Below are 57671 nucleotides of genomic sequence, written 5' to 3' on the forward strand. Positions count from 1 at the left end.
CGTTAGTACTTTGGTACAACCAGCTTGGCATGCATGATGTTGATCGGGTGGGAGGCAAAAATGCTTCTCTGGGTGAGATGATTACCAATTTGTCATCTCTGGGCGTGTCCGTTCCCAACGGTTTTGCGACCACCTCCTGGGCCTTTAATCAGTTTCTTGAGCAGAGCGGTCTGAACCAGCGTATTTATGCTTTGCTGGATGACACCAATATTGATGATGTGGATCAACTGGCGAAGGCGGGTAAGCAGATACGCCAGTGGGTAGTCGAAACCCCGTTCCAGCCTGAACTGGAAGCCGCGATTCTTTCGGCCTATGAGCAGCTCTCTGCCGACGATGCTGAGGCATCCTTCGCCGTGCGCTCATCCGCCACCGCCGAAGATATGCCTGACGCGTCCTTTGCCGGCCAGCAGGAAACTTTCCTGAACGTGCAGGGCATTGAGTCAGTCATGGTGGCAGTGAAACACGTTTATGCCTCACTGTTTAACGATCGCGCCATCTCCTATCGCGTCCATCAGGGTTACGACCATCGCGGCGTGGCGCTGTCGGCGGGGATTCAGCGCATGGTGCGATCCGATCTGGCGTCCTCAGGGGTCATGTTCACCATTGATACCGAATCGGGCTTTGATCAGGTGGTGTTCATTACCGCCGCGTTGGGCCTGGGTGAAATGGTGGTACAGGGCGCGGTGAACCCGGACGAGTTTTATGTGCACAAGCCGACGCTGGCCGCGAAACGTCCCGCTATCGTTCGCCGCAACATGGGCTCGAAAAAGGTGCGGATGGTTTACGCCGACTCGCGTGAACATGGCGAGCAGGTGCGCATCGAAGATGTGGCGGAAGCCGAGCGCGATCGTTTCTGTCTGAGCGATGCCGAAGTGGAGGCGTTGGCCCATCAGGCGGTACTGATTGAGCAACACTACAAGCGCCCGATGGATATTGAGTGGGCCAAAGACGGCCACACCGGGAAGTTATTTATTGTCCAGGCGCGCCCTGAAACCGTGCGTTCCAACGGTCAGGTCATGGAGCGTTACAGCCTGCAGGGACAGGGCAAGGTGGTGATTGAAGGCCGTGCGATTGGTCACCGCATCGGCGCCGGTACCGTCAAGGTCATTCACGATATCAGCGAAATGAACCGCATCGAAAAAGGTGACGTGCTGGTGACCGATATGACCGATCCCGACTGGGAACCGATCATGAAAAAAGCCTCCGCCATTGTGACGAACCGCGGCGGCCGTACCTGCCATGCCGCGATTATCGCGCGTGAGCTGGGCATCCCGGCGGTGGTTGGCTGTGGCGATGCCACCGAGCGGCTGAAAGAGGGACATACCGTTACCGTATCTTGTGCTGAGGGCGATACCGGCTATGTCTACGATGAACTGCTCGACTTCGACGTCACCAGTTCGCAGGTTGATACCATGCCGGACCTGCCGCTTAAAATCATGATGAACGTGGGCAACCCGGATCGCGCGTTCGATTTCGCCTGTTTGCCAAACGAAGGGGTTGGTCTGGCGCGGCTGGAATTTATTATCAACCGCATGATCGGCGTGCATCCAAAAGCGTTGCTGGAGTTCGATCAGCAAACCCCTGAACTGCAGAAGCAGATTCGTCAGATGATGAAAGGTTTTGACGATCCGGTTGAGTTTTACATCGCCCGTCTGACCGAAGGGATCGCGACGCTGGGCGCGGCGTTCGCGCCGAAGCGCGTTATTGTCCGCCTGTCGGATTTTAAAACGAACGAATATGCCAATCTGGTGGGTGGAGAACGTTACGAACCCGAAGAGGAAAACCCGATGCTGGGGTTCCGTGGCGCAGGCCGCTATGTCTCCGAGAGTTTCCGCGACTGTTTCGCGCTGGAGTGCGAAGCGGTGAAGCGCGTACGCAACGAGATGGGGCTGACCAACGTGGAAATCATGGTGCCCTTTGTGCGTACGGTCGATCAGGCTCAGGCGGTGGTAGAGGAATTGGGTCGCCAGGGACTGAAGCGCGGCGAGAACGGGCTCAAGGTCATTATGATGTGTGAAATCCCCTCGAATGCCCTGCTGGCCGAGCAGTTTTTACAACACTTTGACGGTTTCTCCATCGGCTCTAATGATATGACTCAGCTGGCGCTGGGGCTGGATCGCGACTCCGGCGTGGTATCGGCCTTGTTTGATGAGCGTAATGAGGCGGTCAAAGCGCTGCTGTCCATGGCGATTCAGGCGGCGAAAAAACAGGGCAAATACGTAGGAATATGCGGTCAGGGGCCGTCAGATCATCAGGATTTCGCGGCCTGGTTGATGGAGCAGGGCATCGACAGTCTGTCTCTGAATCCGGACACCGTGGTGGAAACCTGGTTAAGCCTGGCGGCGCTAAACAAACCCGCCTGAGGTGATGGATAACCTCCGATGCCAGAAGGCCAGCGCAAGCTGGCTTTTTTTTTGCTTTTTGACAGGCAAAAAAAAGCCCATCACAGGGGATGGGCAAAGACTACACACAGCAATTCTTTACGCTACTCAGGGGAAATTAGGGCGTTTAGAAATCAGTAACTTGATTTCCAACATAGGAAACATGGTATTCACACGGCTCGCTGGCGTCTTTAAGAATCCTCTTATTAGTTTAAAGGAAATAATATTTTGACGGCTAGGGAGAGCGTTTCGGACCGTTATTATGTTTAGAAAGTAATCATTTTAAGGCGGGAGAGGGGCTAAAGGCGTAAAACATGCGTTTTATCTTAAAGTACGCTAATGAAAAAAAGGCTGGCGATATCTTAATCAGCCAGCCCACTTAACGAGTACTAATCATATAAAAGGAGGGATCAGGGCTTTTGCTCCGGTGATTCACTTACCACGCTTAGCGGATCGGCCTGCGGCGCAGGCACTTCATGCATCCAGACAGAGACCAGTCGGTAAGAGACAGCCAGCACAACCGGCCCGATAAACAGGCCGATCATACCAAACGCGATTAATCCCCCAATAACGCCGGACAGAATCAGAATCAGCGGCAGATCGGCGCCCATACGAATCAGCACCGGCCGCAAAATATTGTCCAGCGTGCCCACAACACAGCTCCAGATCAGCAGTACCGTGCCCCAGGTGGTGTCTCCACTCCAGTAGAGATAAACAATCGCGGGCACCAGCACCAGCAGCGGGCCGATCTGCACCAGGCAGCAGAGGATCATCAACACGGTCAGCAAGGTGGCGTAGGGGATACCGGAAACGGCTAACCCGATACCGCCCAGTACGCCCTGCACCAACGCAGTGACGACAACGCCCAGCGCCACCGCGCGTACTGCCTGTCCGGCCAGCAATACGGCAGCATCACCGCGTCGGCCAGCCATGCGCCAGGCAAAATGCCGGATGCCCTGTGCCGCCTGCTCACCGCGCCAGTAGAGCAGTACGCTGAACAACAGCATCACGGCCAGGTGGATCATAAAACGGCCAAAGTGCCCGGCCTGCGCCACAAAAAAACCGGTGGTACGGCCAACATAAGGTTGTAACTTCGCCATGATCGCTGCGCCGCCGCCCGCCACCAGTTTCTGGTAACTGGCATACAGTTTCTCACCCACCATGGGAATATCGTTGAGCCAGCTCAGAGTGGGTAACATATGTCCCTGAGTCGCCCAGGCGATGACCGGTGCGCTGTTATCTATCAGGCTGTTAACCAGCAGGGCAACCGGGATGATAAACAGCAGGAGCAGCAGGATAGTCATCACAATGACCGCCAGCGAACGCCGCCCCCACAGCAGGCGCTGTATCTTCAGCATCAGGGGCCAGGTGGCAATAACCACCATGCTTGCCCAGGCGAAGCCCAATATGAATGGCTGGACAACCCACAAGCACGCGGCGATCAGGAGTAAAATAAAAATCAGGGTAAATAACATCTGGGGAAGATCAATCTGCCGTTCCAGGCTTTTCATCTTGTGCGTTACCTCATTGGAATTCGTCAACTCAGGGGATGACGCTGCCCCGTAATCATGGGCTATTTCAGGGCGTTTAAACAGGCTTGTAAAGAAAAGGTTTCAGCCCTTCCTGAAAAAACGACAGCGCGGTGGGAAATGTGATAAAACTGAGGATTAAAGCAAGATACAGACGCAAACCTACACAACATCTTTGGTCACATACTCCATGATCCCACAGATTTCTCAGGCACCGGGTCTTATCCAGCGGGTGCTGACATTTCTTGAAACCCTCAAAGCGCAGGGTTTCACCGGCGATACCGCCACCAGCTACGCCGACAGACTTTCGCTTTCAACCGATAACAGCATCTATCAGCTCCTGCCCGATGCGGTGCTTTTCCCGCGCTCGACGGCAGACGTGGCACTGATAGCCCGACTGGCGGGTGAAGCGGCGTTCTCCAGTCTGGTCTTCACCCCGCGCGGTGGCGGCACCGGGACCAACGGTCAGTCGCTCAATCAAGGCATCATTGTGGATATGTCGCGCCACATGAACCGCATCCTGGAAATCAATACCGAACAACGCTGGGTGCGCGTCGAGGCTGGGGTAGTCAAAGATCAACTTAATGCGTACCTGAAACCTTTTGGTTTCTTCTTTTCACCGGAGCTCTCCACCAGTAACCGCGCCACCCTGGGCGGCATGATTAACACGGATGCATCCGGTCAGGGCTCGCTGGTCTACGGTAAAACCTCTGACCATGTTTTAGGGCTCAGGGCCGTGCTGCTCGGCGGCGATATTCTGGATACCCGACCGGTGCCTACCGCGCTGGCTGAAAATCTGGCGCAAACGCCCACGCCTGAAGGCCGAATTTATCAGCAGGTGCTCACCCGCTGCCGTGAGCATCGCGAACTGATTCTGGAGAAGTTTCCTAAGCTCAACCGCTTCCTGACCGGTTACGACTTGCGCCACGTGTTTAGCGATGACATGCAGACCTTTGACCTGACGCGGCTGCTGTGTGGTGCAGAGGGAACGCTGGCGTTTATCAGCGAAGCCCGTCTGGATATCACGCCGCTGCCCAAAGTCCGGCGCGTGGTTAATATTAAATATGACGCCTTCGATTCTGCGCTTCGCAATGCCCCCCTGATGGTCGAGGCGCAGGCGCTGTCGGTGGAAACGGTTGACTCGAAAGTGCTCAATCTGGCGCGGGAAGATATTGTCTGGCATTCTGTGCGCGAGCTGATTACGGCTATCCCGGATAAAGAAATGTTAGGGCTGAATATCGTTGAGTTTGCCGGGGATGATGCCGGGCAAATCGATCGGCAGATTACACAGCTTTGCGCCCGTCTGGATACGTTGATGACGCAGCAGCAGGGCGGGGTGATCGGCTATCAGCTCTGTGACGATCTGGACGGTATTGAACGCATCTATAACATGCGTAAAAAGGCGGTGGGCTTACTCGGTAATGCCAAAGGCCGTGCCAAACCGATCCCCTTTGTTGAAGATACCGCCGTTCCACCTGAACACTTGGCCGACTATATTGTTGAGTTTCGCGCGCTTCTGGACAGCCATGGTCTGAGTTATGGCATGTTCGGTCACGTGGACGCCGGCGTGCTGCATGTCCGTCCGGCCCTGGATATGTGCGATCCCCATCAGGAAATGATGATGAAGCAAATTTCCGATGAGGTGGTTGCCTTAACGGCACGTTATGGTGGCCTGCTGTGGGGAGAACATGGCAAGGGATTCCGCGCGCAGTACAGTCCGGCCTTTTTTGGCGAAACGCTGTTTAACGAGCTGCGCCGCATTAAAGCGGCCTTCGATCCCCACAATCGTCTCAATCCCGGTAAGATTTGTACGCCTTTCGACAGCGAGGCGGCGATGATGCAGGTAGATGCGACGAAACGGGGCAGCTACGATCGTCAGATCCCCCTTCAGGTACGAGAAACCTGGCGCGGTGCGCTTGAGTGCAACGGTAACGGATTGTGCTTTAACTTCGATGCCCGCAGTCCGATGTGCCCGTCAATGAAAATCACCCGTAACCGCATTCACTCGCCGAAGGGGCGCGCGACCTTAACGCGGGAATGGCTTCGGTTGCTGGCAGAGCAGGGCGCCGATCCGGTGATGCTGGAGAAAAAGCTGCCGGAAAGTTCCCTGTCGCTTCGCGCGCTGATAAGCAGAATGCGCAATACCTGGTATGCCAATAAAGGGGAATATGATTTTTCGCATGAGGTGAAAGAGGCGATGTCCGGCTGCCTGGCCTGTAAAGCCTGCTCGACCCAGTGCCCGATAAAAATTGACGTTCCGGCCTTCCGCTCGCGTTTTTTACAGCTTTACCATACACGCTATTTGCGCCCGTTCAGCGACCATCTGGTGGCGGGCGTAGAAAGCTATGCGCCCCTGATGGCGAAAGCACCGGGGGTGTTTAACTTTTTCCTGAAACAGCCCTGGGCGACCTCATTCAGTAAGACACACATTGGCATGGTCGACCTGCCTTTATTGTCCTCGCCTACGCTCAAGCAGCAGTTGAGTGGTCATCCGGCGATGAATATGACGCTGGAGCAGCTCGAAGCGCTCAGTGAAACACAGCGAGCCCAAAAAGTGCTGGTGGTGCAGGATCCTTTTACCAGCTTCTATGAAGCCAAACTGGTACATGATTTTATCCGACTGATTGAGAAACTGGGATACCAGCCCGTTCTGCTGCCGTTCTCACCCAACGGCAAAGCGCAGCATGTGAAAGGCTTTTTGCAACGCTTTGCGCGTACGGCCAGTAAAACAGCCGATTTCCTGAATCGCGTGGCAAAGCTGGGCATGCCGATGGTGGGGATCGATCCGGCAACGGTGCTCTGTTACCGCGATGAGTATCACCAGATGTTGGGCGAGGCCCGTGGCGATTTCAACGTGCTTCTGGTACATGAGTGGCTCCATCAGGCGCTGCAGGAACGTGAGGTGCAGGTCACCAGCGGAGAAGCATGGTATCTGTTTGCTCACTGTACCGAAGTGACCGCTCTGCCGGGCACGCCCGGTCAGTGGCAGGCGATCTTCTCACGCTTCGGCGCAAAGCTCGAAAACATCAATGTAGGCTGTTGCGGCATGGCCGGCACCTACGGTCATGAGAGCCAGAACCTGGAGAACTCCCTGGGAATTTATGCGCTGTCATGGCATCCGCAATTGCAGAAACTGCCGCGCCAGCGCTGCCTGGCAACCGGTTTTTCCTGCCGCAGTCAGGTCAAGCGCGTGGAGGGCAACGGCATGCGTCATCCTCTTCAAGCTCTGCTTGAGTTAATCTGAAAAGGTGAGGCGACGCCGGACGCAGGTTGGATTAGAATATCCAGCTTGCGTGCCTGACGAATTCACTCTGCAATACGGTGGCTTGTTCCCATTCACCGGTTATCGCGAGTTGATGACACAGCTGAGTCAGGGAGAGTCGCGCCAACTGGTAAGCCTGGATGCGAAACAGCCGGTCACGATCCGGGTTTTGCATCTCCTGGACCAGCCGGTGGTGAAGTTTGCCCATGGCATGCAGATAACTCAGGTCATCGCCGTTCAACTGGCAGATCTCTGCCATGTCTAAACAGGTATCGTTAAACTGACGCAGTTGCTGAATCGTACATTCAGCCCGGTTGAGTTTGGCCTGTGCCAGGTAAAAATCAACGGTGAGATCGCGAACCGAAAAACGGAATTCATCGAGTTTATGTTGAAGCCAGGCTGAAACCGATAACGACATAACGCGCCTCAATGTTGAATGATAATAATTATCATATTCAACTGAAGCGGGAATGCAATTCCCCGGCAAGAAATTTTTTTCGATTTATCTCACCTGTCGGTATAATCGGAAATAACAATCTGTTTACATGCCAGAAAGGCGTAACCTATCAATACAGGCATTATCGTAAAGGTGCCATTTAAAAATTTACGATTTATTAACAGGTTACAGAACCCGAATTCAGTGGACGCTCGCCGATGCAAGCCTGGCTGCAGCGACTATGCTTAAGAAATGAGCTGTAAAAATAGCATCTTATGATTATCCCTGCAAAACAAGAGGTTGAAGTGATTTGTCAGATCACTACCATAGGGGGATAGCCTGAAAAGGTCCGGACTCAAGAGGTATCAACATGTCATCCGTGAATGCAGACTCTTTCTCACCCGACGAGTATGTGTGGAAAGGGTTAACGCTGACTGAAACCGCAGCGAAACAAATTCTAAATCTGGCCGCAGAAAACCCAGAAGTCAAGGGCCTGCGTTTAGCAATTAAACAATCCGGCTGTGCCGGTTTTGGTTATGTAATGGATCTGGTGAAGCAGCCAGAAGAGGATGATCTGCAGTTTAGTTACTACGGCGCAACCTTGTTTGTGCCGCTTCAGGCAATGCCGTTTATCGATGGCACCGAAGTGGATTATGTTCGCGAAGGCCTGAATCAGATTTTTAAATTCAATAACCCTAAAGCTCAGCACGCCTGCGGGTGCGGTGAAAGCTTTGGCGTCGAGTAAGTGAAATATGTCACGACACAGCGAAACATCTGACGATGTACAAATGTGGGAAGGTAAGCTCAATTATAAAGAGGGCTTCTTTACCCAATTGCAAACCGAAGAATTTGCCAACGGCATCAATGAAGATGTGGTACGGGCAATTTCGGCTAAGCGTAACGAGCCAGAGTGGATGCTGGAGTTTCGTCTTAAAGCCTTTCGTGCCTGGCTGGAAATGGAAGAGCCGCACTGGCTGAAAGCGCATTACGAAAAGCTGGATTATCAGGACTACAGTTACTACTCCGCGCCATCGTGCGGAAACTGCGATGACACCTGTGCGTCTGAACCGGGCGCGACCCAGGCATCGGGCAGCGCCCCGGCCAGTGATTATCTGACGCAGGAAGTTGAGAACGCGTTTAATCAGTTGGGCGTTCCGGTACGTGAAGGTAAAGAAGTGGCCGTTGACGCCATCTTCGACTCCGTATCCGTATCCACGACCTATCGCAGCAAGCTGGCCGAGCAGGGAATTATCTTTTGCTCCTTTGGCGAAGCGATCCACGATCATCCAGAGCTGGTGAAAAAGTACCTGGGTACCGTGGTGCCACCCAATGATAACTTTTTTGCCGCGTTGAACTCTGCGGTAGCCTCCGACGGTACTTTCGTCTACATCCCGAAAGGGGTGCGTTGCCCGATGGAGCTGTCTACCTATTTCCGCATTAACGCTGCGAAAACCGGTCAGTTCGAACGTACGATTCTGATTGCAGATGAAGACAGCTACGTGAGCTACATCGAAGGCTGTTCCGCGCCCGTGCGTGACACCTACCAGCTGCACGCTGCGGTGGTAGAGGTCATCATTCATAAGAACGCGGAAGTGAAATATTCCACCGTTCAGAACTGGTTCCCGGGCGGTGAAGGCGAGGGCGGTATCCTCAACTTCGTCACCAAGCGCGCCTTGTGCGAAGGGGATTACAGCAAAATGTCGTGGACGCAGTCGGAAACCGGCTCGGCCATTACCTGGAAATATCCAAGCTGTATCCTGCGTGGCGATCACTCCGTGGGCGAGTTCTACTCGGTGGCACTGACCAGCGGACGCCAGCAGGCGGACACCGGTACCAAGATGATCCACATCGGCAAAAATACGAAGTCGACGATTATCTCTAAAGGTATTTCCGCCGGGAAAAGTCAGAATACCTACCGTGGCCTGGTAAAAATCATGCCCACGGCCACCAACGCACGTAACTTTACGCAGTGCGATTCTATGCTGATTGGTCCGGATTGTGGCGCGCATACGTTCCCGTATGTTGAAACCCGTAACAATACCGCTCAGCTGGAGCACGAAGCCACCACCTCACGTATCGGCGAAGATCAGATGTTCTACTGTCTGCAACGCGGCATCAGTGAAGAAGATGCGATTTCGATGATCGTGAACGGTTTCTGTAAAGACGTATTCTCTGAGCTGCCGCTGGAATTTGCAGTGGAAGCGCAAAAACTGTTAGCCATCAGCCTTGAGCACAGTGTGGGCTGATTGACGCCGTCACACGCGTTGCCGGAAGCAATGTGAAGGAATAAGCATGTTAAGTATTAAAGATTTACAGGTTAGCGTTGAAGACAAAGCGATTTTACGTGGTCTGAACCTTGAGATTAAGCCCGGCGAAGTTCATGCCATCATGGGACCTAACGGTTCGGGTAAGAGTACGCTGTCTGCGACCCTGGCCGGACGTGAAGACTATGAAGTCACCGGCGGTTCCGTAACCTTTAAGGGCAAGGATCTGCTGGAGCTGGAACCTGAGGAACGTGCAGGCGAAGGCATCTTTATGGCTTTCCAGTACCCGGTTGAAATCCCCGGCGTCAGCAACCAGTTTTTCCTGCAGACCTCCGTGAATGCGGTGCGCAAATACCGTCAGCAGGACGAGCTGGATCGCTTTGATTTCCAGGACTTCATTGAAGAAAAAATCGATCTGCTGAAAATGCCAGAAGATCTGCTGACGCGTTCCGTTAACGTAGGCTTCTCCGGTGGTGAGAAGAAGCGTAACGATATTCTGCAGATGGCGGCGCTGGAGCCGGATCTCTGCATTCTGGATGAAACCGACTCCGGTCTGGACATCGATGCCCTGAAAATCGTCGCCAATGGCGTAAACAGCCTGCGTGACGAAAAGCGTGCATTTATCATCGTAACCCACTATCAGCGTATTCTGGACTACATCAAGCCAGACTTCGTACACGTGCTGTATCAGGGTAAAATCGTAAAATCAGGCGATTTCTCGCTGGTGAAACAGTTGGAGGAGCAGGGCTATGGCTGGCTTACCGACGAAGAGTGATACCGCGCTGCAACAGTGGCACCACCTGTTTGAATCACGCGGTGAAATGCGTTCAATGCAGGCTCAGCAGCACTGGCAGCAGTTAATGCGTTTGGGCTTGCCCACCCGCAAACATGAAAACTGGAAATACACGCCGCTGGATGGCCTGCTGGCACATCACTTCGTGTTGCCTGAGGCGCACGAGCTCAGCGCTACGCAGGTTGATGCACTGTCGCTCCCGCTGGATACCGTACGTCTGGTTTTTGTCGACGGAAGATTCCAGCCTGCGCTGAGTAGCAGCGATACCGAACTGTTCGAGATTCAGCACAGCGTTGCGGCCGAGCGCCGCGACCTGCCTGCCGCCGTGCAGCCGGAGATTTTTCTGCACCTGACCGAAAGCCTGGCTGAAGAAGTCACGCATATTCGGCTGGCGCGTGGCAAGGCGGCGGCACGTCCGCTTTATCTGCTGCATATCACCAGCGGCAAAGACGACGGCATGAACACGGTGCATCATCGTCATCATCTGCAACTGGAAGAAAGCGCAGAAGCGGAAGTGATTGAGCACTTTGTCACGCTAAACGACAGCGCGCATTTTACCGGCGCCCGTTTCACCTTTGCCGTTGCGGACAATGCCAGGCTTCGTCACACCAAGCTGGCTTTTGAGAGCAGCAAAAGCTATCACTTTGCCCATAACGACATGGTGATCAACCGCGATGCGCAGGTGACCAGCACCAGCTTCTTACTGGGTGCTGGCCTGAGCCGTCACAATACCAGTACGCAACTGAACGGTGAGAACACCCAGCTGTCGCTGAACAGCCTGGTGCTGCCGGTGAATCAGGAAGTGGCGGATACCCGCACCTATCTTGAACACAACAAAGGCCACTGCCTGAGTCGCCAGATGCATAAAACCATCGTGCGTGACAAAGGCCGTGCGGTGTTTAACGGTCACATCAAAGTCGCGCAGCACGCACTCAAAACTGACGGACAGATGACCAATAACAACCTGTTGTTAGGCCGTCTGGCGGAAGTGGATACCAAGCCGCAGCTGGAAATTTACGCGGATGACGTGAAGTGCAGCCACGGGGCGACCGTAGGCCGTATTGATGACGAGCAGATGTTCTACCTGCGTTCTCGCGGCATTGAACAGGACGCGGCGCAGACCATGATCATCCATGCCTTTGCTGCCGAGTTAACCGAAACGCTGGATAATCCAATTCTGCGCCAGGCTGTGCTGCAGCGCATCGCGCAGCGCTTCCCGGGAGGCGACTCATGATGAACTTCGATCTCGAGCGTATCAGGGCGGATTTTCCCATCCTGAAGCGTGAGGTCAACGGTCATCCGCTGGCCTACCTTGACAGCGCCGCCAGCGCACAGCGTCCTCTGTCGGTCATCAATGCCGAAAGTCATTTCTACCAGCACGGCTACGCGGCCGTGCACCGCGGTATTCACACGCTCAGCCAGCAGGCGACCAGCGATATGGAAAACGTTCGCCAACAGGTGGCACGTTTTCTCAATGCGGCATCATCGGAAGAGATTGTTTTTGTAAAGGGAACGACGGAAGGGATCAATCTGGTCGCCAACAGCTGGGGCGGCAGTCAGCTTCAGCCCGGTGATAATCTGATTATCACGCAGATGGAGCACCATGCGAATATCGTGCCCTGGCAGATGGTGGCAGAGCGCTGCGGTGCCGAGATCCGGGTGCTGCCGCTGACCGACAACGGTGAGCTGGCGCTGGACCAACTGGCTGGTTTGATCGACAGCCGGACCCGCTTACTGGCGGTGACGCACGTTTCAAACGTGCTGGGCACGGTTAACCCGGTGAAAGCGATCGTCGCGCAGGCCAGAGCGGCTGGCGTCGTCACGCTGATTGACGGGGCTCAGGCTGTGATGCATAACACCGTTGACGTGCAGGACATCGACTGCGACTTCTATGTCTTCTCCGCCCATAAGCTCTATGGCCCGAATGGCATTGGCGTACTTTATGGCCGCAAGGCACTTCTGGATGCCATGCCGCCATGGGAAGGCGGTGGCTCGATGATTGGTGAAGTCCTGCTGCCAACCGGCACCACCTGGAATACGGCGCCATGGCGTTTTGAGGCCGGTACGCCAAACACCGGCGGCATTATTGGGCTGGGTGCGGCGCTGGACTATGTGCAGGCGCTGGGTCTGGATACGATTCATCAGCGTGAAACCGCATTGATGAACTATGCCCTTGATAAACTCTCATCCGTACCTGATATTCAGATTTACGGTCCGCAGCAGCGCGCAGGCGTGATTGCTTTTAACCTTGGCAAACACCACGCGTTTGACGTCGGCAGCTTCCTTGATCAGTACGGTATTGCGATTCGCACCGGACATCATTGCGCAATGCCGTTACTGCGCCACTATCAGGTGCCGGCGATGTGCCGTGCTTCCTTCACCTTCTACAACAGTGAAGAAGAGGTCGATCGCCTGGCGGCCGGCCTGACGCGTATTCATCGTCTGCTGGGCGGTTGAGCAGAGTAAACGGAGTGATTAATGGCGACGTTGCCAGAAAAAGAGAAACTGGTGCGCAACTTCAACCGTTGCGCCAACTGGGAAGAGAAGTACCTCTACATCATTGAATTGGGTGCCAAACTTCCGGAATCATCTGAAACACTGCATCAGCCCGAATATGCCATTACGGGCTGCCAGAGCCAGGTGTGGATCAAGATGACACCGCAGGCAGATGGCACCATCGGCTTTGAAGGTGACAGTGATGCAGCCATTGTTAAGGGATTGATAGCTATCGTATTTAGTCTCTATCAAAACCTGCAGCCCGCTGACATTGTGGCGCTGGATGTGCGCCACTGGTTCAGCGAACTGGCCCTGGTTCAGCACCTCACGCCAACGCGTTCGCAGGGGCTGGAAGCGATGATTAAGTCAATTCGCCATACCGCTCAGAACCTCAGCTAAGATACACTTCAAAGACGCCATCCGGCGTCTTTTTACTATCTGACGAGAAAACCGCATGAAACCTGCTTTGCGTTTAGCTGGTGCATTGCTGCTGACCTGTTTTGGGCTCTCTGCACCCGTTTTTGCCACGGAATACCCGTTACCGCCCGCCGACAGCCGCCTGATTGGTGAGAATGTGGTGACCCAGGTACCGGATAACAAACGTCCTCTTGAAGAGATTGCTGCGCGTTATCAGGTCGGGCTGCTGGGCATGTTGGAAGCGAACCCCGGTACCGATCCCTGGTTACCGAAACCGGGCACCCAGTTGACCATTCCTCTGCAGATGATTCTTCCGGACACGCCGCGTGAAGGCATTGTGGTGAACCTGGCCGAACTGCGGTTGTACTATTATCCAAAGGGCGAAGACAAGGTTATCGTGTATCCCATTGGCATTGGTCAGATGGGGATCGTCACGCCCATTATGGTGACCAGCATCAGCCAGAAAATACCCAATCCTACGTGGACGCCCACGGCGAATATCCGCAAGCGCTATGCCAAAGAGGGCATCACGCTGCCCGCCGTCGTGCCAGCAGGCCCGGATAACCCCATGGGGCTGCATGCGCTGCGTATGGCGCGTGGAACAGGCCAGTATCTTATCCACGGCACCAATGCCAATTTTGGTATCGGTATGCGCGTCAGTTCAGGCTGTATTCGTTTACGTACCGAGGATATCGAAGCGCTGTTCAATAGCGTGCCGGTAGGGACGCGGGTACAGATTATTAACCAACCGGTAAAGTTCAGCGTTGAACCTGATGGTAAGCGCTACGTTGAGGTGCATCAGCCGCTGTCACGTAATGAGAAGGAGGATCCGCAAACGGCTCCGTTAGCGCTCAGTGCGGACTTCAGATCCTTTATGAAGAGCGAGAAGAGTGACAGAGCGTTGATTAAAGCCACGCTGACGCGTCGCTCAGGCATGCCTGTGCTGGTCAGTGCGGGTGAGCCGATACAGGATGAGGCTGCGGCCTCTGCGTCATCCCAGCGCGCTGTGGGCGAGTAAGGCGGACGTCGTTATCCCGAACTGCAGACAAAAAAAATGGTGCCACAAGGGCACCATTTTTAAAACCAGAACTCTTACTTACGGTAAGAGTGAGCCTGGTTGTCCAGACGCTGGTTAGCGCGAGCTGCGTCATCTTTAGCAGCCTGAACGTCAGAACGCACTGCGTTCACGTCGTTGCTCAGCTGGTCAACTTTAGCGTTCAGAGTCTGAACGTCTGAAGACAGCTGGTCGATTTTAGCGTTGCTTGAGCAACCAGCCAGCAGAGTTGAACCCAGGATTACCGCGCCCAGTACCAGTTTAGTACGATTCATTATTTATACCCTCTAGATTGAGTTAATCTCCATGTAGCGTTACAAGTATTACACAAAGCTTTTTAACTTGAGAATAATTTTTTGATAAGAACATGCTTAAACATGATCGTTCGCTCAAAGAAGCAGCGAATTGAAGAACAACATAAAAAAATTTAGCTAAAACAGAGAGATTTAATCGGATTAACCTTAATTTGCAGCGCATTTTTATTGTCATTACGCGCTGGCTTTTTCCTGAATCTGTATTATGAAGACAATAAAAAAGCGCCTTTGAAGGCGCTTTTTAAAAAAAGAGGCGTTAAACGCGATATTACAGAACGTGTACCGATGCCGTATTGGTCGTTCCGCTGGGTACCAGCGCACCTGAAACCAGCACAACAACATCACCTTTCTGAGCAAAACCGCTTTCCAGCGCCGCTTCTTTACCCAGGTGATAGAAATCATCGGTAGAGGCAATTTCGCTGACCATACGGGTCTCGATCCCTTTGCTCAGAATCAACTGGCGCGCCGTGGTGGCGTTGGTGGTCAGTGCCAGGATGGTTGCATTAGGGAAGTACTTACGCACGGCCTTGGCTGATTTACCGCCTTCTGTGGCGACTACAATCAGTGGTGCTTCCAGTTTCTCGGCTGTCTCAACGGCACCGCGGCAAACGGCTTCGGTAATGCGCAGCTTACGGCTGTCATTCTGTCCGTCGATGCGTGGCTTCATCACGCGGTCGGTACGCTCACAGATGGTCGCCATGATGGTGACCGACTCCAGCGGATAGCGGCCTTTCGCGCTCTCGCCAGACAGCATCACCGCATCCGTTCCATCCAGAATGGCGTTAGCCACGTCGCCAGCTTCAGCGCGGGTTGGACGCGGGTTCTTGATCATGGAATCCAGCATCTGCGTCGCGGTGATGACAACTTTGCGGGCTTTATTACATTTTTTAATCATCATCTTCTGCGCGAAGATCACTTCTTCAACCGGGATTTCAACGCCCAGATCGCCACGCGCAACCATGATGCCGTCAGAGGCTTCGAGAATTTCGTCGAAGTTATTCAGGCCTTCCTGGTTTTCAATCTTGGAGATGATTTGAATGTTTTCGCCACCGTGCTGCTTCAGGTGTTCACGAATTTCCAGCACGTCTGAGCGTTTACGAATAAACGAGGCTGCAACAAAATCCACGCCTTGCTCACAACCAAAAATCAGATCGCGCTTGTCTTTCTCTGCCAGGGCAGGCAGCTGGATGGAAACGCCAGGCAGGTTCACGCCTTTGTTTTCGCCCAGATCGCCGTTGTTCAGCACTTCACACACAACGCTGTTCTCAGTGACTTCGGTGACCTGCATGCCGATCAGACCATCGTCGACCAGTACAGTGTTACCAATTTTGAGATCGTTCGCGAAGCCTGAGTAGGTCACGGCAACACGCTCGTTGTTACCAATCACGCTCTGGTCGGTGGTAAAGGTAAAGGTTTGACCGGCTTTCAGTGACACATCGTTGCCACCTTCCAGCTTCATGGTGCGGATTTCCGGCCCTTTGGTATCCAGCAGGATAGCCGCAGGAATGCCGGTTTTTTTCGTCACGGCACGCATGTTGGTAATACGCTGACCGTGTTCTGCATAGTCACCGTGAGAGAAGTTAAGACGCATGACGTTCATGCCTGCTTCAAGCAGCTGAGTCAGCATCTCTTCGGATTCGGTTTTTGGGCCGATTGTACAAACGATCTTAGTCTTTTTCATGACGGGTTATCTGTAAGTTGTGATGGATGAAAAACAGGATTTCGATGACAGTGCACCGAAATGAGAACTCTGGTTGAAATCGAAAAGGGCAGTACAGGATAAGAATAGGTGACGAAGGCCAGGCGTGCAGGGAAGTTGCGTGGTTAGCTTGGTTAACCACCGGGACGTTGTTGCGCAAACAATCTTTATTATCGTCATAAGCACGTAGTCGCTGAAACCTTTCAAGTAGGACAACGCGGCCAGTATAATCACTAAGTATGCGAAAACCAATCGAAAAACAGTACGTAAAGGTAATGTAAATCAAGAAAAGGGTTGTTGCGCAAAAGAAGAAAGGACGTAAAAAGAGTGGTGCGCTCTAATGGACTCGAACCATCGACCCCCACCATGTCAAGGTGGTGCTCTAACCAACTGAGCTAAGAGCGCATATCAAATTTGGTGCGTCCGAGTGGACTCGAACCACCGACCCCCACCATGTCAAGGTGGTGCTCTAACCAACTGAGCTACGGACGCACTTGGTGCGCTCTAATGGACTCGAACCATCGACCCCCACCATGTCAAGGTGGTGCTCTAACCAACTGAGCTAAGAGCGCAACACGCTGTCAGGGCGACAGCGGGGACGAATATTAACGGCAGCGTAAGAGGCTGGCAAGGGGAAAAACGCAAATTTGCCAATGAATGAACATCATCTGCGCGATGCGCCGTTTTTTTGAACGTAACGGGCCTTTTCGGGCCCGTTCAGCGAGTTAGCGAGACGCGCGCGTAAGAATTAATTCCGCAGGAAGCTGCTGCAAACGTCGCACGCGCCACAGCATCATAACGGCGGCCGACGTCAGGCCAACGATAAATCCACACCAGAAGCCTGCTGGCCCCATGCGCGGCACCACCCAGTCGGTCAGTGCCAGGATGTAACCAGAAGGTAAACCCAGCAACCAGTAAGCGATAAAGGTAATGAAGAAAATCGATCGCGTATCTTTATAACCGCGCAAAATTCCGCTGCCGATCACCTGAATAGAATCCGAAATCTGGTAAATCGCAGCCAGCATCATCAGTTGCGCAGCCAGCGTGACCACCGCGGGATTGTCGTTATAAAGCTGGGCAATTTGATGGCGAAAGGTCACGGTAAAAATGGCCGTAATCACCGCCATGCTTACGCCAACGCCCTGCGCGGTCCACGCGGCGACCCGCGCCTGCTCTGTCGAGCCCTGACCCAGCCGATAGCCAACGCGAATGGTGGCGGCAACGCCCATCGACAGCGGCAGGACAAACATCAGCGAACTGAAGTTCAGGGCAATCTGGTGCCCGGCGACGTTAACAATCCCCAACGGCGAGACTAACAGGGCCACCACGGCAAACAGGGTCACTTCAAAAAACAGCGCCAGCGCGACCGGCAAACCCAACCCTGTGAGACGTTGCAGGATAACGCGTGAAGGCGCTGACCAGCGGCTCTCTACGCGAATGTCTCGCATACTGCGCATTCGTCGTACCCAAAAACGCATGCAGAAGAACATGGCCCAGTACACCGAGGCCGTCGCCACGCCACAGCCTACGCCGCCCAGCGCCGGCATGCCGAAATGGCCGTAGATAAAAATGTAGTTCAGCGGGATATTCAGCATCAGCCCAAGAAAACCCAGCACCATCGCGGGCTTGGTTTTGGATAGCCCCTCGCACTGGTTACGCATAACCTGAAAAAACAGGTAGCCTGGCGCGCCAAACAGCAGGGCATGCAGATAGCCCTCGGCCTTTTCTGCCAGCAGCGGATCGATATCATGCATCGAGCGGATAACATACCCGGCATTCCACAGCACCAGCATGATGAGCAGAGAAAGGAAAAACGCCAGCCAAAAGCCCTGACGAAGTTGTTCAGCGATTCGCTCACGGCGACCTGAACCATTAAGTTGCGCAATGGTGGGCGTCAATGCCAGTAAAACACCATGACCAAACAGGATGGCGGGAAGCCAAATGGACGTGCCAACAGCAACGGCGGCCATATCCGTGGCGCTGACGGCGCCGGCCATAATGGTATCTACAAATCCCATCGCGGTTTGCGCCACCTGAGCCAGGATAACGGGGATCGCGAGGGCCAGCAATTGACGCGCTTCTGTTAAATACTTCTGCACGTAAACACCTGACTTATCTGATTAATAAAGAAATGAGGACTGCTTCAGACGAAGCAGGGCTTAGTGTAACTGGCGCGACCGATTTCTCCAATCTTTGTCACGCAATGCGTTTTGGACTTGTGCCGCCTGTCTCTCAGGCTGTTGAAACCTAACACTTAAGCATGGCTGTGTTAAACTGGCACAAATTTCGTAGAGGCAAAGACTATGTTTACCGGTATTGTGCAGGGCACCGCAGAAATCGTGTCCATTGAAGATAAAGGTCTGTTTCGCACCCATGTGGCCAGGCTTCCTGCTGACCTGTTGCCGGGTTTAGCGCTGGGCGCATCGGTTGCCCATAACGGTTGCTGCCTGACCGTCACCGAAATCAACGGCGATCTGGTGAGTTTTGACCTGATCAAAGAAACTCTGCGCGTGACCAATCTTGGTGATCTCAAGCAGGGCGATGTGGTGAATATCGAGCGGGCGGCAAAATTCAGCGATGAAATTGGCGGCCACCTGATGTCCGGCCACATCATGACCACGGCTGAAATCTGCAAAATTGTCCGCTCTGAAAACAACCGCGAAGTCTGGTTTAAAATTCAGGATCCTTTGCAGATGAAATATATCCTGCACAAAGGATTTGTGGGCATCGACGGTATCAGTCTGACCGTAGGCGACGTGACCAAAACAAAATTCTGCGTTTATCTTATCCCCGAGACGCTGGAGCGAACCACTCTCGGCGCCAAAACCTTCGGCGACAGAGTTAACATAGAAATCGATCCCCATACTCAGGCTATTGTGGACACGGTGGAGCGCGTCCTCGCCCAGCGTGAAGATGCCGCGCTCAGGGCACTGGCAGAGCAGGCCGATCAGCCCGAAACGGATCGGGATGAATAGCGGGAAATAACGTCAGCCGTGACCAAAGCGTTCCCCACAGGCCAGCAGGTTGCCGTGTCGCCCGCGGTCTTCCGGGACGACTGACGGCTGTGCAGTGTCAACCGCCCGGACGAAGACGCCCGGCGCGAATGTGCTGCAGCCCTGGACTGCGGTTTAAGATCGCGATTTTCCCGTCTGCGAAGGTGGGGGCAGACAGATAACGCGGCAACCGGGGTTACCGGCTGCCGTCCGCGTTCGGTCCGGACAGTATTGACCTTGCCACGGCGCGTTGCGCAATCATCGCGCCACCCGCAATCCACCCTCAACGCCACGGCTGAAGACAATCTGCCAGAGCTGAATCTCACGGGCGCGAAACGCGCCGGCGCAGGCGTTCAGGTAGTAGGAGAACATGCGTCGGAAACGTTCTTCATAACGTCCGGCCAGGTCAGGCCAGGCACGCTGGAAACGCTCATGCCAGGCCATCAGCGTGGTGTCGTAGTCAGCGCCGAAGTTGTGCCAGTCTTCCATAATGAAATGCGGTTCGCTGACGTCGGCAATATGGCGTAAAGAAGGCAGGCAGCCATTCGGGAAAATATACTTGCCGATCCACGGATCGACGTGCATATCCGTTTTGAGCGCGCCAATGGTATGCAGCAGAAAAATCCCGTCCGGCTTGAGGTTGCGATTGACCGTGGCAAAGTAGGTTGGGTAGTTTTTCGGCCCCACGTGTTCGAACATCCCCACCGAGACGATGCGGTCAAACTGCTGATTCAGATCGCGATAATCCTGAAGCAGGATAGTGACATCCAGCCCTTCGCAGCGTTGCTGCGCCAGCTTTTGTTGTTCTGCAGAGATCGTCACGCCCTGTACGCTGACGCCATAGTTTCTTGCTGCATAAGCCGCCAGACCGCCCCAGCCACAGCCAATATCCAGCAAGGTCATACCGGGTTTCAGTTGCAGCTTGCGACAGATCATGTCCAGTTTGGCTTCCTGTGCCGCCTCAAGCGTCGTGGCGTCTTTCCAGTAGCCGCAGGAGTATTGCATGTAAGGATCGAGCATCAGGGTAAAAAGGTCATTACCCAGATCATAGTGCGCTTTGCCGACTTGCCAGGCCCGTTTTTTCGACTGCAGGTTAACCAGGCGGGCCAGCGCAATGCGCACGATATCCTGCACGTGATGAGGAAGCTGCTCATCAAGCTTATGTTTCAACGCCCGATGAAAAAACATATCCAGCCTTTCGCACTCCCACCAGCCGTCCATATAACTTTCGCCCAGCCCCAGGGAGCCCTTTTGCAGGACGCGTTTAAAAAAATCGGGATGTTTAACCTGAATGTCCCATGGGCGGGAACCGTTGATTTCGATGTCTGCTTTTTGCAATAACTCATGAACGATACGGTACCAATGGTTTCGTTCGATATTCACTTCTGCTACACATGTTGAACTCATAGCCACTCCATCACCAGAACTGTCAGAACCTGAGAAAGAGCAGGAGCCGTTTCTCAGGATTATGAGAAAAGTCACAGATGACGCCTTGCGCCAGACAACCTTAAGCGTACAGAGAAAGGGTGCAATGCAGGGGCCAGCAGAGTGCATTTGCCCACAAAGACACCTTCACAGCGATGAGGCTGCGTCAAACATTGTTATTATGATGGTACGGCGAATCAGGGCCCGGCACAGGAGGCGCTGGCGGGCCCGTCACGTGTTGATCACTCAGACGACAAAAGTCGTTGCCTCAGTTATTATCCTGGCAGGGATGTGCCGTTGAGGCAATATCAGTTTGTGCGCCGGTGCGGCGCTGCATCTGATAGCCTGCCAGCGCCAGTACAATCGTCACCGCCATGATGAGCGTTGTGGTGAACAGCGCCTGGGTCAGGCCCGCCGAGACGGCCAGGCTGGCGACAAAGCACAGGCCCAGCTGCAGCGTGTTCTGCAGGGCGGCGGCTCTGCCGGTCGCATGGGGGAAGGGCAGAAGTGCACTGGATACGACGATGGGATAAATCGCCCCGTTCGCCAGCGCCATGCCGCAAAACGGCACCAGCAAAGCGGTGAGTGAAACCGAGCCTGACAGGGCGACGGCAAACAGGGCCAGTACGCTAAGGCTATAGACGATGAGCAGCCATGGCAGCAACTGCGCCCCTTTGAAACGGTTAAGGAGCGCACGGCAGCCAAAACCGCCGACTAAGAAAGCAATGGTCTGCGGAATATAGCTTAAGCCGATATCAGCAGGCGACAGGCCAATCGCTGCCAGAATAAACGGTGATCCGGTCAACCAGGCAAAAAAGCTGGCCGAGCAGGCAGAATACATCAGGACGTTACCGCTGTAGACGCGTGAACGCAGCAGCGTCATAAAACCGGGCTGTGACGGGGCCGGGCGGCGGGCTGTTTGTACCGATGGCAGGCGCAGCGTAATCAAGATCAGGGCTGCGGCAATCGCGGTCAGAACGACAAAAATTGAGCGCCAGTGAAAATGGCTAATCAGCCAGGCTCCCAGCAGCGGGGCCAGCGCAGGAGACAGCGCGACCAGCGGCATAATAGTGGCAAAGACTTTATTCGCGCGCGACTGAGGATAGCGATCGACCACCAGGGCCTGCCAGCTCACGGCAGCCGCGCACACGCCGATGGCCTGAATGAAGCGCAGCACCAGCATTAGTACGACGTCGTCCACCCACAGCATCCCCGCACAACCCAGCGCAAACAGGCTCAGTCCTGCCAGCAATACCGGTTTGCGGCCAATACGATCTGACAGCGGTCCCCATACCAGCTGACCACAGGCAAAACCCGCCAGGAACAGGCTCATACTGGCGCTGATCATCCCGGCGGAGGTGTTAAAACTTTGCTGCATGGCCCCGAAGGCGGGCAGGTACATATCGGTGGCCAGAAAGCCCAGCATACTGAGCACGGCAAGATAGGGAATGAATCCTTTAGAAGCTGACATCTGATTCTCATTTTTTGCAGGATAAACGCGGGGCAGTGTAAAAGCTGTACTTCATACTGTGAAACGGTAAAATTTGCCTGTTGCTGTTAAAAAATTTAAAGGCAGGATATGTGGTCTGAATATGCGCTTGAAGTGGTTGATGCGGTCGCGCGTGGCGGCAGTTTCAGTGCTGCGGCCCAGGAGTTGCACCGTGTACCTTCTGCCATCAGCTATACCGTTCGCCAGCTTGAAACCTGGCTGGCGGTACCGCTGTTTGAACGGCAGCACCGGGAGGTTGTTTTGACACCTGCGGGCGAACATTTTGTGCGAGAAGGCCGCAGCGTCATCAAAAAAATGGATGCCACGCGCCGTCAGTGCCAACAACTGGCCAACGGCTGGCGAGGGCAAATCGCGATTGCGGTGGACTGCATTGTGAAACCGCACCGAACCCGTCAGTTCGTCAGGGATTTCTACCGCCACTTTCCGGATATGGAGCTTCACATCAGTTATGAAGTGTTTAACGGCGTATGGGATGCGCTGGCTGACGGAAGAGTCGAGGTCGCAATAGGCGCGACTCAGGCGATTCCGGTGGGCGGGCGGTTTGCTTTCCGCGATATGGGAACCCTGAACTGGCGCTGCATCGTCGCGCGGGAACATCCGTTAACCCAGGTCGCCCGGCTGGATGATGAGGCGTTGCGCAACTGGCCTTCGCTGGTGCTGGAAGACACCTCGCGTGCGTTACCGCGCCGTATGACCTGGGCTCTGGATAATCAACGCCGACTGGTGGTGCCTGAATGGCAGACCGGGCTGGACTGCGTCCGGTCCGGGCTGTGCGTCGCAATGGTGCCGGGGCACTTAGCCCGCCCGCTACTGGACAGCGGCGAAGTGACCGAACTTAACTTGCCCCAGCCTTTTCCAGAAAGTCCCTGCTGCGTCAGTTGGGCGGAAGATCGCGCATCACCGGCATTGGGCTGGTTGCTCAATTACCTGGGTGATGCGCAAACGCTCAATCAGGAGTGGTTGAGCGAGGATTAGCGACGGTAGTCGCGATAGGGACCGTAGCCTACAGAGCGTCGCTCAATCAGTGTCGGATGCACTTCGATGGTTTGCGACTCTTCACGCTTGCTGGTAATGCGGTCCAGCAGCATCTCCAGAGCCTTCTCCCCCAGTTGCGCTTTTGGCTGGTGCACGGTAGTCAGTGCAGGCGTGAAATAGCGTGCGTTGCGCACATTATCGTAGCCAATCACCGAAATATCCTGCGGGACGCGCAGGCCCATTTCATCGGCGGCACAGATAGCGCCCATGGCCATAATATCGCCACCGCAGAACACCGCGCTTGGGCGCTGCTTCTGCGACAGAATTTGCTGCATAGCCTGATACCCGGATTCAGGCTCGAAATCGCCCTGCACAATCCACTCTGAACGCGGCTGAATTCCGGCTTCTTCCAGCGCCTTGAGGAAACCGGCATGACGGCCACCACCGGTGTTACGTTCCATTTGCCCTGGAATGGCACCAATATCGCGATGCCCGCGTTCGATGAGGTAGCGGCCGGCCAGATAACCGCCCTGAAACGCATTATCCAGCACCGTGTCAGTAAAATCGGCACGGGATTCGCCCCAGTCCATGACCACCATGGGAATATTGCGGTTGGCTTCCAGCATTTGCAGCAAATCATCCGGGTACTCAGAACACATGACCAGCAGCCCATCGACGCGCTTCTGCGCCATCATCGAGAGGTAGGCACGCTGTTTTTGCAGGTCGTTATGCGCGTTGCCTAAAATCAGGGTGTAGCCTTTATCAAAGCAGTGATTCTCCACGGCTTCAATAATTTCAGCGAAATAGGGCGCCTCGCTGGAGGTGGCCAAAAGGCCCAGCGTTTTGGTGTGATTCACCTTCAGGCTGCGTGCTACGGCGCTGGGTGAATAATGTAATTCCCGAATCGCTTCCCAGACCGCTTCGCGGGTATCTTCTGCGACAAAGCGCGTCTTATTGATGACGTGAGAAACGGTTGTGGTAGAGACGCCTGCACGTTTCGCCACATCTTTAATTGTTGCCATGAAAATCGAACTCCCGGGCTTATCTAACCTGTTGATAAGCATGTTGTTAAACGTTTGCGTCAGCGGACGGTTATTTCTGCAAAAAAATCGTTTTTCTGACCGGTTATGGGGCATCGGGGCAGGAAATAACGGTTGAAAAGGGTGCTGACGCAACCGATGTTGCGCGCTGTTGCGCAACAAAGAGGGGATTCTAACAAGGCTGCACGGATAAAACGAGATTTTTACCCACGCGTGTGGGAAAATGCTTAACCCCTACTAAAATTGTGCCTAAGGAGTTGTGATGAGTACCGATCTGAAACTGTCATTGATGACCACGGCGGCTGCACTGTTGATGATTATTGCGTTCAGCTTTACCGCCATTCTGAACTAATAAAAAAGCCGGGAAGGTTTCCCTGTCCCGGCTGCGTTCCGTCGGTATGACGGAGGAGTGACGTTTAGCGAACGGTTTTTGGCGTCATGACGCGACGCGCACCAATATAGTGGCGCTGCCAGTAATCTTCGCTTAACGCACTGATTTGAATGTCCTTTCCGGTACGCGGTGACTGAATAAATTTACCGTTACCCAGGTAAACACCCACGTGGTCGGCCGTGCCACGTCCGTTGATGCGGAAAAACACCAGATCGCCTTTCTCCAGCGCTTCCCGATTCACCGGCGCGGCATCCCGCAGGTGATACATTTCATTTGCAGTACGCGGAATTTTAAATTTCACCACATCTTTGTAGGCGTACCACACCAGGCCGCTGCAGTCGAAACCGGTATGCGGCGATTTTCCGCCCCACTGGTAGCGCTTGCCCAGCTGTCCCATCAGTTTCGCCATCGCCGTTTCACGTGCTTTTTGATAGCGCTGACGGTGTGCGTTGCTCATTTTGATGGTGCCGGTATCCTTGCTGTCCGCTTTCGCCACCTTCACCGCGCGTTGATGACCATAGCGTTTCTTGCTGGTGGCGTTGGCGGCCACTTTTTTGGTGAGCTTCTTGTGTGAATCAGTCGCTTTGGTCAGGGTTTTGTGAGAGGCAACCGCGTGAGAGGGATTTTTACTGGTTTTAAGCGTTTTGCTGGATTTCTGCTCTGCGGAGGAACGGCTTTTTTTCGCCGACGCTTTAACCGTGCGTCGCTTGCGCCGCTCATCTTCGCGCGCACTTTTTTTCTCTACCTTATGCAAGCTGGCCTTAACCGGCGCCTGCGGTGATGCAGAGGCGACGTTAAAGAACAGTTGCGCAAAAGCCAGAATAAGAAGCGTAATAATTGAACGCATAGTCCGTTTACTGGTTAAGCTGTCAGGTTCAACAGATATCTGACAAGGTTAAGAAAAATCTGATCAACGATCAGCGCCGAAGACATTCTAGTCCAGTTTTTTTTAAAACAGTAAGTCCTTTTTTTATTAATTAATAACTTGGGTAAAAAGCAGGCATAAATAAGCAATTTCAGCAGGTTAACTCAGCAAAATTATTGCAAATTATTAATGCATTCACCTTTTGGATCCCGATGAGCGGGTGGATAGCGCGCAAGCGGACTTAACAAACATGGCGGTTTGCCCTAACGGGAAGAAAATCTCATTTTCAGTCCTGAAGGGAAGTCGCTACAATAAAGAAACACGAAGTGACGAATTAAGGAAGGCAATAATGAGTACTGTAGAAAAAATTCAGCGCCAGATCGCAGAAAACCCGATCCTGCTGTACATGAAAGGTTCGCCGAAACTGCCAAGTTGCGGTTTCTCTGCCCAGGCGGTTCAGGCGCTGTCTGCCTGTGGTGAGCGCTTCGCTTACGTGGATATTCTGCAGAACCCGGATATTCGCGCAGAGCTGCCAAAGTATGCTAACTGGCCAACCTTCCCTCAGCTGTGGGTCGATGGCGAACTGGTTGGCGGCTGTGACATTATTGTTGAGATGTTCCAGCGTGGTGAATTACAACCGCTGGTCAAAGAAACCGCTGAGAAGTTTAAAGAAGCGGAATAATAAAAAAGGCCGACATCGTCGGCCTTTTCTTCGTTTAACGGGCGTTTACTCCGCCGCGCCCTGATCTTCTGTTGCCTCTTCCGCTAGAGCCAGCGGCCAGCCTCCCAGACGTTTCCAGCGATTGACCAGTTCGCAGAACAGCGTGGCCGTTTGCTGCGTGTCATACAGCGCAGAGTGCGCCTGACTGCTGTCAAATTCCATCCCGGCCGCTTTGCAGGCTTTGGCCAGTACCGTCTGACCCAGCACTAACCCGCTCAGAGCGGCCGTGTCGAAAGTGGCAAAAGGATGAAACGGATTCCGTTTCAGGCTGGCGCGTTCGGCGGCGGCATTCATAAAATTAAGATCGAAGGTGGCATTATGCGCCACCATGATCGCGCGATTGCACCCGGTATCTTTAATGCCTTTGCGCACCAGTTTAAAAATGGCATGCAAGGCTTCGTATTCGCTCACCGCGCCCCGTAACGGATTGCTGGGATCGATGCCGGTAAAGGCAAGGGCTTCCGGATGCAGCAGAGCGCCGACAAAAGGTTCAACATGAAAATGCAGTGTCTGGTCGTGATGAAGCCAACCCTCGTCATCCATTTTCAGCGTAATGGCCGCGACTTCCAGCAGCGCATCGGTTTGCGCATTGAAGCCCGCCGTTTCCACATCGATAACCACGGGATAGAAACCACGAAAGCGTTGATTGAGTGCGTTGGGGGAAGACGATTCAGACATCAGGATCTCATTGCAGAAAAAGGGCAGCGCGTAGTATGCCAAAAAAGCGCCCCGTCTGCAGCAGGTACAGGTAAGGGAAGCAAGAATCAGCCCGCGTTGCGCGGGCTGATGTTGACGGCTTAGCTGCCGAGGCCGTGTCCGGCATGTTTATTTTCGATCAGTTCGATTTTATAACCGTCTGGATCTTCAACAAAGGCAATGATCGTGGTGCCACCTTTGACCGGGCCGGCTTCACGCGTCACGTTACCGCCGTCGTTACGGATGCGCTCGCAGGTTGCGGCAACATCATCAACGCCCAACGCGATGTGACCATAAGCGTTACCGAGATCGTAGCTGTCAACGCCCCAGTTGTAGGTCAGCTCAATAACGGCACCTTCGCTCTCTTCGGTGTAGCCCACAAACGCCAGGGTATATTTATATTCAGCGTTTTCGCTTTGGCGCAGCAGGCGCATGCCCAGCACGCGAGTGTAAAAATCAATGGAGCGTTGCAAATCGCCAACGCGCAGCATGGTATGAAGTAAACGCATAGCTTCCTCTTTTGAAAAACGTCATCCCCGGATGACACAAACACTCAGTATAGCGACGATAATCGCCAAAGAATAACCGCAGCCGTGAAAGACTCACGGCTGCCTGCGTTTTACAGTGCAGGATAGTCAGTATAGCCTTCAGCGCCGCCACCGTAGAAGGATTCGGGACGCTGTGGATTCAGTGGTGCATCTTGTTGTAAACGCTGGGCCAGATCCGGGTTAGCGATGTAATCCCGACCAAAGGCAACGGCATCGATCAAGCCGCGGCTGATAAGATCATCCGCTTTCTCAACGGTGTAAGCGCCAGCGCCAATAATTACGCCCGGGAAGGTATCACGGACTTTCTGACGGAAGGCGTCGCTGTAAGGTGTACCGCCTGCCCAGTCAGGTTCTGACATATGCAGATAGGCAATCTTGCGTTTCGCCAGTTCAGCGATGTACCACAGTGCATCTTCTTCTTCGTTCGGGCCATTATCCAGGTTCTGGAAGCTGCCGACAGGAGAGACACGGATACCAACACGATCCGCTGACCAGTTGGCAATCGCGGCATCGACCACTTCAAGCGCAAAACGTCCGCGTTTCTCAACGCTGCCGCCGTACTCATCGGTACGCTGATTCGAGGACGGTGACAGGAACTGGTGCATCAGATAGCCGTGAGCGGAGTGCAGTTCCAGCATGTCGAAGTCTGCTTCCCGCGCATTGGCAGCGGCCTGACCAAAATCGGCAACGATTTGCTGAATTTCACTGATGCTCAGTTCGCGCGGCACTGAGGTATCTTCGCGATACACGCTGCCGTCTTCGGCACGCAGGGAAGTGCGTGTGCCTGCGGGAATCGCCGAAGGCGCAACCGGCGCTTTACCTTCCGGCTGGACGCTGTTGTGTGAAATACGGCCGGTGTGCCACAGCTGTACGGCACTGTGTCCGCCTGCCTGGTGGATACCTTCGTTGATATTTTTCCACGCGGCGATTTGCTGCTGGGTGTGCAAACCCGGCGCACCCGCATAGCCTTTGGCCTGGAAAGAAATCTGGGTCGCTTCGGTAATAATCAGGCCCGCCCCGGCGCGCTGACGATAGTATTCGGCCATCAACGGCGTCGGGATATCGCCTGGCTCAATGCTACGCAAGCGCGTCAGCGGGGCCATAAAGACACGATTAGGCACGGTAATTGCGCCAACTTTTAGCGGACGAAACAGCTGAGTACTCGCCATAACAACTCCTTTTAAGTAGACCGGTCGTCTACAAATTGTGGTTTTTTTAAACCAGTGGCGCTTTCAGCCACTGTTCGATGGTAATAAACGCCAGCCGCAGGGGCTGTGCCTTACGGGAAAGCTTGCTTTGCAAACTGGCACCGAGCCACAAGACATAGAGTAGCTCTGCCAGCTGTTCAGGCGGATGCGGCAATATCAGTCCTTCTTCCTGCTGTGCCGTCGTTAAGGCGCGGCTATAAGCCGCGATAACATGACTGGCACCGTGCTGCAGGGCACCGCGCATGGGTTCAGACAGGTCACAAACTTCAGCCGACAGTTTCACACTCAGACAACCGACGATGTGCCCCTGTTGTTCAAACACCGCAAGCGCATGTCTGAAATGGTCTAACAATCGTTCTCTCACCGTGCCCGCTGGCTGAGACAACTGTTGCTCTACCTCATGCAGGTAGCGGACAAAGTAGCGCTCAAGCAGGGCAACGCCAAACGCTTCTTTTGACGGGAAATAGTAATAAAACGACCCTTTCGGAATGGCCGCCTGTGTCAGCAGCTGACTCAGCCCCATGGCGGTAAATCCGCGCTGCAGGCAAAGCTTCTCGCCCGTTATCAGCAGGTGTTCACGTGTTTCATGACGTTGTGGCATCTTGTTCATGGGCTTTATCCTGGTAGACCAATCGGTCTAATGCAAATTTTAATCGCGGGACAGGCACAGAGTGTTAAATCATCACGTATTGAAAGTGAATAAATCGTCCTTGTTGTGATTATTTCTTGCACAATCGCACCAGTCTGTCTTCAATAGAGGGATGCACGTTTTAGCGGGGGCAGTTGTGGCAGAGCAGCTTGAGTTTTTTCCGGTTCCCAGTCCATGCCGGAGTATTTGTCAGACAGATTCACGTGGCTATTGTCTCGGTTGCCTGCGCAGCCGCGACGAGCGTTTTAACTGGATGCGCTATACCGACAGCCAGAAACGTGACGTGCTGCGCCTTTGCCATCAGCGCCGCCTGCGTATGCTGCGTCAGCAGCATAAGGATGAGCCTCAGGAACCCCAGCAACCGACCTTGTTCTGACCCCCGCACGATTTCCGTTATACTCCCTGACAGACAACCAGCCGCTTTTGTGTCAAAGGGAGAACACGATGTTACAACCGCAAGCTATTGCGCCACAGGGCCCCCACTTTTCCCCGCTGATTATGGGCTACTGGCGCCTGATGGAGTGGGACATGACGCCACAGCAACGGGTCGCCTTTATTGAACACCATCTTTCACTGGGAATTTCCACGGTCGATCATGCTGATATTTATGGTGATTACCGTTGCGAGGCGGCGTTTGGTGAAGCATTAAAACAGGCACCCTCGCTGCGCCAGCGGCTTCAGATTGTCACGAAATGCGGCATTGCGACGCGCGCCAAACCCGAACATCAGATTGGCCATTACATCACCGATACCGCACACATTCTTGCCAGCGCAGAGCGTTCGCTGCAGGCTTTTCACACCGATTATCTCGACCTCCTGTTGATTCATCGGCCCGATCCCCTTATGGACGCCGATGACATTGCCGATGCGTTTCTTCAACTGCATCAGGCCGGTAAAGTGCTTCATTTCGGCGTGTCCAATTTTACACCTGCGCAGTTTGCCCTGTTGCAGTCGCGTCTGCCTTTTAGCCTGGTCACTAATCAACTTGAAATCTCTCCCGTTCAGCAAAACGTGCTGCTGGATGGTTCGCTGGATCACTGCCAGCAGCAGCGCCTGCGCCCTATGGCATGGTCCTGTCTCGGGGGCGGACGTCTGTTCAGCGATCCCCATTTCCAGCCGTTACGTGACGAGCTGGCGCGGGTCCGAGAGGAGACAGGCGCATCCAGTCTGGAACAGGTTGTCTACGCGTGGGTGATGCGCCTGCCGAGCAAGCCGTTACCTATCATCGGCTCCGGCAAAACCCAGCGCGTCACCGAGGCGGCGGGGGCCGTGGATCTGTCGCTCAGTCGCCAACAGTGGTTCCGTATTCGTAAAGCAGCGCTGGGCTACGACGTACCCTGAGCGTAAACATTCGTCAATTTGCGGCAATCTTTGCGCACTGAGGCCAGGCTTAAGCTGAACCCAGAGCACTAAGGAGCCACAATGAAAGTGAAAACTATCGCGTTGTTGACGCTGTTAACCTGCGGCGCAGCCCAGGCCGCCAGTGAAGAGGTGACGATTCATGAGGTGTCGCCGCAGGGTATCGGCAAATCTGTTGGCACGGTGAAGATCGAAGAAACGCAATATGGTTTGCAGTTTACGCCCATGCTGGCGGGGCTAAAACCGGGCATCCACGGCTTCCATGTCCATGCGAAAGGCAGCTGTGAACCAGGTGAATCAGAGGGGAAAACGGTGGCCGCGGGCGCGGCGGGTGGTCATCTGGACCCGGATAATACCGGTAAACATCTCGGACCCTACGGTGAAGGTCACTTAGGGGACCTGCCAGCGCTCTACGTGGATGACCAGGGCAAGGCCAGCTATCCCGTGCTGGCACCCCGGATCAAAAACCTGAGTGAGATAAAAGGCAAGGCACTGATGGTTCACGTGGGCGGCGATAATCACGCGGATCACCCGAAACCGCTAGGCGGCGGCGGGGCCCGCTTTGCCTGCGGCGTAATCTGATCAGACAGTCTGGCGGCATCGGTTGCCGCCAGCATGGCTTTTCGTACGTTGAAGATTTGTTGTAGCATCATGCCTTCATTCCCCCCTATGATACTGATTCCCGTCATAAAGCCTGACAACCTGAGGAGCAGGGTAAATGAAATGGAAGGGCGCATGGTTACTGTGCCTGCTGCTGGCAGGCTGTGATAAACCCAATGATACGCAGTTGGTAACCGAAACCGGGCGAGAGCTTCAGCGTACCATTGATACCAATCCTGCACGGATTCGGTGTGAACATATCGCGAAGGGCCGTGAGCGGCTGAGTCGGGACGTGGTGCAAAAACTTGAAGCATCGCATTGCCAAAATGTTTTGCGTAGCGCCACGGAAACCAATTTCACAGATACCACGATCTATCACCACAATACGGTGATGATTTGCGGCGGCATCACGGGGAAAAGCTTCACTGGCACCTTCATTTCCCGGCGCTTTATTTTCTCCCCGGATGAAAAAGCGCTGGTTATTGAGCCGGTTTCTGAGGCGGATAAGACGCGATTCGAAGGACAAAAAACGGTACAGCAACTGCAGGATGATTTTAACCGCCAGCATCAGCAGTACTGTCAGTAGTCAGTCGGGAATGGCCTGTTTCAGCTGTTCCAGCGAACAACGTAAGCGCCACAACAATCCGGCAAGCGTTTCGGCTTCCCGGGTATTTTCCCTGATCGTTTCATCTGTCATCGTCTGTAGCGCATCCAGTGCCGCATCAAGTTGCCGGTGCTGAACACCGCGAAGGCTCATCACATGTTGCAGATCCTGCATCGCGCGCACGCGATACTGATTCAGTACTGCGGATTCGGTGGGCCAGTCGCGCAGCTGCCAGACGAGGTGTGAGCAGTTGAGCAAAACCACGCCCCAGCGCAGTAGCCAGACGCGCGCTTTTTCATCCCGACTGCTGCTGAGCTGGCCGATCTTGTGATAGATCAGCGACTCGAAGCGGTTTTGACTCAAATGGGGCCGGGGGCGAAGCTGATCGAGAAAAGCCATGCGCAGAGACTGAATATGGCGTCGGCTGCGGCGGCTATCCGAACTGGGGCGCAGCAGCTGAAACGCCAGCCAGGCGAGCAGTACGCCGCAAATTTTGGCGATATTGCCGTCAAAGAACGTTTGATAGTCCCAGTCTGGTGGATTGGTCACGGCCAGAAACGATCCCAGAAAAACAATAAACTGTCCCCACATGGCGGCCCGCTGTTTCTGCTGCACCCGGAACAGTTGCAGGGTCAGCAACAACGGAAATAACACCGCCAGCAGTTGCCATAGTTGATTAAACTGCACCATCAGCCCGAATTTAAACACAAAGCTAAATGCAAACAGCCACAACAGCGTTTTCAGTAATAACGTAATGCTGCCTGTGGGTGAGGGAGCCGAGGCGTAAAGCACGCAGGCGATCGCCGTGAAGGTGAGCGCCGATGCGCCCGAAGACCACTGCGTCGTAATCCAGAATGCGCAACCCGCGACCACGACAGTAAAAGTGCGCAGTGCACTCCAGCCTGCCTCTGCGCTATCGCTCTCACTGGCCAGCGCCGATACGGCCGGTGGTTGAAAGCGGGTATCCGCCTCGGCGTGCTCCAGCAGTCGTATCCAGCGCAATACGTTGAGGTACATCCAGCAGAAGTAGCGCAGCCGCTGACAGAACGCCCGCTGTCGATAATCCCCTTCGCTGGCAGGCGTAATCGTGCGCAACAACGCCGCGAGCCGATACTTATTGCAGTCGGGTTTGGCCAGTTCCTGCATGATAGACTTCAGTACCTCAAACAGCGCCTCAGGTGCATCGGGCCAGTTCAGCAGCATACGACGAAGACTGGACAGCACGCTGGTCAGTCTCAGCTGCTGATGCAGGATGTAATTCAGCACGTTATTCTGGCGGCGAAAGCGATAATGGCTCCAGAAGGCCTGGATGCGTAATAAGTTCATGGTCAGGATCTGACCAATCACCGTTTCATGGGCGCTGCGTATCTCGTCATTACGGGTGTCCTGCAGCAGGCGCGTGGCATGTTCCAGCAGGCGGGCGTGCATCTGTTTTAGCGCGTGGATGAGTGCATCGCCGTCAGAGGTGCTGGGTAAGAGCATCATCATAAAGCCCGCGCACAGCAGCCCGGAAATCACTTCACATACCCGCGCCTGAGCAATCTCCCACAGGCTGGTGATGTCCGTCAGGTTGACACAGCTGAAGGCAATAATGGCTGCGGTATAACCCGCCAGCGAAAAACCATAGGCCACATTGTTTTGATAGTGGTTTGCCACCCAGGTGCACAGCGCCAGCCAGCCGGCAATATACAGGGTGAACAGCCAAGGCTCGTTTAACGTATGGCCGGCAATCAACAGCGCAGCGGCCGCCCCCAACAGGCTGCCCACGATGCGGCCCAGGCTTTTACTGATCACGCCGCCAAGGGTAGGAAAACTTACCACTGCTGCTGAGGTCATGGCCCAGTAAGGCTCGTCCAGGTTCAAACCATAGGCAATGCTCAGCGCAAGGCACATCGCGCCTGCATTGCGTAACGCATAGCGCCATTGATTGCGATCCGCCTTTACCCAGGGAAGGTTTCCCCAGGCCAGCCCGTTGAGATTCATGGTGCTATCGTAATCGTGCAGGTTGTACCGGCGATCAACAGCGCGCGATCGGGAAGCGATGTGAGGCGGATACGGACAGGGACACGTTGCGCCAGACGAACCCAGGGCACGTTCGGTTTAATATCCGGCAGTAAACCGTTATCCGCCTCCAGGCTTTGATCGTAGATAGCCCGCCCGATGCTTTCTACCTGACCGGTCAACTGCGCGCCGCTGCTGTAAAGCACCACGTTGGCAGCGGCGCCAGGATGAATGTGGCGCAGCTTGGTTTCTTCAAAGTAGCCGACGACGTAGTAAGAGTGGCTGTCGACCAGGGCAAAAAGCGGCGTACCGGCGCTGGCGTAGTTGCCAGGGCGCAGGGTTAAATTACTCACCCAACCGTCCGTGGGGGCGGTGAGGGTGGTTTGCTGCAAGTTCCATTGCGCCTGATCACGCTGTGCCTGTGCCGCCTTCACGCTGGCCAGTGCGGCATCGGCGTTCAGACGGGCAACATCCAGATCTTCACCTGAAATGGTATTGCGCGGCAGCCGGCTTCGCCTGCTGAACTCGTTTTGCGCTTTAGCGAGATCGGCTTTTGCCTGGCTAAGCTGCGCATCGGCTTTATTCAGATCGATTTGCCAGGGGACGGGGTCCAGCGTCAACAACGTTTCGCCTTTGTGAACAAACTGATTATCTGTCACCTTCAATGCCACAATGCGTCCTGAAATCTGCGGCGTGATATCCACTAACTCGGCACGCACTTTTCCATCTCGTGTCCAGGGCGACTGCATGTAGTAATTCCAGGCGCACCAGGCACTGAGCAGCGCAAGGGTAAAAACAATCAGCGTTGAAAAGTACTTTAATCCGGAAAATTTCATCGTTTTCATCCGTGATCCATCAGCCAGAGTGAGGCCGTCACGCACAGCACAAATAAGGAAAGATCAAACAGTGTGGGATGCCAGACGTCGCCAGAGGCGAGCCAGCCGCGCAGCAGTGGGTGAATCAGCAGCCAGAGAAAAAAACCGGCCAGCACCGCTTTAAACAGGGGAGGAAAGTAAAGTGACGCACCGAAAATCAGTTCCGTAAGTGGGTGAACACTGAGAAATCCGTTGCTGATGATATCCATTATGGGGATGCACTCTGGAACAGGTTAGTGAAATATTTTCAGCCGAAACTGTCTACTTAGTGATTAGTAATTTAACTTCCGGCTTGCAAAATACTATACAATGCAGCCTGATAGCTAGCCGACTAATTATAAGGAGATAACATGGATACCCCACTCGGAACGGACCTGTCCAGACTGGTGCGCATCTGGCGGGCTCTGATCGATCAACGCCTGAAGCCACTCGATTTAACCCAAACGCATTGGGTTACGCTGCACAATATCCATCAGTTACCGCCTGAGCAGTCACAAATTCAGTTAGCCAAAGCCATCGGTATCGAACAACCTTCGCTGGTCAGAACCTTAGATCAGCTTGAAGAAAAAGGGCTGATTACCCGAACCACCTGCGCACATGACCGCCGAGCCAAACGCATTAAGCTCACACAACAGGCCGAGCCGGTTATTCAGCAGGTCGAACACGTGATTGACATTACCCGTGACGATATTCTCACCGGTATCAGCCGCGATGAGATCAATCAGATGGTGTCGCTGATTGCGCGCCTTGAGAAGAATATTCTCGAACTACAGAACAAAGAAAAGTAATACCGACGCACAGTGCCCGTCACCGGCGTCGGTGGGTGACTGTATTAGCGTGGAGAAACGGTGACCTGGCTGCCATCGGTCGCCATCGCTACGCGCTGTCCTACAGAGTAACGGCTGGCGGCCTGTTTCTGCACCACCATAATGGTGTTGCCGTCATCCTTGCGGATTTCCAGTTCAACACCGTCTGTTTTGTTCATCGCACCTTGCACGCCCTGGCCCGCAACGCCACCCAGTACGGCCCCGCCGGCTGTTGCCAGGCTGCGTCCCGCACCGCCGCCAATCGTGTTGCCCAGGAATCCACCCAGTACGGCACCACCGATAGCGCCAATGATATTGCTGTCATCGCCGCCCTGAATTTTAACCGGACGTACGGACACTAAGGTACCGTATGAAACGCTCTGGACCTGTTTGGCTTCACTGGCGCTGTAGGTATCGCCCGACAACGTATCGGTATTGCTACAACCTGCAAGCATCACTCCAGTCAAAGCGACCACAATTACACGCTTAATCATTTGAAAACTCCTTTATTCAAGAATGCGCCTATCTCTCGCGAAATCCTGTAAACAGTATAAGACAGAAAACTGGAGAATTGACCTTTGCCGGTATAAAACATGGCTGACGCCAGCATAGACCGTTAAATTTTAACAATGATTCAATCGATGAGAAAAAAATTTCTAAGGCGTTAACTCACAGGCAATTTATTGATTAAAAACAAATTAATCATGGATTTAACCGCAATTTTTTGTCAGGCTTAACGCGCGTAACACCATTTTCACCTTAATGAAAAGGAACGGCTATGAAATCAGGACGCTACATCGGCGTGATGTCGGGCACCAGTCTTGATGGTGTGGATGTGGTTCTGGCGGCCATTGACGAAAATATGGTGGCTCAGCAGGCCAGCTACTGTCATCCCATGCCACCGGATTTGCGTCAGGCTATTCTGGCCATTTGCCAGGGACAGGCCCTGACGCTGTCGCAGTTAGGGCAGCTTGATACGCGGCTGGGGCAGCTGTTTGCTGAGGCGGTATTGACCCTGATGCGCCGTGAATCCCTTGAAGTTGGCGATATCACGGCGATCGGCTGTCACGGGCAAACCGTATGGCATGAGCCGCAGAGCGCAGCGCCGAATACGCTGCAAATTGGCGATCACAATCAGATAGTTGCCGCGACCGGCATTACGGTCGTGGGGGATTTCAGGCGGCGTGATATGGCGCTGGGCGGGCAGGGCGCACCGCTGGTGCCGGCCTTCCATCAGGCCTTGATGATGGATGCCACCGAACGTCGCATGGTGCTGAACATCGGCGGGATTGCGAATCTCTCTTTACTTATTCCGGGGCAGCCTGTTCGCGGGTTTGATACCGGGCCTGGCAATATGCTGCTTGATGCCTGGATATGGCGTAATCAGGGCAAAGCTTACGATAAAGATGCCCAGTGGGCGCTGAGTGGCAAAGTCAGTCATGCCCTGCTTGATACGTTGCTGCGCGAGCCCTGGCTCGCGTTGCCGCCGCCTAAAAGCACCGGGCGGGAGCTGTTTAACCTGGGCTGGCTTGAACAACATCTGCGTCATTTTCCTGGCATCGCCGCACAGGACGTTCAGGCTACGCTTAATGAATTTACCGCCGTCAGCATCGCGCAACAGGTGCAACTCAATGACGGATGCGATCGTTTACTGGCGTGTGGTGGGGGAAGCCGCAATCCGTTACTGATGGCGCGACTGGCTTCGCATCTTGCGGGTACCGAAGTGACGACAACCGACACGATCGGTATCAACGGGGATGATATGGAAGCGCTGGCGTTTGCCTGGCTGGCGTTTCGCACCCTGTCCGGCTTGCCCGGAAATTTGCCTGCGGTCACCGGCGCACGCGAAAAAAGCGTGATTGGCGCCATTTATCCCGCCAATCCGTTGTTCATGCGACAGGGGAAAGGGGACTGAATCTGTCCCCTTTTAGAACAGCGTAAAACGAATCAGGCCACGCCAGGCAGATGCGTTAACTTGCGCACGCCCGTGATGACGGTTGCCACGATGGTTTCACGCCGGGTAATGACTTCAACCTGGTAGTATTTGCTGCGATAGGCAATTGAATAGATAACCGGATGGTATTTATTTCCCTCACCATAACGAGACATATGGGCTTCCAGCGCGCGCGAGGCGGCAACGATATGGACGGGTTCTTTATCACCGCGGATGATTTGCTTCATTCAGTCCCTCAAATGCTATACCTGTGGGGCACGCCTTAACAGGCGCGTTGCGTCGGTCTTTAACACTGAACATCTGACTGCTTAACATCATCGATAATTTAAAAAACAGCGTGCACGTCTAATATTGCAGCGCAATGACACAATCTGAAACGTGCTACTAATATTTAGCAGCACGTTTTATGTCCGGCAAGAGAGAATGAAAATTTATTGTGTTGCGGGAGCCAGGGTTTATTTAAGCTCGGGCCAGGAAACGGAAGATACGCCATTTAATTTCGGCCAGGAAAACAGGAATCCCTGAAACTGTGAAATGCCGGCGGCTTCCAGCCACATCCACTCTTCGGGCTGTTCAATCCCTTCTGCAATCACGGTAATTTCCAGCGATGAACAACATTTTAAAATCGCGTGGACGATAGCCTGCTTCGGGCCACTCTTGTGCACGTTACTAATAATACTGCGGTCGATTTTAATTTTATCGGGCTGGATCTGGGTAAGCAGTGATAACCCGGCATAACCCGCGCCAAAATCATCGAGCGCGACGCTGATACCGGCGGCTTTGAGCTGTTTCAGCGCGGCGGCAAATTCGTCAGGACGAGAGATGATCTCATTCTCGGTAAACTCAACGACAATTTGCTCCGGCACCAGCTGGTGGGCATGAATTTCCGTCAGCAGAAAGTCGACCGCGTCGGGAACAAGCACCAGCGACATCGGCAGCAGATTGATCGACAGCACCATATCATCCAGGCCGAGCGCCTTTGCCTGTGCAAAGGCCGTGCGTTTAGAGTGCAAATCGTTGCGGTAGATATCATCCGGATCAAGGCGGGAAAAATAGTGCTGTTGCGTTTCACCCTGATTGCCGCGAAGCAGCGCTTCAAGGGAAACAATTTTGCGTGCAAAGGGATCAATAATGGCCTGAAAAGCAAAATTTACGCCTTCCTGATTCAGCATGGCAACATCACCTTCGCGGGTTTCGGCCTCATCCTGAATAAAATCCCAGCTGTCTGCTGAGGGAATTTCAAAATAATTTTCTTTCTCGCGCGCTTCAACAAAGGTACGCAAGAATTTAAGCGCCCGATCTTCATAGGTCAGCTGGTATTTGGTGGTGCCTTTTTCCAGCACCGCATTAAGCACCGTGGTTTTATCGTATTGCCGCAGGTCAAACAGCTCCATGCCCACGTTGCCGAAACGTCGCGCAGGGGCATAATCGCGCATTAATTCCACAATATTATGATGGCTGGTATCGCGGCAAATACGTTCGTAAACCGCCAGCACATCACGTTCAGGACCTTCAAGGAGCTGAAAAAAGTGGGTGCCATTAAACAATAAAATACCGGTGACGCTGGATGATTCATTAATTTTGTTAGCCTTGGTGACTAATCCCTCCAGCATCTTAAGCGGAACATGGTCAGCGATGTGACTGCGATAGATAATTGTAGACAACATAAAGTCTTCCAGATTCTTGTTTTTTTACCGCACACATTGCCAGATCGCTTATCAGGCGGAGCCTAATCCTGCTGTAATACCATCGCAAAATGTGTCCTTGCCGTGCATTTCTCCAGCACGGCACAGGGGGCGCTTACCTGTGATGTTCCGTTGTCACAGAAGGTTTAACACGATCGATCCATGGGGTGGATAACAGACCATGGCGGGGGCAAACAGGTTTTTTATTATTCTGTTCATTACCAGCGTGTTACGCATTGTTTCTATTATATCAGCACTTCAGTGGTTAGGTATTGAATAGACGTATCTTTTTTGCAGGTTATGGTCCGTTAATAAATGACACCGATGAGTATTATTCTCAGGTTACCTGGGGTAATCAAATTATCCTGGTTCCCTGACTGCTGCCCTTGAAAAGAAAACAGCAGTAGCCTGATTTGGCATGTTTTTTTAACCAAAATGTCGAAGAAGAGAGGTAAACACAATGATTAAAGTATCAACTCTGATCTTGCACCTGGCGCCTTTTTCAGCAGCCAGAGTCTGATAAGATGCTAACGTAAGTCAGTGACCCCGCTGCGAATAAATCTCAAAACCCCTGTTTTGTCATTATCCCTGTGGTTTTAGGGATAATTCTCAGCTAGGGTTAACAACGCTACATTATTAAATAAAACCTTACATCACTCTTTTTATCGTCCTGATTGACACAGCGACCAGCAGGGGCAGTCCTATGCTTAAATCAAGCTACTATTACGTATGTCCTTTTACCCGAGGCGGATGGATAATTCATAAAGAAGGTTGTAGCCAGCTGGATAACAGCCGTGGACGTGAATTTATCGGTTCACTCTACACCCGGCAACAGGCCTTAACGGTCGCGAAAATCCATCATCCGGATGCGATTCTCTGCACCGCCTGCCTTAGCCCTTTCGTCTGTCCCACTGCCGGGCGGAGTCTGGCATCGCGCAATCGGGCCATGCCGACGCGACATACACCTAAGTCTTCCTGAATATTACGGACGTCAGCGCCGACGTTACGCGCGGCGGAGATATCGGTTTACTGCGCCTGAGGCGTGAGCGCGATATAAAGAAATAATGTGTGAAGGTGAAATAATAATAACCGCGAAGAAGGGTGCAAATTATTACCTGGTTAACAGGCGTGACGCTCACGCCTGTTAATATTAACGCCGAAAACTACAGCTTAACGCCGAAAACTACAGCGCTGTGATGATTACGCCTGTTTAGGCTGTCCGTTCGAAGCGGTCAGGCCGCCATCAACCGGCAGATTTGCGCCGGTAATATAACGAGCGTCATCGCTGGCGATAAAGGCAATGGCATCAGCAATATCTTCAGGCTCACCTGCGCGTTTAAGCGGAATGCGGTCATAGAAACGCTCAAGCAGGGCCTGATCGTTTTTCACCGCTTCCGTCAGCTCGGTGAAGGTAAAGCCCGGGCAAATCGCATTCACTCTCACGCCGTCCGCGCCATAATCCATGGCCAGTGACCGGGTGAAGTTGGTAACGGCGCCTTTGGCCGCGTTATAGACGCTCATGCCCCAGTCGCCACCTAATCCTGATACCGACGAAATATTCACCACGTTGCCTTTCGATTTCAGCAGGGCAGGCATAAAGAAGTGCACACAGTGGAATACGCCGTCGAGATCGACACTCATCAGCTTCTTCCAGTCAGCGGGTTCGATCTCGTGGATGCGTCCCTGAACGATAATCCCGGCATTGTTAACCAGCACGTCCATGCGGCCATATTTTTCTTCAACGCGGGCGGCCAGCGCTTTTACCTGATCGGCCTCAGCCACGTCGCAGGCCGCTGCCATATGGCCATCGCCGGGCAACTGTGCCAGGACTTTTTGCAGCTTATCCTGATTACGGCCAACCAACACGACAGATGCGCCTTCTTGTGCGAAGCGTTTGGCGCTTGCTTCACCAATTCCTGATCCGGCTCCTGTCACTACAACGATTTTACCTGTAAATCTGGACATTTTGCCTCCTTAATGGCGTCGCTTACTGTTTTAACCCTGTTCAGCCTGGCAGCCCTACGGCCCAGGTCAAGCGCAACGGTACCGGATGCGTATTGTTTAACCGTTACGCATCCGGTTCGCGCCGCGCCGGGCGTCCTTAAGGCCTTCTGAACAGCGCCATACTGCGGCCTTCCAGTTCAAAGTCCTTCTCTTTGGTGATCACCATCCCGTGTTTGCTGGTATCGCTGGTGGTCAGTTCCAGCACCCAGCCGCCCTCACCGAACTGAGGGATCTGGAAGGGCACATTACCTTCAAACGGGTTGATGAGCATCAGCACGTCATACCAGACGCCATCCTGATGTTGCAGATCGGGTCGGCCGATGTAGACACCGAGCGTTGAACCTTCGTCCCACTGCTCAGCCTGCTGCAGGCCGCCGCCGGCATTGAACCACTTGATTTCCATCCCGTCGCGCCAGCTTTCACGCCGTAACAGCGGCTGGGTTTTGCGCAGTGAAATCACATGACGGGTGAATTCACGCAGGGCTTCGGCCGAAGCGGGCAGGTTATCCCAGTGAACCCATGAAATTTCACTGTCCTGGCAGTACCCGTTGTTATTTCCCATCTGGCTGCGGCCAAACTCATCGCCTGCCAGCAGCATCGGGGTTCCGTGGGAGAAAAACAGCGTGGCCAGGAAGTTACGTTTCTGGCGCTCGCGAACGGCGTTAATGCCTTCGTCGTCAGTGGGGCCTTCCACGCCATAGTTATAAGACCGGTTATCGTTGTGACCGTCGTTGTTGTCTTCACCATTGTCGGCGTTGTGCTTCTCGTTGTAGGAGACCAGGTCGTTCAACGTAAAGCCATCGTGCGCGGTGATAAAGTTAACGCTGGCCCAGGGACGACGTCCGCGCTGATCGTACAGATCGCCAGAGCCAAGCAGACGGGCGGCAAAATCGGTCGGGACATTGTTTCCTTTCCAGTAATCGCGCACGGTATCGCGATACTGATCGTTCCACTCCGCCCAGCCCGGTGGAAAGCCGCCGACCTGATAACCACCAGGGCCAATGTCCCAGGGCTCACCGATCAGTTTTAAGCGTGAAAGCAGGGGATCCTGCGTAATGGCGTCAAAGAAGCCGCCGCGGGGATCGAAGCCTTCTGGTTCACGGCCCAGAATGGTGCCAAGATCGAAACGGAAACCATCAATATGCATGGAGTCCGCCCAGTAGCGCAGTGAATCCGTCACCATCTGTAACACACGCGGATGAGAGGTGTTTACGGTGTTTCCTGTGCCGGTATCGTTAATGTAATAGCGATGCTGATCGGGTAAGGTGCGGTAATAAGAGAAGTTATCAATACCTTTAAAGGACAGCGTTGGCCCCAGTTCATTGCCTTCCGCGGTATGGTTATAAACCACGTCAAGGATCACCTCAATGCCCGCGTCGTGGAAGGCGCGGACCATATCCCGGAAACCCTGAATGCCTCGCGGACCAAAATAGCGTGTCGCCGGAGAAAAAAAGTTCAGTGAGTTATAACCCCAGAAATTTTTCAGCCCTTTATCCAGCAGGTGCTGATCGTCCGGAAACCAGTGCACCGGTAACAATTCGACGGAGGTAATACCCAGGCTCTTGATATAGCCCACCGTGGACTGATGACTCATGCCGTCGTAAGTCCCGCGCATTTCAGGCGGCAGCGCCATGTTCAACTGGGTAAAGCCTTTCACATGCGTTTCATAGACGATCGTTTCAGACCAGGGAACCTGCGGGCGGTTTTGGTCCTGCCAGTCAAATTCGTTGGGGTCGATCACGCGACATTTTGGCGTGAAGGGGGCGCTGTCGCGATCGTCGAACGTCAGATCTTTGTCTTCGTGATACAGGTCATAAGCGAAGTGCGCCTCATTCCATGCGATGTCCCCGGCCAGTTCGCGGGCATAGGGATCGACAAGGAGTTTATTCGGGTTAAACCGATGGCCGTTTTCCGGATCGTAAGGACCGTAAACGCGATAGCCATAGAGCGCGCCGGGCTGCAAGCCGGGCACGTAACCGTGCCAAATCTCATGTGTGAACTCGGGCAAATCCAGTCTGGCTATTTCATTTTTTCCGCTTGGGTCATAAAGACACAGCTCCACGCGTTCTGCATGGGCAGAAAACAGCGCAAAGTTTACGCCTTTGCCATCAAAGTTCGCCCCAAGTTGCTGGCCCGATCCCGACGTAATTTCAAAACGATGATTTGACATCTGTCCCTCTCAATTAATGAACCCTGATACGGTGTTTCAATCCATGTACTGACCTGCTTTCAGCAAGCTAACAATGCCAGTGCCCAGTAGTTATTTAACGTTTCCAGCGAAATACGGTCGGTCAGGTCGATCGTTTCGCCGCTCAGCACATTGCGATAACGGCGATGTGCCAGTTCATCCGGCAGCACGATCTCGGTGGCGGCCCAGTGCGTCGCTGGGGGCGCTTCCAGCTTGAGCTGCGCGTCGAACACAAGTCGGGATGTCACCACAATAATGGCCTCACTGCCCTGGGTTCGCGCAAACGCCAGCAGCCTGTCGGACTGCGCGCCCTCAGCCGTAAGCGGCAGATAACTGCCCCGGGCAAAGAGTTTAGGCCTGTCCCGGCGTAAATTGAGCAGCGCCATGGTGGCAAGCTGGTTAACCTGACCGCTGAGCCAGCTATCATGGCTACCGGGCAGGGTCGTCGTCGCAGAACGTAACATCGCTTCCAGGGCGGCATAATCCGGTTCGCGTCGGTTATCAGGATCGACCAGGCTGAAGTCCAGTGCTTCGCTTCCCTGATACACATCCGGCACCCCGGGCGCGGTCAGCTTAATGACTCTCTGGCTCAGGCTGTTCACCAGGCCAGCACGGATAAAGGGTTGCAGCGCCTCAACGAAATCCTGCAGGAAAGGCTGATTTGCAGGTGAGAGCAGGTGACGCGCGTAGCCCAGCACGGCCTGCTCGTACGCGGTGTTGTTCTCGGTCCAGTCAGTGCGCAGTTTGGCTTCACGCAGGGCTTTTTCGACATAGCCTGCGAAGCGTTCGGCAAGGGCATCCAGCCCCGCACTGTCCCGGGGATCTAAGGTGGGCGGCCAGACACCGGCGAGCGCCTGATACAGCATCCACTCCACGGACGGTTCCGGCGCAGGGCCGTCCTCAAGGGCACCCACGGCCTGGCGATTGAGTTCGCGCCAGCGCGCCACGTTCTCGGCCCAGCGCTGGGGGGCTTCCGTCAACGTGTAAAGCCGCGCGCGCGCGTCTTCGCCTCGCTTGGTATCATGCGTCGAGCTGGCGGAAAGGGCGTCCGGCTGACGCGCAAGACGCGTTGCCATCTCATGGTGAAACTGCTGCGGGGAAAACTGCGTCTGTAAGGGTTCCGCGCCCACCTCATTTAACGCCAGCGCGCTGTTCTGTCGGTAAAACAGCGTGTCTTCGATGGATTTCGCCATCAGCGGACCGGTGAGCTGCTGGAAGCGGGTCCGGAAGCTGTTCGCCAGCGCGGTGGACTGGCTGGCGACGTCGCCCTGCATGATCTGCAGCAGGAAATCGAGCATGTGGCTGTCAGGTGCATGTTCCGACGCCCTGACGCCGTCAGCGACGGCCTGAAGACGTTGTTGGTCGTTGGCAGGCAGGCCGTGCGCATTGCCGTAGGTTCGATAGACCGGGAACGCCACCAGCAGTTCGCGCAGTGCGCTGCGGAGCCGCTCGGGATCAATCGCGATGTGTTCCCCCTCGGCAATGGCGCTGGCCAGGTCCATCAGGCGCGAAAATTCCCCGGCAAAATTGCGATCTGCCATCAGACATTTTGCCTTACGAAGTTCGTCGTCCATCTGCACGACCTGGCCGCTGACGCTTTCACAGGCCTGGCCGAGGGCGTTGAGAGAGTGATTATCAACCAGCACATGCGACAGCGCGGCGATAAACTCATAGCCTGTGGTGCCGGAAATTGGCCAGTCGCTGGGGATCTGCTCGCCTTCACCCAGGATTTTCTCAACGGTGATATAACATGCCTCGCCGGCCTCGCGACGCAACTGCGTCAGATAACCTTTAGGATCGGCCAGTCCGTCAACGTGATCGACGCGCAGGCCGTCAACCGCGCCGCTGTGGACCAGTTCCAGAATAAGCCGGTGTGCATCCCTGAAGACGGTGGGATCTTCAACCCGTACGCCAACCAGCCCGGTCACCTCAAAAAAGCGGCGGTAGGAGAGGTCCCGTGCGGCATCGCGCCACGACATCAGCCGCCAGGGCTGCTGTTGATGCAATGCATCCAGCCCGGCTTTGCTGCGCAGCTGGAGCACGGCTTCTTCCTGTCCCTGCCAGCTTTCCGGCGTAAGCGGATAGTAACTTTCAAAATAGGCCAGCGCAGGCTTGCCGGTCTGGGGATCGCGTTTAACGGCAAGGTCGCCGTTCTCCAGAACGGTATCAATATCATCACCCAGAAACGGCAGCGTCAGACGGCGTGACCAGTCGATGTCGAAGTAGTCGGCATAGCGACTGTCTTTACCGTGTTCAAGCACGTCGTGCCACCAGCCGTTCTCCAGCGATGCCGCCATGTGGTTGGGGACGATATCAATGATAAGCCCCAGTCCGGCCTGTTTTAACGTGCTGACCAGACGATCAAACCCCGCGCGTCCGCCAATCGCCGGGTCGATTTCATTAACATCGGTCACGTCATAACCGTGAGTGGAGTCACGGGTGGCGGTAAAGATCGGTGAGGCATAGAGATGGCTGATCCCCATTTTTTTCAGATAGGGCACCAGCGCTGCAGCGCGATCGAAGGTCATGCCATTGCGGAACTGAATACGGTAGGTGGCGGTTGGAATGCTCATTTAGGTTCTCCGGCAGCCAGACGAACAACGATCGCGTTTTGAGGGAGCGCATCGGTGGATTCTGGCCAGGCGAAGATCGTTTCGCCCGGCATCGCCGGCAGGGCGCGATCCTGTTCGCCGATGTTGAATGCCATTGATAACGTGCCCGCCGGGAAACGCCAGCTCACGGCAACAAATCCCTCTGCGGTGTCCAGTACCTTTCCGCTGTTTCCACCCGCCGTCGCCAGCAGCGGCACAATATGCTGCTGCCGGAGTGCCAGTAGTGAGCGGGTCAGCTTCAGCCAGCGTTTTCCTTCTTCGCTCTCCAGCTTGCTCCAGTCCAGTTTTGAACGGGTAAAGGTCGCTTCATCGTTAGGATCGGGAACGCTCTCGCCCTCATGACCGGCATGTCCTTCAAACTCTTTCGCCCGGCCTTCCCGCACGGCTTTCGCCAGATCGCCATGGAAATCGGTAAAGAACAGGAAAGGATGGGTTTCGCCGTACTCTTCCCCCATGAACAACAAAGGGATATGGGGCGACAGCAGCAACGTTGCCAGCAGCACCTGAGTACGTTCGGCACCGGCCAGAGAAATCAGCCTTTCTCCCTGCGCACGGTTGCCAGTCTGATCGTGGTTCTGGATAAAGTCCACGAAGGCCACCGGCGGCTGTCCGGTACTGTCAACACCGCGCGCTTCACCAGACTGCACTGAGACCTCGCCCTGGTAGACAAACCCTTCAGCCAGCGCGCGTGCCACACGTTTTTCCGGCCGATCGGCAAAATCTTTGTAATAGGCATGCGTTTCACCTGTGGCAAACACATGAACGGCATTATGAAAGTCATCATTCCATTCGCCGGTGAACAGTGGGGCGGTGCCATCTTCCGCTCTGGGATGCAGGAAAATCACGTTGCGACAGTCTTCGGTGGTGAGATGGATCTGGCGCTCGGGAATATCTGCGCGAATGCGTTCAGCGATGTCGATCAAAACAGGCGTGTCGGAAACGTCTTCAATCTGGTCGATGGCATCGAAGCGCAGGCCGTCCAGGTGGTATTCCTGCAGCCAGTAGAGCGGGGCTTCAACAATATAACGTCGCACCGCATCCACATCATAGGCAATGCCGGCGCCCCATGGCGTCATCCGGTCTTTATGGAAGAAGTCTGGTGACAGCAAGGGCAGATAATTCCCTTCCGGGCCGAAGTGGTTAAGCACGATGTCCAGAACAACCGCCATGCCATAGCCATGAGCCGCGTCAATAAACGCTTTAAAGTCATCGGGCGTTCCGTAAGCGGCATGTGGCGCGTACAGGAGCACGCCATCGTAGCCCCAACCGCGCTGCCCGCCAAACTGAGAAACGGGCATGACTTCAATCATGGTAATGCCGGTTTCCGCCAGATAAGGCAGTTTCTTTATCGCAGCCTGGAACGTGCCTTCTTCGGTGAAGGTGCCCATATGCATTTCATAAACCACGCTTTCCTGCCACGGGCGGCCTTGCCAGGTGGTGTTCTGCCAGCGGTAGTGAGCAGGATCGACGACCAGAGACGGGCCGTTAACGTCATTCTGTTGCGCGCGTGAAGCGGGATCGGGAATCACCGTGCCATCGTTCAGCACAAAGTTATAGGTTGCCCCCGCCTGTACATCGCTGACCTGCAGCTCAAACCAGCCGTCTCCGGCGGGCGTCATGGCAAGATCTTTATCCGAAAGTCGTAAACTAACCTGCTGTTGACCCGTTGCCCAGACGCGGAAACGCACGTTGCCATCGGCCAGATATTCGCTTCCCCAACTCTTAAAAAAAGATGTAGATACCATTCCGTTGCCTCTTTAACCAGAAAGTACGCAATAAGCACCACCACGCTATCGGTAAGCCGATGATGCGAATGCAAAATGATGTTAGCGAGATCAGGAGCCCGGGAGGTCGATGCGCCTTAACAGCCTTTCCCCGTGCCATTATTCAGATATTGTTATGTGTAATACCGCATGAGGCACCCGGCAGTGCCTGCTTCACACAACACTCTCAACAAATAATCATAGACCAGGTTCCAACATTTACTGCCGCCGCGCGCAATGTACCCTGTGGCTTTTTCCCCCAGCGAGGCCGGGCTGTCCGATGAGCCCGGCCTCCATTTGCCTCTGCACAGGGGAAATCAGAAAAAGAGCACGGGCATCAGGCAGAAAAAAACCGCCTTTAACAGCGGTTTTGACGCAAACAGACCAGGTGGACGCCCATTCTGCGTGCGTTTAAGGTGTCAGCCCTCCCGTGGCAGGGCGGGCTGCTCCTGTCATCAGGCCGGAATGGATTCGGCCTTCTGGCTACGCGACCAGACGCGGTGTTCTGCCATCGCAGCAGTAAAATCATTCATCAGCGCGATTTCAGCATTATCGGCTTCCACGATGCCTTCCTCCTGCTGATTTTCATCCAGATCAAACTGCGCTTTGAAACGGCGTGCTTCACCACTCAGGCCAATGACTTTCAAATGTTTGTAAGCCTCCAGCAGGAAGTAGCGTGCATCTCCGCTTTTCAGCAGGGCATCCACGTTACCGTCGGGGACGATCACCGCATCAAAGGTCAGCGAAGGTAGCCCGTTAAACGTGGCATCGATCGGCAACAAAGAACCATCGTCTGCGCTGACCTGGCCCATATGCGCCGCCAGCAGTTTGGTGTGCACGCCAGCAGCGGTGAGATGCTGCAGAATAGCCAATACGTCGTCGGCTTTTACGCCTTCGCTCAGCAGCAGCGCGACCTGACGGCCTTTGATGTCGGCATCGGGAATGGCATACAGGCTCAGGCTGTCATCGCGCTGCAGGCCATTGACGTCTTTTGGCGGGGCGGTGTTGAGCTGCTCATCGCTGAGATCAATCCCGAGGTTGGCGGCCACCCCTTGTGCCAGTTTGACATCGATGCGCAACAGATGGTCCACCACGCGTTCACGGATGTAAGGGCGGGCCACCTTACTCAGCTCAAAAGAGTAGGCGGCAATGATGTGCTGCTGTTCAATGTCAGTCTGGCTGTTCCAGAACAAACGCGGCTGGGCATAATACTCACCAAACGAGGGGCTACGTTCGCGGACTTTGTGGCCTTCAACGCGCTCCTGATAGCTTTCGAAACCGCCCCCTTTTGCGGCAGGCGGTGTTTCCCGTGGCCAGTTGTCGTTGATGGAGTTGGGTTCGTAGTTGGCCGGATTCGTATCAATATCCATCCGGTGCATGCCCTGGCGCTGGAAATTGTGGTACGGGCAAACCGGGCGGTTGATCGGGATTTCGTGGAAGTTTGGCCCACCGAGGCGGCTGATTTGCGTATCGGTGTAGGAGAACAGACGGCCCTGTAACAGCGGATCGTTAGAAAAATCGAGTCCTGGGACGAGATGCCCCGGATGAAAGGCAACCTGTTCCGTTTCAGCAAAGAAGTTATCCGGATTGCGGTTCAACACCATTTTGCCGACGCGCACGACGGGCACCAGCGCTTCCGGAATCAGCTTGGTGGCGTCCAGAATATCGAAGTCGAACCGGAACTCATCTTCTTCCGGGATCATCTGCAGGCCAAGCTCAAATTCCGGGAAATCTCCCGCTTCAATCGCTTCCCACAGATCGCGGCGGTGGAAGTCGGGGTCGCGACCGGTCAGCTTCTGGGACTCATCCCACAGCAGCGAGGCTTTGCCTGCCAGCGGTTTCCAGTGGAAACGAACAAATGTCGCTTTGCCTTCATCGTTAATCAGGCGGAAGGTATGAATGCCAAACCCCTCCATCGTGCGGTAGCTGCGCGGAATACCCCGGTCAGACATCGCCCAGATCACGTTGTGCAGGGTTTCAGGCTGTAGCGAGACATAGTCCCAAAACGTGTCGTGAGCACTCTGTCCCTGAGGGATTTCATTATGCGGCTCAGGCTTTACCGCATGTACAAAATCGGGAAACTTGTGGGCGTCCTGTATAAAGAACACCGGCGTGTTGTTACCGACCAGGTCGAAAATGCCTTCATCGGTGTAGAACTTGGTAGCAAAACCACGAATATCACGCACCGTATCCGCTGACCCCGCGCCGCCCTGGACCGTCGAGAAGCGCACAAATACTGGCGTGATCTGCTCTGGCTCACTCAGGAAGTGCGCCTTAGTTACATCCTTTAGTGAGCAGTAGGGCTGAAAGTAGCCGTGGGCGGCTGAACCGCGCGCATGCACGATGCGCTCCGGAATGCGCTCATGGTCAAAATGCGTGATTTTCTCCCGCATGATGAAGTCTTCAAGCAGCGTCGGCCCACGTGAGCCGGCGCGTAATGTGTTCTGATCATTTGCAATACGGGTGCCCTGATTGGTCGTCAGCGGGCTGTCCGTTCCGTTTTTACGGTTCGCTTCCAGTTGATCGAGTTTCGTGCTGTGCGTGTCGGGTGCTTTAAGGCTACCCGGCGCGGTGGGTTTTTTACCCGGCGGCGTCGGTTCGGCTGGGGGTTGATGTGAACCCTCTTTAGGTGCCAGCGAGCCCAGTCCGGGTTGTGAGGATTCCGGACCCGTTGTGGGGGCTGGGTGATTCAGAGGATTATTCTTTTTCTCATTCGACATGACACGTTGCTCCAGCTTTTTTTTACTACTTGAGGTGCCAGTAAATATAGAACAACTTAATTAATAAGCTTATAAATATTGCGTTTAATGGCGCTGGTAAAATAATTATCGGATGGCGTAACGCAAAATCAGGGAGATATTAAGAAAGGAGAAAATAATTTAATGATGAAACTAAATGGTTATTTAAGCGTGGCGGTGGTGATTTAATATATTGATATTTATCGGTTTGTTATTTATTAGTCGGGGAGGTTATTGTGTATTGATGGCGTGAAACTGTTTTATCAAACCAGGCCTTTTCTGAAAATGCGGGGATTAAGTCGGTTACGCTTCGCTAAAGTCGGCTGAGTTTTATTTTTTCCGTTGCGCTTATTAACGCGCAAGCGAAGCCGATATTATCCGTGAGCAATCGGTATTTAAACATGGGGATCGTTATCCTTAACGGGAATAACAGGCAGGGGTGAGAAAGGGTGAAAATCGCCAGTCCATGGCGTATTACCTCCTTAAGGCGCCTTACTCAGATCTACTTAGAGGTGCGACGGCTGTTTTTGCCTCCTTTCCGACCGGCCTCCCTGGCTCTTTCAGGATCGTTTTTGAAATTACCTCCGCTGGCTTTGCCTCCTGCACTGCCCGCTTCACTGGCTCGCTCAGGATCGTTGGCAAAATTACCGGCACCACCTCTGTATTTCTGTTGTGTCATAGACAAGACCTCATATCAGGGTTCCTTAGATAAGAAGGACTAGCTAGTCACAGCGGTAAGTTTAGTTCTGATACGAAATTATGCCACTTTGTCATCCCTTGTTCCTGGACGAAATCTAAGGGTATTTACTTGTAAAATCAGTGAATAAATTCTGCCCGCAGGCTGAACAGGCCGGGCGCCGCAATGTGCTGTTATACGTCATCCGTTACACTCTGCCCGTCAGTGCGAAATTATTGGTAAAATCAAGCATTAACTTATTGATAGTTATGCTCTAAATGGCGAAATTTGAATTAGCTGTTACACTTTCTGAATACCGTTCAGGAGTGTTTATGAAATTAGGCTTTGCATGTAAGTACTTAAACGAACAGGGCAAGCAATATTTTCCCTTCCGCGCGACCACGCGTACCCGTTTTCTCGGTCTGGATGAGGCCCAGCGCACCGCGCTGATTTACGAGATTTCAAAGACAAATTTGCAGAACCTGTATCTGACGCTGGAAGCTATTGCGGCACTGCCAGAGGCGTTAAGGATGATGCGCATTGGCAGTGATTTACTGCCGCTGTATACGGTGCCGCAGGCAAAGCCGTTATTTGCAACGTTTTTACCCGAGCTGTATCCGCTGTTCGCCCGCTGCGGCGAGCTGGCGCGGACGCATCATATCCGGCTGTCATTCCACCCGGGACAGTACAGCGTGCTGGCGTCGGATAATCCTGATGTCGTGTCACGTGCCTTAGAGGATGTGGAATATCATGCTCTCTGTGCCTGCCTGATGGGCTACGGCAAAACCTTTCAGGACTTTAAAATCAACATTCATATGAATGGCAAACTCGGGTTTGAAGGGTTCAGGCAGGCATTTCAGCGGCTCAGCCCCGAAGCCCGGCTGATGCTGACGGTGGAGAACGATGAGATATCGTGTTCGCTGGATGATGTGCTGCAGGCCCGGGCGCTTTGCCCTGTGGTGCTGGATATTCATCATCACTGGGTTAAAGAGAATCAGTTTATTCAGGCCAGTGATGCAAGGATGGCGCAGATTATCGACTCCTGGCGCGGCGTACGCCCGGTGATGCACTACTCGATTTCGCAGGAGGGAATTATTCCGGCCGAAGGCTTTCCGGACCAGCAGGATCTCAGTGTGCCGAAAACCAAACTGCGTGCGCATTCTGATTACTATTTCAATGCCACGCTCAACGGCTGGGCCTTGTCCTTCGGCGACTTCGATATCATGTGTGAGGTAAAAATGAAAAACCTGGCGCGTGAACAACTGTATGACTGGGGCAGGCGTAATAGCCTGATTACCTGAGACGTGCCCGTTGCGGGTCTGAAGTGACGTCAGCGGCGGGCACCGGCTTACCCGGCCAGCAGCCCGCAGTGGCTGTTGCGCTTTGATCGCGACGGTCGCAGCGCGATCGGGAATGCCAGAAAATCGTTCAGGCCGGTATCCTTTGTCTGAGGATAACGCCGCGTAGCCAGCACCTGACCTGTTGCTTCGGCGATAACCTCTGCCAGCAGATCCCATTGGCTAAGGGCGCATATCAAAAGGCCTGCCGTTCGCCTTGACGGGCAGGGCCGATGAGAGGATCCGGGATGGGTTTCTGCCGCCAGCGAGTGTGTCCTTCGCTGGCGTTTCCCTGCTGACAGCCTAACGAAGGGGGAGGTTCCTCCTCGTACAGCTTGATGAGTGACGAAACATGCTTCTCCCAGCCGTAATTAAACCCAACGGCAGGAAAATTCACAGAAACGGGCGAAAGATAACGCGCGACGAGCAGGGTTATCACGCCCTCTTGCTCAACTATTGTCGTGAAAAGATTGCCAGACAGGCATAAAAAAGCCCCTGAATCAGGGGCAAATTTTTAGGGAAGGCAAAGCGTCCTTGCTAAGTAGCGTGTCATCACAACAAAATTAAAAACGAGCCTCGCCCGGCGTACGCTGAAGCACAATCTCCAGGGCCTGACGATAGATATCCTGTTTGGTCGCGTCGGTTTCGCTTTCCAGTTTATGGATTAAGCCCAGCACCATATCTTTTTCAGAAACGTGTGCTTTAAAGGCCGCGAGTTCTGACCAGGTCTCTGCAATCACATCTTTTTCACTGGTGAAATGCTCACCCGCATTCATGAAATATTCAGAAATCTGAGACTCGGTATTGGTTGTCGTTTGCATAGTAGCCTCAAAATCGTGGAAACCGTTTCTGCCCGTGGCAGAGAAAAATTTTGCATCTGAAGGTGGAAATCCACTCACCTTCAGATGCGGTGCAAGGCACCTTTCGTTACAAGTGACTTAACATCACGCCGTAAAGTTATACAAAAAAATTACCTTTGTACAATTTTTTGCGAAAAAAAATCGGTGGTCGGAGGAGTTTTTTCACCGTCAGCAACGCTTTGTAATGGCTCTGTTAGGTATTTTGCTCTGATTTATAAGGATTTTTTTCATATTTTCGCGTTTCTTTTTCCTCCTCGCTGTTGTACAAGACTGTACAAAGTTGTACAGATTGAGCTGTATAACCTGGAATAAAACGGCATCAAAACGCTGCCCGCCAGGAAAAATCTGTACAACATTGCGCTGATAAAGCCGCGTTGAGCGCGATCCCTGTCCGTTGGCCGGTGAGATAATCTGTCAAAGCGACAGGATGGCGTTGCGCTGCCGGGTGGTGAGATAGCGTCAGAGATGACGTCCATGTTGCATGCGCGTCAGAAATCAGAAAGAGGGCAGTAACAACCCTGTTTGTGCGTTACAGGGGTTTAATGCTGGCTTTGTGGGCGGCGTTGCAATAATTCACTTCCTTCTGCCCCCGCAGGACGTTAAGGTTTACGCCTCTCGAATCAAAAGGAAATGATAATGGTTAACGACTATTTTTCGCTGCCGCCGGCAGGCATGACACAGGAACAGCATAAACGTACGGTGGCGGTTGCGGCAGCACTGGCGGTGGCAAAAGAGTCCGTCAGCGCTTCAACGTCTGCGAATGGCTCGAAAGCGGCGTGGGATCTGCAGGCCGTGGCAAACGAAATCGCCAATCTGGCCGATGCGATTCAGGACGCGCTGGAGTCCGATAACGAAGTATAACGGTGTCAGTGCGCTGTCGTCAGGGCAGCGTCCGGCCCCTGGATTAGCCGCCGGGGCTCAGGTTGTCCGGGCGGCGCAGCCCGTCAGGCGTTGACGGCGATCCGCATTATTTCGCCGCGCGTTGTGTGGAGAAATAAGCCAGCAGGCGCGTCATCTTTTGCTGGGGTGAGGTGTCAGTTGCGCCACTGTCGCTGACGTCGCCCATCCAGCGCTCATCCGCTTCCGGATGCGGCCCGGTTAACACAACTGTCCCTTTGCCGTAGACGTAACGCGCCATCGCCACATCGCCATTACGGTAAAAAGCCACAGGTGTAAAACCGTCCTGCTGTGTCTGACCAACAAGATAAGGGCCATCCTGATAATAAAAGGTTTCTTGCCTGTGATCCCAGGTCACCGCGATCGTGTAATCACCCTCATCCGCGATGTGTGAGCCCGGACGTCCCACTTCAGAGTCAAGTGGCGAGGCGATGAGCCCCAGCCAGTTACTGTCCGCCAGGTAGGCTCCCATGCACAGACCGAGATAGCCTTTGCCACTGCGGACAAAATCCCGCACGGCACGGGCCCCTTCATCACCGAGCGCGTCATAGGCAGCGGGGATGTCCTGGTCGCCGCCGGGCTGGATATAAAGATCAAACTGACGCAGGTTCTGTGCATTCAGCTTTAGTTTTTCGTGCTCACCGATATAGGCAATGCTGAGTGGCATCGCGACGCCACGAAGCGCTTTCACCACCATTTCAGAACAGCCCTCACAGCCTGCCGCACCGCGATAAACGGCAACGTTTAGCGGAGCCTGTGCCGCCAGGCTAACGCCGGATGCGACGCTCAATGCAAACAGCATCGCGGTGAAAATCCCGCGTCGATAGCGGACATGTTGTAATGCGTCAGAAGCGAGGCGCATGTTGCATTTCCTGTCAGAAAAAGAAAGAGACGATTTCCGTAACGGCCGCTGCCGCAACGGAAAGCAGGTTGGCTCAGGCAGCGTGCCAGGCCGACATCAACATACCGCAATCTGATGTTCTTGAGCAACTGCTCAATTCAGGGCGGTGATTATCCCGCACTAACCCTTTTGGCCGACGAGGCTCTTGAGCACACCGCCGCCAGCGGGGTGGCGGTGTGCGCAGTCGCGCGCTGAACGCCCTTATTTGTTGTACCCTGAGGCGACAATTTTTGCTGCACCCGCCAGCACATCTTTACGCGCAGCGGCGTGCTTATCAGGCTGGGTGTAATAGGTTACCAGCACCAGCGGTGCATGATGCGGTGGCCAGATGACGGCAATATCATTGGTGGTGCCGTAATCACCGCTTCCGGTTTTATCTGCAACCGTCCAGCTGGCGGGCAGGCCAGCGCGTATGCTGTTAGCACCTGTTGTATTGCCTTTCATCCAGTCGGTCAGTTGCTGACGTTGCGCGGGTGCCAGCGCCTTGCCCAGCACCAGCTTTTTCAGGCTTTGCATCATGGCATCAGGCGATGTCGTATCACGCTTATCACCCGGGATAGCAGTATTCAGCTCCGGTTCTTTGCGATCGAGCCGAAAGGTGCTGTCGCCAATGCTACGTGCAAACGCATTGACCTGCTGCGGGCCACCCAGGCGGATCAGCAGTGCGTTCATGGCGGTATTATCGCTGTATTGCAGCGCCGCCGCGCTGAGTTCTGCTACCGTCATGGTGGCGCCGACGTGTTTTTCAGTGATGGGGTTATAGTTAACCAGGTCGGCTTTATGAATGGCGATTTTTTCACTCATCAAGCCGTCCGCGCTTTCGCTTTTTTTCAGGATGGCCGCAACGGCGAAAACTTTACTGGTGCTGCATAGCGGAAAGCGCGCATCTCCCCGGTAGGTGAAAACGGTGCCATCGGCGGTGTCGGTTACCGCCACACCCAATCGTCCGCCCGCGTTTTTTTCCAGCTGTTGGATGCCGCGTTGCAGTGCGGCCTCGTCAAAGCCGGCCTGGGCGGCAAGCGGTATCGCGAGTGCCAGCAGGGTAACGGCCGTGCTGGCGCGTCGTCTGAACAGATGAGTCATAGTCAATCTCCACTGATGAATGCCCGCCTCGCTGAACAGAGGCAAGGCATAACGGTTAGCCGCATCGTTGCGCGGTCAGGATTAAACGAAAAGTTGCCCTTCAGCCCCTCGTTAAACTTATGTCGCTTTAAAAGATGTCTCGCGCCTGGGAAGCTGTCCGCTGAGGCCTGCATCCTGCTATAGCACGTTTTTTCTGAAGAAAAGCGTTAGCGGAGGAGATGGTAGGGGATTTCAAAATTCCGACAAGCGAGATAATTTGAGAGGAGCCAAAAGAATTTCTGGGGGTAAATGTGAAACATGATGTTCCGCTTAACGCACTTCGGGCTTTCGAAGCCTCCGCCCGCCACCTGAATTTTACCCGCGCGGGCCTGGAGCTGTTTGTCTCTCAGGCCGCCGTCAGTCAGCAGGTCAGACTGCTGGAAGAACGACTGGGCGTCGTCTTATTCCGCCGGTTGCCGCGCGGTCTGGAGATGACGGATGAGTCCAGGCTGCTGTTTGCTGAAGTGTCAGAAGCCTTCACGCAGCTTGAAAACGCCTGGCGTCGTTTCGAAGGGGGTGAATACCGAGAGGTAGTGACTGTCGCCTGCGTGGGGACTTTTGCATTGGGCTGGCTGTTACCCCGGCTTGAGGCGTTCCGTCAGCAGCATCCGGCGCTGGAACTGAACGTACGCACCAACAATAACGTGGTCAACCTGGCGGGCGAGGGCGTGGACTATGCGATTCGGTTTGGCTCTGGCGCCTGGCCCGCCACGCAAAATGAACGGCTGTTTACGGCTCCGCTTACGGTGCTTTGTCGCCCCGACGTTGCCCGCCGCCTGCAACAACCCGCCTGCCTGTTACGGGAAAATCTGTTACGTTCCTACCGGGCTGATGAGTGGGACAGCTGGTTTACGGCAGCGGGGATCACACCGCCCAGGATCACCGGCCCGGTATTTGACTCGTCACGTCTGATGATTGAGGCCGCGTTTCATACGGGCGGCGTTGCGCTGGTGCCGGCGTGCATGTTCCAGCGTGAACTGGATGCCGGTACGCTGGCCCGTCCTTTTGCGCTAGAGATTGATG

Annotated in this window: 52 protein-coding genes, 3 tRNA genes and 1 other RNA gene (2 of these 56 running past the window's edge); 23 read left to right on the top strand and 33 right to left on the bottom strand. The window is 54.2% G+C overall.

Going from position 1 to position 57671, the window contains the following annotated elements:
* Positions 1–2363: the 3' portion of a phosphoenolpyruvate synthase gene (ppsA, locus tag NYE92_RS02525; protein ID WP_013025589.1), read on the top strand. It extends 22 nt beyond the left edge of the window; the window shows 2363 of its 2385 coding nt (coding positions 23–2385); its start codon lies beyond the left edge, outside the window; its stop codon occupies positions 2361–2363.
* A gap of 65 nt (positions 2364–2428) precedes the next feature.
* Here the strand turns inward: ppsA and rprA are convergent.
* Positions 2429–2537, bottom strand: an RNA gene (gene rprA / locus NYE92_RS02530) — antisense sRNA RprA.
* A 254-nt stretch (positions 2538–2791) separates the two neighbouring features.
* Positions 2792–3892 carry an AI-2E family transporter YdiK gene (gene ydiK / locus NYE92_RS02535; protein WP_014605961.1) on the bottom strand — a complete coding sequence of 367 codons (1101 nt, stop codon included), beginning with the start codon at positions 3890–3892 and terminating at the stop codon, positions 2792–2794.
* 208 nt (positions 3893–4100) lie between these two features.
* On the opposite strand from ydiK, the gene NYE92_RS02540 reads away from it, so the two are divergent.
* Positions 4101–7154, top strand: coding sequence for an FAD-binding and (Fe-S)-binding domain-containing protein (locus NYE92_RS02540; RefSeq protein WP_029568726.1), 3054 nt, complete (start codon positions 4101–4103; stop codon positions 7152–7154).
* Positions 7155–7185: 31 nt separating this feature from the next.
* Here the strand turns inward: NYE92_RS02540 and NYE92_RS02545 are convergent, their stop codons facing one another.
* On the bottom strand, positions 7186–7590 hold the full coding sequence (locus NYE92_RS02545; protein ID WP_259018476.1) for a hypothetical protein: 405 nt from the start codon (positions 7588–7590) through the stop codon (positions 7186–7188).
* Positions 7591–7978: 388 nt separating this feature from the next.
* Between NYE92_RS02545 and sufA the strand changes: the two genes are divergently transcribed.
* From sufA to NYE92_RS02580, 7 genes are read left to right on the top strand one after another with little or no spacing between them, the layout of a single operon-like run.
* Positions 7979–8353 (top strand): Fe-S cluster assembly scaffold SufA, encoded by a 375-nt coding sequence (sufA, locus tag NYE92_RS02550; RefSeq protein WP_013025593.1) that lies wholly within the window; start codon positions 7979–7981, stop codon positions 8351–8353.
* Between the two features lie 7 nt (positions 8354–8360).
* Positions 8361–9854 carry a Fe-S cluster assembly protein SufB gene (gene sufB / locus NYE92_RS02555; RefSeq protein ID WP_013025594.1) on the top strand — a complete coding sequence of 498 codons (1494 nt, stop codon included), beginning with the start codon at positions 8361–8363 and terminating at the stop codon, positions 9852–9854.
* Positions 9855–9900: 46 nt separating this feature from the next.
* Positions 9901–10647, top strand: a complete 747-nt coding sequence (gene sufC / locus NYE92_RS02560) for a Fe-S cluster assembly ATPase SufC (protein WP_013025595.1) — start codon at positions 9901–9903, stop codon at positions 10645–10647.
* Positions 10622–11899, top strand: a complete 1278-nt coding sequence (sufD, locus tag NYE92_RS02565) for a Fe-S cluster assembly protein SufD (protein ID WP_259018479.1) — start codon at positions 10622–10624, stop codon at positions 11897–11899. Before sufC ends, sufD begins: the two co-directional genes overlap by 26 nt.
* Entirely contained in the window at positions 11899–13122 is a 1224-nt protein-coding gene (sufS, locus tag NYE92_RS02570) for a cysteine desulfurase SufS (RefSeq protein ID WP_105078592.1), read from the top strand. Before sufD ends, sufS begins: the two co-directional genes overlap by 1 nt.
* Before the next feature lie 21 nt (positions 13123–13143).
* Entirely contained in the window at positions 13144–13560 is a 417-nt protein-coding gene (gene sufE / locus NYE92_RS02575) for a cysteine desulfuration protein SufE (RefSeq protein ID WP_014593602.1), read from the top strand.
* 55 nt (positions 13561–13615) lie between these two features.
* Complete coding sequence (locus NYE92_RS02580; protein WP_013025599.1) at positions 13616–14596, top strand: L,D-transpeptidase family protein; 981 nt, start codon at positions 13616–13618, stop codon at positions 14594–14596.
* A 74-nt stretch (positions 14597–14670) separates the two neighbouring features.
* Here NYE92_RS02580 and NYE92_RS02585 read toward each other — a convergent pair whose 3' ends face one another.
* The 6 genes from NYE92_RS02585 to NYE92_RS02610 form a co-directional block, all read right to left on the bottom strand.
* Positions 14671–14907: a major outer membrane lipoprotein gene (locus NYE92_RS02585; protein WP_006118977.1), complete on the bottom strand. Its 237-nt coding sequence runs from the start codon at positions 14905–14907 to the stop codon at positions 14671–14673.
* Between the two features lie 307 nt (positions 14908–15214).
* The gene (gene pykF, locus NYE92_RS02590; RefSeq protein WP_013025600.1) at positions 15215–16627 is read right to left on the bottom strand and encodes a pyruvate kinase PykF; all 1413 of its coding nucleotides are present in this window, start codon (positions 16625–16627) and stop codon (positions 15215–15217) included.
* A gap of 346 nt (positions 16628–16973) precedes the next feature.
* A tRNA-Val gene (locus tag NYE92_RS02595) sits at positions 16974–17050 on the bottom strand.
* Positions 17051–17060: 10 nt separating this feature from the next.
* Positions 17061–17137: transfer RNA gene (locus NYE92_RS02600), tRNA-Val, on the bottom strand.
* Positions 17138–17140: 3 nt separating this feature from the next.
* A tRNA-Val gene (locus NYE92_RS02605) sits at positions 17141–17217 on the bottom strand.
* A 153-nt stretch (positions 17218–17370) separates the two neighbouring features.
* The gene (locus tag NYE92_RS02610) at positions 17371–18744 is read right to left on the bottom strand and encodes an MATE family efflux transporter (RefSeq protein WP_014593604.1); all 1374 of its coding nucleotides are present in this window, start codon (positions 18742–18744) and stop codon (positions 17371–17373) included.
* 204 nt (positions 18745–18948) lie between these two features.
* Here NYE92_RS02610 and NYE92_RS02615 point away from each other — a divergent pair, with 204 nt between their 5' ends.
* Positions 18949–19620: a riboflavin synthase gene (locus NYE92_RS02615; protein WP_014605957.1), complete on the top strand. Its 672-nt coding sequence runs from the start codon at positions 18949–18951 to the stop codon at positions 19618–19620.
* A gap of 276 nt (positions 19621–19896) precedes the next feature.
* Here NYE92_RS02615 and cfa read toward each other — a convergent pair whose 3' ends face one another.
* Positions 19897–21045, bottom strand: coding sequence for a cyclopropane fatty acyl phospholipid synthase (cfa, locus tag NYE92_RS02620; protein WP_014605956.1), 1149 nt, complete (start codon positions 21043–21045; stop codon positions 19897–19899).
* A gap of 286 nt (positions 21046–21331) precedes the next feature.
* Positions 21332–22534, bottom strand: a complete 1203-nt coding sequence (gene punC, locus NYE92_RS02625; RefSeq protein ID WP_013025605.1) for a purine nucleoside transporter PunC — start codon at positions 22532–22534, stop codon at positions 21332–21334.
* A 108-nt stretch (positions 22535–22642) separates the two neighbouring features.
* On the opposite strand from punC, the gene punR reads away from it, so the two are divergent.
* Entirely contained in the window at positions 22643–23548 is a 906-nt protein-coding gene (punR, locus tag NYE92_RS02630; protein ID WP_014593608.1) for a DNA-binding transcriptional activator PunR, read from the top strand.
* Here the strand turns inward: punR and purR are convergent.
* A complete protein-coding gene (purR, locus tag NYE92_RS02635) occupies positions 23545–24570 on the bottom strand; it encodes an HTH-type transcriptional repressor PurR (protein WP_014605954.1) in 1026 nt (341 codons plus the stop codon). The genes punR and purR overlap by 4 nt on opposite strands.
* Before the next feature lie 280 nt (positions 24571–24850).
* On the opposite strand from purR, the gene NYE92_RS02640 reads away from it, so the two are divergent.
* Positions 24851–24940 (top strand): YnhF family membrane protein, encoded by a 90-nt coding sequence (locus tag NYE92_RS02640; RefSeq protein ID WP_019105306.1) that lies wholly within the window; start codon positions 24851–24853, stop codon positions 24938–24940.
* Positions 24941–25004: 64 nt separating this feature from the next.
* Here NYE92_RS02640 and NYE92_RS02645 read toward each other — a convergent pair whose 3' ends face one another.
* Positions 25005–25826, bottom strand: a complete 822-nt coding sequence (locus NYE92_RS02645) for a C40 family peptidase (RefSeq protein ID WP_014593610.1) — start codon at positions 25824–25826, stop codon at positions 25005–25007.
* A gap of 364 nt (positions 25827–26190) precedes the next feature.
* On the opposite strand from NYE92_RS02645, the gene NYE92_RS02650 reads away from it, so the two are divergent.
* Positions 26191–26526, top strand: a complete 336-nt coding sequence (locus NYE92_RS02650; protein ID WP_170934913.1) for a Grx4 family monothiol glutaredoxin — start codon at positions 26191–26193, stop codon at positions 26524–26526.
* 45 nt (positions 26527–26571) lie between these two features.
* On the opposite strand, the gene rnt is transcribed toward NYE92_RS02650, so the two are convergent.
* From rnt to NYE92_RS02670, 4 genes are all read right to left on the bottom strand, one after another.
* Complete coding sequence (gene rnt / locus NYE92_RS02655; protein ID WP_029569947.1) at positions 26572–27243, bottom strand: ribonuclease T; 672 nt, start codon at positions 27241–27243, stop codon at positions 26572–26574.
* Positions 27244–27362: 119 nt separating this feature from the next.
* A complete protein-coding gene (gene gloA / locus NYE92_RS02660) occupies positions 27363–27770 on the bottom strand; it encodes a lactoylglutathione lyase (protein WP_013025612.1) in 408 nt (135 codons plus the stop codon).
* Positions 27771–27880: 110 nt separating this feature from the next.
* Positions 27881–28978 (bottom strand): alkene reductase, encoded by a 1098-nt coding sequence (locus tag NYE92_RS02665; RefSeq protein ID WP_029568733.1) that lies wholly within the window; start codon positions 28976–28978, stop codon positions 27881–27883.
* A 46-nt stretch (positions 28979–29024) separates the two neighbouring features.
* A complete protein-coding gene (locus tag NYE92_RS02670; protein WP_022622467.1) occupies positions 29025–29627 on the bottom strand; it encodes a TetR/AcrR family transcriptional regulator in 603 nt (200 codons plus the stop codon).
* Between the two features lie 175 nt (positions 29628–29802).
* Between NYE92_RS02670 and NYE92_RS02675 the strand changes: the two genes are divergently transcribed.
* The 4 genes from NYE92_RS02675 to NYE92_RS02690 all read left to right on the top strand — a co-directional run bounded on the left by NYE92_RS02675 (position 29803) and on the right by NYE92_RS02690 (position 32211).
* Positions 29803–30042 (top strand): DUF1289 domain-containing protein, encoded by a 240-nt coding sequence (locus NYE92_RS02675; protein WP_071785158.1) that lies wholly within the window; start codon positions 29803–29805, stop codon positions 30040–30042.
* A 68-nt stretch (positions 30043–30110) separates the two neighbouring features.
* The gene (locus tag NYE92_RS02680; protein WP_259018481.1) at positions 30111–31007 is read left to right on the top strand and encodes an aldo/keto reductase family oxidoreductase; all 897 of its coding nucleotides are present in this window, start codon (positions 30111–30113) and stop codon (positions 31005–31007) included.
* An 81-nt stretch (positions 31008–31088) separates the two neighbouring features.
* Entirely contained in the window at positions 31089–31607 is a 519-nt protein-coding gene (sodC, locus tag NYE92_RS02685; RefSeq protein ID WP_014605947.1) for a superoxide dismutase family protein, read from the top strand.
* Positions 31608–31743: 136 nt separating this feature from the next.
* Positions 31744–32211 carry a hypothetical protein gene (locus NYE92_RS02690; protein ID WP_014593614.1) on the top strand — a complete coding sequence of 156 codons (468 nt, stop codon included), beginning with the start codon at positions 31744–31746 and terminating at the stop codon, positions 32209–32211.
* On the opposite strand, the gene NYE92_RS02695 is transcribed toward NYE92_RS02690, so the two are convergent.
* The 3 genes from NYE92_RS02695 to NYE92_RS02705 are packed head-to-tail and all read right to left on the bottom strand — an operon-like array spanning position 32212 to position 35314.
* Positions 32212–34212: an FUSC family protein gene (locus NYE92_RS02695; RefSeq protein WP_029568735.1), complete on the bottom strand. Its 2001-nt coding sequence runs from the start codon at positions 34210–34212 to the stop codon at positions 32212–32214.
* Positions 34209–35066, bottom strand: coding sequence for an HlyD family secretion protein (locus NYE92_RS02700; protein WP_207234754.1), 858 nt, complete (start codon positions 35064–35066; stop codon positions 34209–34211). The genes NYE92_RS02695 and NYE92_RS02700 overlap by 4 nt, the downstream gene beginning before the upstream one ends.
* A 5-nt stretch (positions 35067–35071) precedes the next feature.
* Entirely contained in the window at positions 35072–35314 is a 243-nt protein-coding gene (locus NYE92_RS02705) for a DUF1656 domain-containing protein (protein ID WP_013025621.1), read from the bottom strand.
* Between the two features lie 141 nt (positions 35315–35455).
* Here NYE92_RS02705 and slyA point away from each other — a divergent pair, with 141 nt between their 5' ends.
* On the top strand, positions 35456–35893 hold the full coding sequence (gene slyA, locus NYE92_RS02710; protein WP_013025622.1) for a transcriptional regulator SlyA: 438 nt from the start codon (positions 35456–35458) through the stop codon (positions 35891–35893).
* A 44-nt stretch (positions 35894–35937) separates the two neighbouring features.
* Here the strand turns inward: slyA and slyB are convergent, their stop codons facing one another.
* Positions 35938–36405 (bottom strand): outer membrane lipoprotein SlyB, encoded by a 468-nt coding sequence (gene slyB / locus NYE92_RS02715; RefSeq protein ID WP_013025623.1) that lies wholly within the window; start codon positions 36403–36405, stop codon positions 35938–35940.
* Between the two features lie 284 nt (positions 36406–36689).
* Between slyB and anmK the strand changes: the two genes are divergently transcribed.
* Positions 36690–37826, top strand: a complete 1137-nt coding sequence (gene anmK / locus NYE92_RS02720; RefSeq protein ID WP_013025624.1) for an anhydro-N-acetylmuramic acid kinase — start codon at positions 36690–36692, stop codon at positions 37824–37826.
* A gap of 32 nt (positions 37827–37858) precedes the next feature.
* Here anmK and NYE92_RS02725 read toward each other — a convergent pair whose 3' ends face one another.
* Together NYE92_RS02725 and NYE92_RS02730 are read right to left on the bottom strand one after the other, a co-directional pair.
* Positions 37859–38092: a DUF4060 family protein gene (locus NYE92_RS02725; protein ID WP_006119000.1), complete on the bottom strand. Its 234-nt coding sequence runs from the start codon at positions 38090–38092 to the stop codon at positions 37859–37861.
* Positions 38093–38320: 228 nt separating this feature from the next.
* Positions 38321–39532 (bottom strand): diguanylate phosphodiesterase, encoded by a 1212-nt coding sequence (locus NYE92_RS02730; RefSeq protein WP_014593617.1) that lies wholly within the window; start codon positions 39530–39532, stop codon positions 38321–38323.
* A gap of 721 nt (positions 39533–40253) precedes the next feature.
* Here NYE92_RS02730 and NYE92_RS02735 point away from each other — a divergent pair.
* Positions 40254–40529 carry a hypothetical protein gene (locus tag NYE92_RS02735; RefSeq protein WP_071785157.1) on the top strand — a complete coding sequence of 92 codons (276 nt, stop codon included), beginning with the start codon at positions 40254–40256 and terminating at the stop codon, positions 40527–40529.
* 221 nt (positions 40530–40750) lie between these two features.
* On the opposite strand, the gene NYE92_RS02740 is transcribed toward NYE92_RS02735, so the two are convergent.
* The 6 genes from NYE92_RS02740 to NYE92_RS02765 all read right to left on the bottom strand — a co-directional run bounded on the left by NYE92_RS02740 (position 40751) and on the right by NYE92_RS02765 (position 51534).
* Positions 40751–41515 carry an SDR family NAD(P)-dependent oxidoreductase gene (locus NYE92_RS02740; RefSeq protein ID WP_013025626.1) on the bottom strand — a complete coding sequence of 255 codons (765 nt, stop codon included), beginning with the start codon at positions 41513–41515 and terminating at the stop codon, positions 40751–40753.
* Positions 41516–41651: 136 nt separating this feature from the next.
* Positions 41652–43724: a glycogen debranching protein GlgX gene (gene glgX, locus NYE92_RS02745; RefSeq protein WP_013025627.1), complete on the bottom strand. Its 2073-nt coding sequence runs from the start codon at positions 43722–43724 to the stop codon at positions 41652–41654.
* A 59-nt stretch (positions 43725–43783) separates the two neighbouring features.
* Positions 43784–46315 (bottom strand): malto-oligosyltrehalose synthase, encoded by a 2532-nt coding sequence (gene treY / locus NYE92_RS02750; RefSeq protein WP_259018482.1) that lies wholly within the window; start codon positions 46313–46315, stop codon positions 43784–43786.
* A complete protein-coding gene (treZ, locus tag NYE92_RS02755; protein WP_014593619.1) occupies positions 46312–48099 on the bottom strand; it encodes a malto-oligosyltrehalose trehalohydrolase in 1788 nt (595 codons plus the stop codon). Before treZ ends, treY begins: the two co-directional genes overlap by 4 nt.
* Before the next feature lie 473 nt (positions 48100–48572).
* Complete coding sequence (gene katE, locus NYE92_RS02760) at positions 48573–50837, bottom strand: catalase HPII (RefSeq protein WP_161611201.1); 2265 nt, start codon at positions 50835–50837, stop codon at positions 48573–48575.
* Positions 50838–51357: 520 nt separating this feature from the next.
* Positions 51358–51534, bottom strand: coding sequence for a general stress protein (locus NYE92_RS02765; RefSeq protein ID WP_014605940.1), 177 nt, complete (start codon positions 51532–51534; stop codon positions 51358–51360).
* Between the two features lie 329 nt (positions 51535–51863).
* Between NYE92_RS02765 and NYE92_RS02770 the strand changes: the two genes are divergently transcribed.
* Entirely contained in the window at positions 51864–52832 is a 969-nt protein-coding gene (locus tag NYE92_RS02770; protein ID WP_014593620.1) for a UV damage repair endonuclease, read from the top strand.
* Between the two features lie 47 nt (positions 52833–52879).
* On the opposite strand, the gene NYE92_RS02775 is transcribed toward NYE92_RS02770, so the two are convergent.
* The gene (locus tag NYE92_RS02775; protein WP_022622461.1) at positions 52880–53068 is read right to left on the bottom strand and encodes a hypothetical protein; all 189 of its coding nucleotides are present in this window, start codon (positions 53066–53068) and stop codon (positions 52880–52882) included.
* Between the two features lie 363 nt (positions 53069–53431).
* Positions 53432–53689, bottom strand: coding sequence for a biofilm development regulator YmgB/AriR family protein (locus tag NYE92_RS02780; protein WP_014605938.1), 258 nt, complete (start codon positions 53687–53689; stop codon positions 53432–53434).
* A gap of 675 nt (positions 53690–54364) precedes the next feature.
* Between NYE92_RS02780 and NYE92_RS02785 the strand changes: the two genes are divergently transcribed.
* Positions 54365–54589 (top strand): hypothetical protein, encoded by a 225-nt coding sequence (locus tag NYE92_RS02785; protein WP_014605937.1) that lies wholly within the window; start codon positions 54365–54367, stop codon positions 54587–54589.
* A gap of 106 nt (positions 54590–54695) precedes the next feature.
* Here NYE92_RS02785 and NYE92_RS02790 read toward each other — a convergent pair whose 3' ends face one another.
* Both NYE92_RS02790 and bla read right to left on the bottom strand, forming a co-directional pair.
* Positions 54696–55487 carry a BPL-N domain-containing protein gene (locus NYE92_RS02790; RefSeq protein WP_158151087.1) on the bottom strand — a complete coding sequence of 264 codons (792 nt, stop codon included), beginning with the start codon at positions 55485–55487 and terminating at the stop codon, positions 54696–54698.
* 240 nt (positions 55488–55727) lie between these two features.
* Positions 55728–56609: a class A beta-lactamase gene (bla, locus tag NYE92_RS02795; protein WP_110015089.1), complete on the bottom strand. Its 882-nt coding sequence runs from the start codon at positions 56607–56609 to the stop codon at positions 55728–55730.
* 278 nt (positions 56610–56887) lie between these two features.
* Between bla and NYE92_RS02800 the strand changes: the two genes are divergently transcribed.
* Positions 56888–57671, top strand: the 5' portion of a protein-coding gene (locus NYE92_RS02800; RefSeq protein WP_196492566.1) for a LysR family transcriptional regulator. Its footprint extends 104 nt past the window's final position; only the first 784 of its 888 coding nucleotides appear in the window; the start codon lies at positions 56888–56890; its stop codon lies off the right edge, out of view.

The organism is Pantoea sp. B566, assembly GCF_024793925.1.
Classification (GTDB): Bacteria; Pseudomonadota; Gammaproteobacteria; order Enterobacterales; family Enterobacteriaceae; genus Pantoea; species Pantoea ananatis.

Bases quoted from the DNA above. Each gene is read 5' to 3' on its own strand.
- ydiK (WP_014605961.1), bottom strand. From the start codon at position 3,892: ATGAAAAGCCTGGAACGGCAGATTGATCTTCCCCAGATGTTATTTACC.
- NYE92_RS02540 (WP_029568726.1), top strand. From the start codon at position 4,101: ATGATCCCACAGATTTCTCAGGCACCGGGTCTTATCCAGCGGGTGCTG.
- NYE92_RS02545 (WP_259018476.1), bottom strand. From the start codon at position 7,590: ATGTCGTTATCGGTTTCAGCCTGGCTTCAACATAAACTCGATGAATTC.
- sufA (WP_013025593.1), top strand. From the start codon at position 7,979: ATGTCATCCGTGAATGCAGACTCTTTCTCACCCGACGAGTATGTGTGG.
- sufB (WP_013025594.1), top strand. From the start codon at position 8,361: ATGTCACGACACAGCGAAACATCTGACGATGTACAAATGTGGGAAGGT.
- sufC (WP_013025595.1), top strand. From the start codon at position 9,901: ATGTTAAGTATTAAAGATTTACAGGTTAGCGTTGAAGACAAAGCGATT.
- sufD (WP_259018479.1), top strand. From the start codon at position 10,622: ATGGCTGGCTTACCGACGAAGAGTGATACCGCGCTGCAACAGTGGCAC.
- sufS (WP_105078592.1), top strand. From the start codon at position 11,899: ATGAACTTCGATCTCGAGCGTATCAGGGCGGATTTTCCCATCCTGAAG.
- sufE (WP_014593602.1), top strand. From the start codon at position 13,144: ATGGCGACGTTGCCAGAAAAAGAGAAACTGGTGCGCAACTTCAACCGT.
- NYE92_RS02580 (WP_013025599.1), top strand. From the start codon at position 13,616: ATGAAACCTGCTTTGCGTTTAGCTGGTGCATTGCTGCTGACCTGTTTT.
- NYE92_RS02585 (WP_006118977.1), bottom strand. From the start codon at position 14,907: ATGAATCGTACTAAACTGGTACTGGGCGCGGTAATCCTGGGTTCAACT.
- pykF (WP_013025600.1), bottom strand. From the start codon at position 16,627: ATGAAAAAGACTAAGATCGTTTGTACAATCGGCCCAAAAACCGAATCC.
- NYE92_RS02615 (WP_014605957.1), top strand. From the start codon at position 18,949: ATGTTTACCGGTATTGTGCAGGGCACCGCAGAAATCGTGTCCATTGAA.
- cfa (WP_014605956.1), bottom strand. From the start codon at position 21,045: ATGAGTTCAACATGTGTAGCAGAAGTGAATATCGAACGAAACCATTGG.
- punC (WP_013025605.1), bottom strand. From the start codon at position 22,534: ATGTCAGCTTCTAAAGGATTCATTCCCTATCTTGCCGTGCTCAGTATG.
- punR (WP_014593608.1), top strand. From the start codon at position 22,643: ATGTGGTCTGAATATGCGCTTGAAGTGGTTGATGCGGTCGCGCGTGGC.
- purR (WP_014605954.1), bottom strand. From the start codon at position 24,570: ATGGCAACAATTAAAGATGTGGCGAAACGTGCAGGCGTCTCTACCACA.
- NYE92_RS02640 (WP_019105306.1), top strand. From the start codon at position 24,851: ATGAGTACCGATCTGAAACTGTCATTGATGACCACGGCGGCTGCACTG.
- NYE92_RS02645 (WP_014593610.1), bottom strand. From the start codon at position 25,826: ATGCGTTCAATTATTACGCTTCTTATTCTGGCTTTTGCGCAACTGTTC.
- rnt (WP_029569947.1), bottom strand. From the start codon at position 27,243: ATGTCTGAATCGTCTTCCCCCAACGCACTCAATCAACGCTTTCGTGGT.
- gloA (WP_013025612.1), bottom strand. From the start codon at position 27,770: ATGCGTTTACTTCATACCATGCTGCGCGTTGGCGATTTGCAACGCTCC.
- NYE92_RS02665 (WP_029568733.1), bottom strand. From the start codon at position 28,978: ATGGCGAGTACTCAGCTGTTTCGTCCGCTAAAAGTTGGCGCAATTACC.
- NYE92_RS02670 (WP_022622467.1), bottom strand. From the start codon at position 29,627: ATGAACAAGATGCCACAACGTCATGAAACACGTGAACACCTGCTGATA.
- NYE92_RS02680 (WP_259018481.1), top strand. From the start codon at position 30,111: ATGTTACAACCGCAAGCTATTGCGCCACAGGGCCCCCACTTTTCCCCG.
- sodC (WP_014605947.1), top strand. From the start codon at position 31,089: ATGAAAGTGAAAACTATCGCGTTGTTGACGCTGTTAACCTGCGGCGCA.
- NYE92_RS02690 (WP_014593614.1), top strand. From the start codon at position 31,744: ATGAAATGGAAGGGCGCATGGTTACTGTGCCTGCTGCTGGCAGGCTGT.
- NYE92_RS02695 (WP_029568735.1), bottom strand. From the start codon at position 34,212: ATGAATCTCAACGGGCTGGCCTGGGGAAACCTTCCCTGGGTAAAGGCG.
- NYE92_RS02700 (WP_207234754.1), bottom strand. From the start codon at position 35,066: ATGAAATTTTCCGGATTAAAGTACTTTTCAACGCTGATTGTTTTTACC.
- NYE92_RS02705 (WP_013025621.1), bottom strand. From the start codon at position 35,314: ATGGATATCATCAGCAACGGATTTCTCAGTGTTCACCCACTTACGGAA.
- slyA (WP_013025622.1), top strand. From the start codon at position 35,456: ATGGATACCCCACTCGGAACGGACCTGTCCAGACTGGTGCGCATCTGG.
- slyB (WP_013025623.1), bottom strand. From the start codon at position 36,405: ATGATTAAGCGTGTAATTGTGGTCGCTTTGACTGGAGTGATGCTTGCA.
- anmK (WP_013025624.1), top strand. From the start codon at position 36,690: ATGAAATCAGGACGCTACATCGGCGTGATGTCGGGCACCAGTCTTGAT.
- NYE92_RS02725 (WP_006119000.1), bottom strand. From the start codon at position 38,092: ATGAAGCAAATCATCCGCGGTGATAAAGAACCCGTCCATATCGTTGCC.
- NYE92_RS02730 (WP_014593617.1), bottom strand. From the start codon at position 39,532: ATGTTGTCTACAATTATCTATCGCAGTCACATCGCTGACCATGTTCCG.
- NYE92_RS02735 (WP_071785157.1), top strand. From the start codon at position 40,254: ATGCTTAAATCAAGCTACTATTACGTATGTCCTTTTACCCGAGGCGGA.
- NYE92_RS02740 (WP_013025626.1), bottom strand. From the start codon at position 41,515: ATGTCCAGATTTACAGGTAAAATCGTTGTAGTGACAGGAGCCGGATCA.
- glgX (WP_013025627.1), bottom strand. From the start codon at position 43,724: ATGTCAAATCATCGTTTTGAAATTACGTCGGGATCGGGCCAGCAACTT.
- treY (WP_259018482.1), bottom strand. From the start codon at position 46,315: ATGAGCATTCCAACCGCCACCTACCGTATTCAGTTCCGCAATGGCATG.
- treZ (WP_014593619.1), bottom strand. From the start codon at position 48,099: ATGGTATCTACATCTTTTTTTAAGAGTTGGGGAAGCGAATATCTGGCC.
- katE (WP_161611201.1), bottom strand. From the start codon at position 50,837: ATGTCGAATGAGAAAAAGAATAATCCTCTGAATCACCCAGCCCCCACA.
- NYE92_RS02765 (WP_014605940.1), bottom strand. From the start codon at position 51,534: ATGACACAACAGAAATACAGAGGTGGTGCCGGTAATTTTGCCAACGAT.
- NYE92_RS02770 (WP_014593620.1), top strand. From the start codon at position 51,864: ATGAAATTAGGCTTTGCATGTAAGTACTTAAACGAACAGGGCAAGCAA.
- NYE92_RS02780 (WP_014605938.1), bottom strand. From the start codon at position 53,689: ATGCAAACGACAACCAATACCGAGTCTCAGATTTCTGAATATTTCATG.
- NYE92_RS02785 (WP_014605937.1), top strand. From the start codon at position 54,365: ATGGTTAACGACTATTTTTCGCTGCCGCCGGCAGGCATGACACAGGAA.
- NYE92_RS02790 (WP_158151087.1), bottom strand. From the start codon at position 55,487: ATGCGCCTCGCTTCTGACGCATTACAACATGTCCGCTATCGACGCGGG.
- bla (WP_110015089.1), bottom strand. From the start codon at position 56,609: ATGACTCATCTGTTCAGACGACGCGCCAGCACGGCCGTTACCCTGCTG.